Genomic DNA, 44,957 nt, shown 5'->3' on the forward strand with positions numbered 1-44,957 from the left:
CATGAGGGAGGTGCGGATGCTCCCGGTGCGGTACTCGCCGGAGATCACCAGGACACCCAGCGTGGCCATGGCCAGCGAGGCGAACATCACGCCGGTCAGGCTCGCCGAGAGCACCTGCTCCCCCGGGACCGGCCGCCCCTTCGCCATGTTCTCGGCCGTGAGGTTGATGAGTGCGGAGAAACCCAGCATCAGCGCGCCCGTGACGCCCAGCGTCCACATCGTCGAACGCACCGAACGAATCTTGGTCCATTCGGACCGGAGTATGTCGATCACGATTCAAGGATCCCGGCGCGGGCCGCGATTCTCGTCCTGCCTGGGCAGGGTTACGCGGCCCGCGACCTGGGAGCCTGCTCCTAGCCCCCTGGTCTGATCGGCTACAGCATCTCCCCCGGGATGGCCGCGACCAGCCCGCCGTCGATGATCAGATCCTGGCCGTTGACGTAGGACGCCTCGCCGGAGGCCAGGAACGCCACCGCGCCCGCCACGTCGTCGGCGGTGCCGAACCGGCCCGCCACCACCTCGGCCACCACCGTGCCCTGGGCCTCGGCCGAGACGTTGTCGTGGAACATCGGCGTCTCGATGTAGCCGGGGCTCACGGAGTTGACCCGGATCCGCCTGGGCCCGAGCTCGGCCGCCAGCGTGTGCGCCAGGTTGTGCACCGCCGCCTTCGTCGAGGAGTACAGGGAACCGCCGGGCAGGCCGCGGTGCAGCGTCCACGACGCGTTGATCACGATCGCCCCGTGGTCGGCCAGCAACGGCAGCGCCTTCTGCAGGGTGAAGAACACGCCCTTGTAGTTGATGTCCACGACCCGGTCGAACTCGGCCTCGGTGACCTCGGCGGCCGGATCGAACGAGGCCACGCCCGCGTTGGCGAAGACCACGTCCAGCCTGCCGAACCGGTCCCGGATCCGATCCATCAGCGCGTCCAGGTCGGCCAGGCTCGCCGCGTCGCCGCGTACCGCGAGCACGTGGTCCCCGCCACCCAGTTCCTCCACGGCGGCGTCCAGCCGTACCTTGTCGCGGCCGGTGATGACCACCCGCGCGCCCTCGGCGAGCAACCTCCGCGCGGCGGCCAGTCCCATGCCGCTCGTGCCGCCGGTGATGAGTGCGATCTTGTCCTGAAAACGGGAAATGGTGTGCGTCATGGCACTCAGCGTGCCGACCGGCGCGCGAGGTGAACAGTGTCCCGCTATCCGGGGTCCGTCACCACCACCCTCACGCCGGGGCGGCCAGCCTGAGCAGCGGGAGCCGGGCCAGGCGCTCGGCCGTGCCGGTGCCGGGGCGGGGGTTGAACAGCTCCAGGTACCAGTCGGGATGGTCGACGACGGCCAGGGGCGTCGTGTCGAAGAACAGCTCGCCGGCCTCGGGATGGCGCACCGCCTTGACCGTCTGGACCTGGTCGCTGACGTCGTGGCGGGCCCACAGCTCGGCGAACTCCTCGCTCACGACGCTCAGCTCGTCCACCACGCGGGCGAACCCCGGGTCGCCGGGATCGTGGGCGACGCAGGCCCGGTAGGCGGCCACCACGGACGGGGCCGCCGACTCCCACTCGACCTGCATCGCGCGGTAGCGGGGGCTGGTGAAGAACGTCACCAGGCAGTTGCGGTCGGCGTCGGCGTACCCGAACAGCTCCCGCGCCGCGTCGTTGACGAGCAGCAGGTTCCAGTATCGGTCGCGCAGCATGGCCGGGCGCGGCATCCACGCGTCGAGCAGGTGCCGCAGTTCCGGCGTGACCGCGGTGTCGCGGGTCGCGCCGGCCCGCGGCGGGTTGAGCCCGGCCAGCAGGTAGAGGTGCGCGCGTTCCGGCTCGCTCAGGCGCAGCGCCCTGCCGATCGCGTCGAGCACCTCGCCCGAGACGTTGATGTCGCGCCCCTGCTCAAGCCAGGTGTACCAGGACACACCGACCCCGGCCAGCACGGCGACCTCCTCGCGGCGCAGCCCCGGAGTGCGCCGCCGGCCGGCGCCCTCGCCCGCCATGCCGACGTCGCCGGGCGTGAGCCGCGCCCGGCGCGAGCGCAGGAAGGCGCGGAGCTGCTCGCGGCGCTGCCGCGTCGCGGCTGGGGTTTCTGTGGCCATATGTCATGGTATCCAGCACGCGCCCTTTACAATGTAGATCAGCCGGTTTCGAGCAGCCGCCCGCCCGACAGCTCCAGCCGCCGTTCCACCTTGATCTCCGCGAGGAACCGTTCGTCGTGGCTGACCACCACGAACGCCCCCTCGTACGCCGCCAGCGCGCTCTCCAGCTGCCCCACGCTGACCAGGTCGAGGTTGTTGGTCGGCTCGTCCAGCAGGAGCAGCTGGGGCGCCGGTTCCGCGCACAGCACGCAGGCCAGCGTGGCGCGCAGCCGTTCGCCGCCCGAGAGCACGCCGACGGGCAGATGGGCCCGCGAGCCGCGGAACAGGAAGCGGGCCAGCAGGTTCATGCGCTCGGCCGCCGGCATGGCCGGGGCGAAGGCGGCCAGGTTCTCCGCGACCGTGCGCTCCACGTCGAGCAGGTCCAGGCGCTGCGACAGGTAGGCCACCCGGCCCTCGGCGCGCCTGGCGAGGCCGCCGCCCGGCTCCAGGTCGCCGCTGATCATGCGCAGCAGCGTCGACTTGCCTGCGCCGTTCGGGCCGGTCAGCGCGATCCGCTCGGGCCCGCGGACCGTCAGGTCCACGCCGGGCTCGGCGAACAGCTCGCGGGCGCGCAGCCGTTCGCCCAGGAAGACGGTACGGCCGGCGGGCACGCTCGTCCCCGGCAGGTGCAGCACGATCTTCTGGTCGTCGCGCAGGGCGCGTCCCGCCTCGTCGAGCCGGGCCTGGGCGTCGCCGACCCGGGAGGCGTGCATCTGGCCGGCGCGTCCGGCCGACTCCTGCGCGCCGCGCTTCATGTTCCCGGCGAAGATGCGCGGCAGGCCGGCGCTCTTGAGGTTGCGGGCGGCGTTGCCCGCCCTGCGCTCGGCCCGCTCGCGAGCCTGCTGCATCTCCCGCTTCTCCCGCTTGAGCTCCTGCTCGGCGCCGCGCACGGCCCGCTCGGCCGCCTCCTGCCCGGTGCGCACCGCCTCCTCGTAGGCCGTGAAGCCGCCGCCGTAGAAGCGGACCTCGCCGCGGTCCAGCTCGGCGATGCGGTCCATGCGGTCGAGCAGGGCGCGGTCGTGGCTGACGACGAGCAGGCAGCCCTTCCAGTCGCCGAGCACGTCGTGGAGCCGGTCGCGGGCGCCGCGGTCGAGGTTGTTCGTCGGCTCGTCGAGCAGCAGGACGTCGGGCCGCCGCAGGAGCTGCGCGGCCAGGCCGAGCGAGACGATCTGGCCGCCGCTCAGCGTGGCCAGCGTCCGCCCGAACGCGAGCTCACCGAGCCCGAGCCGGTCGAGCTGGGCGCGGGTGCGCTCCTCGATGTCCCAGTCGTTGCCGATCGTGGTGAAGTGCTCCTCGCTCGCGTCCCCTGACTCGATGGCGTCCAGCGCGGCGATCACCGGCGCGACGCCCAGGACCTCGGCCACGGTCAGGTCGCCGGCCAGCGGCAGGCTCTGCGGGAGGTAGCCGAGGACGCCCTTGACCGACACGCTGCCGCCGCCGGGCGTGTACTCGCCGGCGATCAGCTTGAGCAGCGTGCTCTTGCCCGCGCCGTTCGGGGCGACGAGCCCGGTACGGCCGCCGCCCACGCTGAAGGACAGGTCACCGAAGACGGGCGTGTCGTCGGGCCAGGAGAAGGACAGGTTGGAACAGACGATGAACGCGTCGGACATGTGCAGACCTCGTACGGAGACGATCCGGGCGTGCCGAAGCCGCCCGGCGAAGGGACAGGGATTCGGGAAACGACGACAGGGCCGCATCGGCGGCGGTCATACGCGCCTGCCGGGGCCGTCGATCTCCGGTATCACCCGGAGATGTCGTCGTCACCTGCCACGTCTGGTCTCCTAGCTTCAGATCAGCTGCGTTTCACACCATATCTCACCAGTGGCCGGTGCATCGGCTGGTGCCCTCCGGCCCGTCGTGCGGGAACCAGCCGCACGCCTGGAACCGCTGCGATCCCTGGCTGCTGGCCGGCCACATCTGCGACCAGGCGTCGTAGCCGTCGATGCCGATGCGCTGCAGGCGGGTGTAGCAGCTCTGGTCGCCCTTGTGCACCATCATGTACACCTCGTCGCCGGCGCGGGTGGAGCCGGTCAGGCGGGCCCAGCCGTACTGCTTGCCGTTGAAGCGCTTGGCGTGCAGTTCGACCGAGCGGCCGTTGAAGGCGACGCGGCGTACCACCGAGCCGCGGGTGTCGCCTGGCCAGGGAAGGGCGTCGCTGCACTGGGTCACGATCATGGGGACGGGGTCGTCGTGGGCGGCCACCGGGGACGGTCCGCTCAGGGCGGCCGCGAGGACATGGGCGAGGATGACGGAGATCGACATGATCAGAGCGATGCCCGGACACGTTGATCATCGTGCACAAGAGCCGTTCAAGAGATCGTCCGGGTTCTAGCCGTCGGCGAGGGCGGCGAGCAGCCGGTCCTCGGTCACCTCCGGTCCGCTGAGCTGGTGGGTGATGGCGCCGTCGCGCAGCACCACCACCGAGTCGCAGTTGTCCACGAGCTCGCCCACGTCCGAGGAGATCAGCAGGATGGCCAGGCCGTCGACGGCGAGCTCGTCCAGAAGGGTCTGGATCTGCCGCTTGCTGGCCTGGTCCACTCCCCTGCTGGGCTCGTCCAGCAGCAGGACCTTGGGCTGCATGGCCAGCCACCGGGCCAGCAGCACCTTCTGCTGGTTGCCGCCGGACAGCTCGCCGGCGAGCTGGCGGGGCGAGGCGGCCTTGATGTCCAGCCGCTTCATGAACGTGGTGACGATCCTGTCGATCCGGGTGTCGGCCACAATGCCGGCGTGGGACAGGCGCGGCAGCGCGGCCAGGGCGATGTTGTCGCGTACGGACAGGTTGGGCACGATGCCCTCGGTGGTGCGGTTCTCCGGCACCAGGCCGACCCCGGCCCTGACGGCGCTGCGGACCGACCACCTCCTGCTGGCCGTCCCCGACACGGTGACCTGGCCGGACTCGACGGGCAGGGCCCCGGCGATCGCCCTGGCGGTCTCGCTGCGCCCGGCGCCGAGCAGCCCGCCGAGTCCGACGACCTCCCCGGGACGTACGGCCAGCGACACTCCGGCCAGCATGTTCGCCCGGGTCAGCCCCTTGGCCTCCAGCACGGGCCGGTCGGCGACCTCGTCCACGGGCCAGCTGTCCAAGGGGGAGGCGTCGCGCGGGTGGAAGGGGCGGCCCATCATGAGCGAGACGAGGCGGACCCGGCCGAGGCCGGCCAGCGGCCCGGTGTGGACGACGCGGCCCTCGCGCAGGACCGTGACGCGGTCGCAGATCTCGTAGAGCTCCTCCAGGCGGTGGGTCACGTAGATCACCGCCCGGCCCTCCTCGCGCAGCCGGGTCACGGCGGCCAGCAGGGTCCTGAGCTCGGCGTGCTCCAGGACGGTCGCGGGCTCGTCCATGATGACCAGCTTGGCGTCCGAGCAGGCTGCCCTGGCCAGGGCGACGAGCTGCTGGGCGCCGGGGGTGAGGGAGTCGAGGGGGCGGCGGGTGCCGGCGCGCAGGCCGTACTGGGACAGGAGCTCTTCCGCGCGGGCGTGCATGGCCGCGAAGTCGATCAGCCCCAGCCGGCCGCGCGGCTCGGCGCCCAGGAAGAGGTTGCGGGCGATGCTCATCGTCGGCACGAGGCCGCTCTCCTGGTGGACCGTGGCGATGCCGGCCTGCCTGGCCTGCGCGGGGCCGGCGAACCTGACCGGCACGCCGTTGAGAAGGACCTGGCCCGCGTCGGGCTGGTACACGCCGGAGATCACCTTGACCAGGGTGGACTTGCCCGCCCCGTTGCCGCCGATGACCGCATGGACGGATCCGGGCCGCACGGCCAGCGTGACGTGGTCGAGCGCCGGGACGCCGTCGAAGGTCTTGAGTACGCCTGCAAGCTGAAGCACGGTTGCCTCCACCCCGATGGTGGCCACAACAAGAAACAATCTCGCAACGAAGATGTCACATTCGGTCAGAGCTGGGCAACGTGCAGCCGCACTCCCTTCGCGGCCAGTTCGTCGAGCACGTCGCGGGGGGCGTCGTCGTCGGTGACCAGATGGGCGATGCGCTCGGCCGGGATCGTCTGGACCATCGTGTCGTGGCCGATCTTGGTGTGGTCGGCCAGGACCACGACCTCCTCGGCCGCCGCGGCCAGCGCGCGATCGACCGCGGCGACCTGGAGGCTGGGCGTGGACAGGCCGCGCTCGGCGGTCAGCCCGTTGCCGGAGACGAACGCGCGGCGCACCCGCAGGCCCGCCAGCGAGCCCTCGGCGGCGGTGCCGACCAGGGCGAGGATCGGGCCGCGCAGCGAGCCGCCGGTGACCACCACCTCGATACGCGGGCAGCCGGCCAGCGCCTGGGCGACGAGCAGGGAGTTGGTGACCACCGTGAGGTCGCTGTGCCTGGCCAGCCGGCGGGCGAACTCCTGGGTGGTGGTGCCGGGGCCGATGACGATGGCGTCGCCGTCCTCCACGAGTGAGACGGCGAGGTCGGCGATGACCGTCTTCTGGGCGGCCGACACTGCGCTCTTCTGCGTGTGGCTGGGCTCGCGGGTGAAGTCGCCGGGCAGGGTGGCACCGCCGTGGTGGCGGTTGAGCAGGCCCTCGGACTCGAGCGCGCGCAGGTCGCGGCGGACGGTCACCTCCGAGGAACGCACCGCCTGGGCGAGCTCGCGAAGGGAGACCGCGCCGTTGGCCCGGACCAGCTCCAGGATCCTCTGGCGGCGCTCGGCTGCGAACACGGGCCTGCCGCTCTCCCTCTGCGTGTCGCTCACGTGGCCCGAGCATAGTCGACCAGAGATGGACTGCCCATCTCTGACCATTTCAGAACGAATCTGATCGAGTTTGCTTGACCCCGGTGTCGGAATGGTGCTTTCTTTGGTCGAGATGGCGCTCGTTTTCGATCGGAAGGCAGCTCCGTGATCACACGCCTCTCCTTAGCACTGGCCGTCCTGCTCAGCGTGATGTGGCCGCTCTCCCCCGCGGCGGCGACGCAGGCGGAGCGGCATGGCCTCAAGGGCGACTACCACCTGAGCACCGGGCCGGGCACGTTCGACTTCGGCGAGCTCAAGGCCGCCGTCGTGGATCCGAACATCGACTTCTCCGACCTCAACCCCGCCCTCGCCGAACTGACCGGCCGCGACGAGAACGTCACCGTACGGTGGACCGGGCGCATAGCGGCGCCCGCGGCGAACACCTACACCTTCTCCATGATCGGCGACAACGGCTTCCGCCTCTGGGTCGACAACAAGCTGATCATCGACAACTGGCGCGACATCTGGGACGTCGAGCAGGTCGGCACCCCGATCGCCCTGGAGGCCGGGCGCACGTACGACATCAAGATCGAGTACTTCGAGCACTTCGGCGGCGCCAACCTGCGGCTGCGCTGGCAGAGCCCGGACCTGGCCAAGACCGTCGTACCCGAGCAGGCGCTCTTCCTGCCCGAGGGCTTCGACCCGCCGGGGCCCGTCCAGGCCGAGGTCGGCACGGCGGGCGACACCGCCACCCTGACCTTCGCCAAGGCGCTCAAGCCCACCACGGCCGCCACCGGATTCAAGATCACCACAGGCGGGTCCGCCTGGCCGATCACCTCCGTCTCCTCCTCCGGCGCCACGCTGACGTTCAAGCTGGGCGCCAAGATCCCGCTCAAGGCCGGCAACGGCGTGCGGGCCGCCTACAACGGCACCGGCGGCGTCGAGTTCGCCGACGGCACCGCGCTGCCCGCCTTCCCCCGCGCCGCGCTGGCCAACCGCTCCGAGTACCAGCTGGCCAGCAAGTTCGCCAAGGACATGAACCCGGCCGGCCCGCTGCCGGAGTACCCGCGGCCGCAGCTCGTCCGCGAGCGCTGGCGCAACCTCAACGGCCCGTGGCAGTTCGCCGCCGCGCAAGCGGGCGAGCAGCCGCCGGTCGGCAAGAACCTGGCCGAGCGGATCACCGTGCCCTTCCCCGTCGAGTCGGCGCTGTCCGGCATCGGCAGGTCCGAGGACCGCATGTGGTACCGCAGGACCTTCGAGGTCCCGAACGGCTGGCGCGGCGAGCGGGTCATCCTCCACCTCGACGCCGTGGACTGGGAGTCCACCGTCTACGTCAACGGCACCCGCCTGGCCACCCACCGCGGCGGCTACGACCGCTTCACCGTCGACGTGACCGACGCGCTCAAGCGCCGGGGCCCCCAGGAACTGATCGTCGGCGTCTACGACCCCACCGACAAGGGCAACCACCCCACCGGCAAGCAACGCCTCACCCCCGGCAGCATCTGGTACACGCCCAGCTCGGGCATCTGGCAGACCGTCTGGATGGAGCCCGCGCCGCGCAACCGGATCCTGTCGGTCGACTCCGTGCCCGACCTCAAGGGCCAGAGGCTGAAGGTGACCGTCAACGCCGGCCTCACCGGCACGCGGGTCGGCCTGGTGGCGCGGGACGGCTCGAAGGTCGTCGGCCGCGTGAGCGGGCGCTCGGGCACCGAGCTGAGCCTGCCGGTCCCCAAGCCCAAGGCGTGGACCCCTGACACCCCCTTCCTGTACGACCTGACCGTCACGACCGGCGACGACAGCGTGCGGTCCTACTTCGGCATGCGGGAGATCTCGATCGGCCAGGTCGCCGGCAAGACCCGGATGCTCCTGAACGGCAAGCCCGTCTTCCAGCTCGGCCCGCTCGACCAGGGCTTCTGGCCCGACGGCCTCTACACCGCCCCCACCGACGCGGCCCTGCGCTACGACCTGGAGGTCACCAAGCAGGCCGGGTTCAACGCGGTGCGCAAGCACGTCAAGGTCGAGTCCGATCGCTGGTACCACCACGCCGACAAGCTCGGCCTGCTGGTCTGGCAGGACATGCCCTCGACCTCGGGAAACACCAACCAGGCCCAGTTCGAGACCGAGTTCCGGCGCATCGTCGACCAGCACCGCTCCAGCCCCTCGATCGTCATGTGGGTGCCGTTCAACGAGAGCTGGGGCCAGTACGAGGTGGCCAGGGTCGCCGACCTGGTCAAGAGCTGGGACCCCTCGCGCCTGGTCGACAACCAGAGCGGCGTCAACTGCTGCGGCGCCCAGGACGGCGGCAACGGCGACGTCATCGACTGGCACATGTACCCGGGCCCCGCGCCGGTCTCGCCGCCGAGCGCGACCAGGGCCTCGGTCCTCGGCGAGTACGGCGGGCTCGGCCTGCTCGTCATCGGCCACACCTGGTCCGGCGGCGGCTGGGGCTACCGCGTCGAACCCGACGCCGAGACCCTCACCACCCGCTACGTCGAGATGGACCAGACGCTGCGGCGGCTGCACGCCTGCGAGGGCCTCAGCGCCGCGATCTACACCCAGACCACGGACGTGGAGGTGGAGCTCAACGGCCTCATGACCTACGACCGGGCGGTCATCAAGCCCGACCTCGCCAGGGTCCGGGCCGCCAACCGGGCGCTCGTCGACGAGATCTCGCCCGCCTGCTAGGAAAGGAACCACCATGTCCCGCACCGCGATCCTGGCGATGGCCGTCCTCGTGACCGTGGCCGGCTGCGCCAAGGGCGAGGCGCCGCAGACGGCGGCCGCGCCGTCCTCCACGGCCGGTCAGCAGGTCGTCAAGACGCCCACCGGCACCGCCGAAGGACCGGCCTGCACGCTGGAGCGCTTCGGCGGCACCGCCTTCGACCTGAAGAGCGCCACGGTCGGCTTCTCCCAGTCGGAGAAGGAGGCCAACCCGTTCCGCATCGCCGAGACCAAGTCGATCAAGGACGAGGCGGCCAAGGTCGGCATCACCAACCTGAAGGTGACCAACGCCCAGTCGCAGTTCTCCAAGCAGATCACCGACGTGGAGCAGCTCATCGCGCAGGGCGCCAAGCTCCTGGTGATCGCGCCCCTGAACTCCGACGGCTGGGAGCCGGTGCTGCAGCAGGCGGCGGCCAAGAAGGTCCCGATCATCACGGTCGACCGGAAGATCAACGCCAAGGCCTGCACCGACTACCTGACCTTCATCGGCTCGGACTTCTACGAGCAGGGCAAGCGGGCCGCCGACAAGATGATCGAGGCGGTCGGCGGCAAGGGCAAGGTGGCGATCCTGCTCGGCGCGCCCGGCAACAACGTCACCACCGAACGCACCAACGGCTTCAAGGACCGGGTCAAGGAGAAGGCCCCCGGCATCACGATCAGCTTCGAGCAGACCGGCGAGTTCGCGCGGGAGAAGGGCCAGCAGGTCACCGAGCAGCTCATCCAGTCCAACCCCGACATCAACGGCATCTACGCGGAGAACGACGAGATGGCGCTCGGCGCCGTGACCGCGCTGAAGGGCGCGGGCAAGCAGCCGGGCGACATCAAGATCGTCTCCATCGACGGGACCAGGAGCGCGGTCCAGGCCATCGTCGACGGCTGGCTGCACTCGGTGATCGAGTCGAACCCCCGCTTCGGCCCGCTCGCCTTCGAAACCGCCGCGAAGTTCCTCGGCGGCGAGGGCATCGCCGAGAAAGTGATCATCTCCGACCGCGAATACGACCAGGCCAACGCCAAGGACTCGCTCGGTGAAGCGTACTGAACCCATGTTGGAAGCTCGGGGGATCACCAAACGCTTTCCCGGCGTGGTGGCGCTCGACGACGTGCATCTCGCCCTCGGGGCCGGCGAGGTGCACGCCCTCGTGGGCGAGAACGGCGCCGGCAAGTCCACCCTCATCAAGGTGTTCACCGGCGTCTACCGGCCCGACGGCGGCGAACTGCGCTACAACGGAGCACCGGCCGGCTTCGCCACCCCCCTGGAGGCGCAGCGGGCCGGGATCTCCACCATCTACCAGGAGGTCAACCTCGTCCCGATGATGAGCGTCGCGCGCAACCTCCTGCTCGGCCGCGAGCCCCGCGGCCGGCTGGGGGTGATCGACACCGCCAGGCTGTACGGCCACGCCCGCGCCGTGCTACGCGGCTTCGGCCTCGACACCGACGTCAGGCGCCCGCTGCGCAGCCTCGGCGTCGGCGCCCAGCAGATGGTCGCCCTGGCCAGGGCGGTCTCCGTGGACGCCAAGGTGGTCATCATGGACGAGCCCACCTCGTCGCTGGAGCCGCGCGAGGTCGAGACGCTGTTCGGCGTCATCGGCCGGCTGCGCGAGTCCGGCATCGCGGTCATCTACGTCAGCCACCGCCTCGACGAGCTCTACCGGGTCTGCGACAACGTGACCGTGCTGCGCGACGGCCGCGTGGCGCACACCGGGCCGCTGGCGGACCTGGACCGGCTCAAGCTCATCTCCCTCATGCTCGGCCGCGACCTGGCCGAGGTGAGGAGCGACGGGCTCACCCGTTTCAACCGTGACCAGGGCGCCGTGAACGGCACGCCCGTCGTCGAGGCCCGCGGGCTGACCCGGCGGCACGTGCTGTCCGGCGTCACCGTTTCCGTCCGGCCCGGCGAGGTGGTCGGGCTGGGCGGGCTGCTGGGCGCGGGCCGTACGGAAACCGCGAAGGCCATCGTCGGCGCGCTGCCCCTGGACGGCGGGCAGGTGCTCGTGGCGGGGGCGCCGCTGCCCCGCGGCGGGACCAAGGCGGCGATCAGCGCCGGCGTGAGCATGTTGCCCGAGGACCGCAAGGCCGAGGGCATCATCCCCGGCCTGTCGGTACGCGACAACATCGCGCTGGCCGCCCTGCCCTCGCTGGCCCGCGCGGGGGTCGTGTCCGACTCCCGGATCGACCGGGTGGTGGAGATCTTCATGCGGCGGCTGCGGATCAAGGCGTCCTCACCACACCAGGTCGTGTCGGAGCTGTCGGGCGGCAACCAGCAGAAGGTGCTGCTGGCCCGGTGGCTGGCGGTGCGGCCGAAGGTCCTGCTCCTCGACGAGCCCACCCGCGGCATCGACGTCGGCGCCAAGGCGGAGGTGCAGGCCCTCATCGACGAGCTCGCCCGGGAAGGCCTGGGCGTGCTGCTCATCTCCTCGGACCTGGAGGAACTGGTCGAGGGCGCCGACCGGATCCTCGTCCTGCGCGACGGCGCGGTGGTCGGCGAGCTGTCCGGCGAGAACGTGACCGAGGCGAAGATCATGGCGGCCATCGCGGAGCGCGCCGATGACTAGGTGGATCCGCGACTACGGCGTCTACGCCGCGGTGCTCGCGCTGCTGGTGTTCAACGTGCTGTTCACGCCGTACTTCCTCGACGCGGCCAACTTCCGCACCCAGCTCGTCCAGGTCTCCCCCATCGTGATCATCTCGCTGGGCATGGCGCTGGTGATCGGCACGAAGGGCATCGACCTGTCCGTGGGTTCGGTGATGGCGATGGCCGCCGCGCTGACCGCCCTCTATCTGGGGTACGGCGCGGCCGTCGCCCTCGTGGTCGCGCTGATCGGCGGCGCCGTCGCGGGCGCGGCGGGTGGCACGCTCGTCGCCTACGTGGGCATCCAGCCGATCGTGGCGACGCTGGCCCTGCTCGTCGGCGTCCGGGGGCTGGCCAACGTGCTCGTGCCGCAGCTGGTCGAGTTCCGCAACCCCGACCTCATCGCCCTCGGCAGCAGTTCGCTGTTCGGCGTCCCGCTCATCGTGATCATCGCCGGCGTGCTGACGCTCGTGGTCGCCTTCCTGGTGCGCAGGACCACGTTCGGCCGGCAGGTGGTCGCGATCGGCGGCAACCGGGCCGCGTCGGAGCTGTCCGGGCTGCCGGTGAAACGCGTCCTCGTGCTCGTCTACGTGATCTCCGGGCTGCTCGCGGCGCTGGCCGGGGTGCTGGCGACCGCCCGGCTGCAGGCCAGCGACCCCACCTCGCTCGGGATGTTCATCGAACTGTCGGCGATCACCGCGGTCGTCGTGGGCGGCACACCGCTGTCGGGCGGGCGGATCAGGGTCGCCAGCACCGTGATGGGCGCCCTGCTCATGCAGTTGCTGTCGGCCACGCTCATCAAGCACAACCTGCCCCAGTCGTGGACGCAGATGGTCCAGGCGGTCATCATCCTCGCCGCCGTGTATGTGACGAGGGAGCGTGCCAAGCGATGACGACCGTCACCCGCAGGGAAGAGATAGGCCGGGTGCTCCAGCAGCACGGCGCGCTGATGGTGCTCGGGGTGCTGATCGTCGTCGGCACGCTGGCCTTCGACTCCTTCGCCACCGTGGGCAACGCCGCCAGCGTCGTGGTCTCCTCCTCGTTCCTGGCCGTCGTCGCGATCGGCATGACCTTCGTGATCATCGGCGGCGGCATCGACCTGTCCGTCGGCTCGCTGTTCGTGCTCGGCGGGGTGCTCGCCGCCGCCGGATCACGGTACGGCTTCGCCGCCGCGCTGCTCCTGCCACTGGCCGTCTGCGGCCTGGTCGGCCTGGTCCAGGGCCTGATCATCGCCAGAACCGGCCTCGCGCCCTTCATCGTCACGCTGGCCGGCCTCCTCGGCGTACGCGGGCTCATGCTGGCCATCTCCGACGAGGGCGCCACCACCTACCTGGTCTCCGATCCGGCGTTCGCCGCGCTCGGCCGGGGTGAGCTGCTCGGGCTCACGTATCCGGTCTACGTCACGATCGTGCTCGTGCTGGCGGCGATGGTGCTGCTGCAGCGCACCGGGTTCGGGCAGAACGTCTACGCCATCGGCGGCAACGAGCAGGCGGCGGCGCTCATGGGGGTGCCGGTCGCCCGGACGAAGGTCCTGGTGTATCTGATGTCGGGGCTGCTGGCGGGCCTGGCCGGGGCGCTCAACGCCGCGCGGCTGTCGTCCGGCGTGACCATCCTCGGCATCGGCATGGAACTCGACGCCATCGCCGCGGTGGTCATCGGCGGGACTCTGCTGACCGGCGGGGCCGGGGGCGTCACCGGGACGGTGGCCGGGGTGCTGCTGCTCGGTGTGATCCAGAGCCTGATCAACCAGGTCGGCAACCTCACCTCCTCCTTCCAGCAGGTGGTCAGCGGGGCGTTCCTGGCGCTGGTCGTGGTCGCGCAGCGGCTGCTCAGCAAGGCGCAGCGGCTGAACTGACGTTTGACCGGGAGCTCACTCCAGATCCTGGCACTGACGTTTGACCTGGAGTGAGCTCCAGGTCCTAGCGTCGGAGCATGACGACACGGCAACGCAAGATCGGCTCAGGTTTCGGCGCCACGAGCACCACCGGCGATGTCCTGCGCGGCATCGACCTCCGCGGGCGGCTCGCGATCGTCACCGGTGGCGCCTCCGGCCTCGGCCTGGAGACGACCCGGGCCCTCGCGGAGGCGGGGGCGCACGTCGTCGCCCTCGCGCGCCGGCCCGAGGCGGCCGAGGAGGCGCTCAAGGGCATCGACGGCGTGGAGGTCGGGGAGCTGGACCTCGCCGACCTGGACAGCGTGCGCGGCTTCGCCGAGCGGTTCCTGGCCTCGGGCCGCGCCGTCAACCTGATGGTCAACAACGCCGGGGTGATGGCCTGCCCGCTGACGCGCGTCGGTCCCGGGTGGGAGGCCCAGTTCGCCACCAACCACCTCGGCCACTACGCGCTGGTCAACCTGCTCTGGCCGGCGATCGCGGACGGCGCGGCCCGGGTGGTGTCCCTGTCCTCCAACGGCCACCAGCTCTCCGGCATCCGCTGGCCCGACGTGCACTTCACCGGCGGCTACGACAAGTGGCAGGCCTACGGCCAGGCCAAGACCGCCAACGCGCTGTTCGCCGTGCACCTGGACGCGCTCGGCGGGGACGCGGGCGTGCGCGCCTTCTCGGTGCACCCCGGCGTCGTCGCCACCTCGCTGGCCCGCCACATCCCCAGGGAGGAGATGATCGCCAACGGCTGGATGGACGAGGAGGGCGCCATCGACCCCTCCGCGTTCAAGACGCTTGAGCAGGGCGCGGCGACCCAGGTGTGGGCGGCCACCTCCCCCGCTCTGGCCGGGATGGGCGGCCTGTACTGCGAGGACTGCGACGTCGCCCCGCCCGCCCCGGCCGACGGCCTGCTGACCGAGGGCGTGCGCGAGCACGCGTGCGACCCGGACCAGGCGGCCCGCCTCTGGGCGCTGTCGGCCGGACTCACCGGCGTCGACGCCTTCGCCTGATCGGCGATCCCGCGCGGCCTTCCACGGAAGGCTTGCAATATCCCACACATTTGGTAGGAAAAAGGGGGTACAGCCTAAGGAGCGACCATGCCCCTGCCGGACTTCCTCGTCATCGGCGCCCCCAAGACCGGGACGACCGCCCTGCACGCCGCCCTCCAGCGCCACCCGGACCTCTTCCTGTCCGGGGTCAAGGAGCCCAAACACTTCCTCACCGGCGGTCCGCCGCCCGCGCAGGGCGGTCCCGGCGACGCCGCGACCTACCGCGAGCACGTGTGGCGGCGCCAGGACTACGAGGCGTTGTTCTCCGGGGCGCCGCCGGGCGCGCTGCGCGGGGAGGCGACGCCGTTCTATCTCTATGACCTGGCCGCGCAGCGGCGCATCCACGCGGCCGTCCCGCACGCCCGGCTCATCGCGATCCTGCGCGATCCGGTCGAGCGGGCCCATTCCAACTGGGTCCACCTGTGGTCGGCCGGGCTGGAACCGCTCGACGACGTCGTACGCGCGTGCGCCGACGAGCCGCGGCGGATCGCGGCGGGCTGGGCGCACTTCTGGCACTACACCGGTCTCGGCAGGTACGGCGAGCAGCTCGCCCACCTGTTCACCCTGTTCCCGCGCGAACAGGTGCTGACCTTCCGCTACCGTGACCTGCTCGACCGCCCGGCCGAAACCCTCGACCGGATCTGCGCCTTCCTCGGCGTCGCCCGGGGCCTGCTCACCGAGGTGCCCAGGGAGAACGTCACCGCCCATCCCGACCAGCGTCCCTCGTTGCTGTCGGCGTTCCGGCGGCGGCTGCGCGGCGGGCTGGCCGACCGCGTCGAGACCCGGCTACAGCGCGACGGACTGGCCCGGCGGCCGCTGACGTGGGAGCAGCGGCGGGAGCTGATCACCTACTTCGCCGCCGACATCCTGCTCCTGCAGCGGGTCACCGGCGAGGACTTCAGCGACTGGCTCGGCCCCAAGGAACGCTCGGGCGGCCTGGTCGGCCCCCGCCCGCCGGGCCCGCGCCAGGCCAGGAACGGCCGCCCCGCCTGATCGCCCCGGCCTGGCCGATCAGGCGGCGGCCGGTCAGGCGGGGGCCGGTCAAGCGGGGGCCGGTCAGGCAGGGCGGCCGGTCAGGCAGGGCTCGGATCAGCGGAGTTCCGTGCGGAGTTCGTGGGCGCCGTCCGGCCTCGTGTATTCGTAGTACAGCCGGGTGCCGCCCCCGGGCAGGTCGAGGATGTCCAGGTAGCGCAGGCCGCCCCCCTGGTACGGCGAGGCGGCCGCGGGCTCCGTGCCGACCGGCGTCATCGAGGCGGGCTCCTCGCCCCGCGCGACCCCGGTCCGCTCCTCGTAGTTCTCCGCCGCGCTGGCCCGGCCGTCGTAGAAGGCCACGACCCGATCGCCGTCGAAGCGGACGGCGCTGACGCGCACCCCGCGGGCGTCCCAGAGGCCGGGGCGGCCGCTCAGCGCCGTTCCGTGCCAGGTCCAGTCGAGGCCGTCGGCGCTGGTGGCGTAGTCGGTGACCATCTGGTCGGCCTCGTCGGGGTCGGTCAGCGGATGGCAGGAGGCCCACAGGTGCCATCGGCCGCGCCGCCGTACGATGACCGGGTCCTTCACGCCCGTCTTCGGGTCGCCCGGCAGGACGGTACGCCGCCCGGCCGGGTCGAACCCGGACGGGTCTGCGGCTTCGAGCACCTCCACCCGCCAGTGCTTGGTGCCGGGGGTCGCGCAGCTCAGGTAGAGCCGCCAGCGTCCCTCGGGGGTGCGGACCAGGGCGGGCCGTTCCAGCGACTCGGCGGCCATCCGCTCGCGCGTGATCGTCACCAGCGGCTCGAAGCGCTCGCCGTCGGCGGAGCGGGCGACCACGATCGCGTAGCCCCTCCCCTCCCCCACGGGACGGCGCAGCCGGTAGGCGAGGTAGACCAGCCCATCAACGGCCACCGCGCTCGGCGCGCCCGCCCAGTACCCCTCGCCGGACACCGGGGGGCCGATCGCCACCACCGATCGGCCGGGGTCGGGAAGCATTTCCTGGATATCGATCGACATGGACATGACAGTAGGGCCCGGTCCCAGGCTGCACATGGGGCTTCACCTTCACTTGGAAGATTCATGTATTCCCTATTTACTTTATAGGGAATACGGCGAGCGTGTCACGGCCTCGCCGGGCGGATGAGGCCGCTCTCGTAGGCGAACACCACGACCTGGGTACGGTCGCGCAGCCCCAGCTTCACCAGGACCCGGCTGAGGTGCGTCTTCACGGTGGCCTCCGCCAGGCACAGGGCGGTGGCGACCTCGGCGTTGGACAGCCCGCGCGCCACCTGGACCAGGACCTCGCGCTCGCGGGAGGTGAGCCCGGCCAGCCGTTCGTCCTGCTCGGGAGCGCCCGGCACGAGCTGCGGCGCGAACCTCTCCAGCAGGCGGCGCGTGATCCGCGGCGACACCGCGGCCTCGCCCGCCGCGACGTTGCGGATCGCGGTCAGCAGGTCCTCGGGGCGCGTGTTCTTCGGCAGGAAGCCCGCGGCCCCGGCCTTCAGCCCGGCGAAGGCGTACTCGTCCAGGTCGAACGTGGTCAGGATGAGCACGCGCGCCCCCGGGGTGTCCCTGGCGATCCTGCGGGTGGCCTCGATCCCGTCGACGCCGGGCATGCGCACGTCCATCAGCACGACGTCGGGGCGCAGCCGCCTGGCCAGCCGCGCGGCCTCCTCGCCGTCGCCCGCCTCGCCCGCCACCTCCATGTCCGGCTCGGCCTCGAACACCATGCGGAACGCCATGCGCAGCAACGACTCGTCGTCGACCAGCAGCAGCCGGATCGTCATGCCGCGCCCCTGCCCGCCAGGCCGGCGGCCAGGTCGAGCCGGGCCGCCACCCGCCATCCCCCGCCGGGCACCGGGCCTGCCTCGAAGGTCCCGCCGTAGTCCGCGACCCGTTCCCGCATCCCGGCCAGCCCCCGCCGGTGACCGGCCGCCACCGGTGCCCGGCCCGTGGGCGCGTCGTTGGTGATCTCGACGGTGGCGTACCCCGGCGTCGTGGCGAGCGTGACCTCGGCCGTCGCGCCCGGGGCGTGCCTGAGGACGTTCGTCAGCGCCTCCTGGGCCAGCCGGTAGACGGTGAGCTGGGCGGCGGCCGGGATCGCGGCGGGGTCGCCGGTCATCTCCAGGCGGGTCGGCAGCCCGGCCGCCCGCATCCTGCCGGCGAGGGCGTCGAGCTGGGCGATCCCGGGCGCGGGATGCAGCGGCTCGGCCACCTCGCCGAGGGCGCGGCGCATGTCCGCCAGGGCCTGCCGCCCGGTGCCGGCGATCTGCTCGACGGCGGCGGCCGCGCGCTCGGGTGCGCGCTCGCGCACGTACGCCGCGCTGTCGGCCAGCGCGACCATGACCGACAGGTTGTGCGTGACGATGTCGTGCAGGTCGCGGGTCATGCGGGCGCGCTCTTCGGCGACGGCGAGCCGGGCGCGCCGCTCCCGGTCGTGCTCCAGCGACAGCACGTACGCCCGCCGTTCCCGCGCCCACAACCCCGTGGTGAGGGCGGCGGCGACCAGCGCCGTCAGAGCCGCGGCCGTGAACGGGAACTGGCCGGGCGGCGCCCACCGGGCCGCGGCCAGCAGAGCTCCCGCCTCCAGCGTCACCCCGGCCGCCACCGTCCACCGCCAGGTGCCGCGCGCGGCGACGGTGTAGAGCGCGACCAGCAACGACACGTCGGCGGGAAGCTGCACACCGGCCACCCACTGAACGGCCGCCGCCGCCGCGATCGCGAAGAACACCGTCACCGGCGCCCGCCGCCGCCACACCAGGGGCGCCACCAGAGCGACCTGCAGCGCGACCAGCTCCGCGCGGGACGTCACCTGTCCCGGCCCGAGCGTGAGCACGAAGATCGCAGCCGCCAGCAGCCCGTCGACCGGCAGGGACGAGCGTCGGGCGAGTGCCAGGAGAGCGGCCGGTTTCATGGCGTTCACCCTAGTTGGCGTGCGGGTTCGCGCCCCATCCTCCTGCGGGATGAACATCCGGGCGGGTCATCCGGAAGTCGCACGCGGGGATCAGCCGTATGCCGCTGGGCCGGGCCCGCGCCCCGCTGCGAGCCTGTCGGGACGTTTCCCGTTAGGAGTCCCACAATGACCTTCACCCTGATCCCCGCGGCGTTCGCCGCGCTGACCCTCGCCGCCTCGGGCACCTCCGGCGGACAGCCCGCGACGGCGGCCCGGCCCGCTACGGCGAACGTGCCCGTGACGGTGGACCTGCCCGCGCCGGGCGGGCCGTACCGCGTGGGGACCGTCGCGGTGCGGCTGGTGGACGGCTCGCGCCCCGATCCGCTGGTCGGCTCGAAGCCCTACCGGGAGCTGATGGTCAGCCTGTGGTACCCGGCGAAGGAGACCGGCGCGCCCGTCGCCCCGCACATGGCGCCCCTCGCCGCGGCCGACTGGGACCGTCACTCCGCCCCGCCCATGGGCATCAAGGCGGGCGCCGTGAACTGGGCCGCCACAGCCACCCACGCGCGCACCGGCGCGCCGGTGGATCCCAGGGCGGGACGGCTGCCCGTGGTGCTGTTCGGCTCGGGGGACGGCGGCCCGCGCACCCTCGGCACCACGCTGGTGCAGGACCTGGCCTCGCGCGGTTACCTGGTCGTCACCGTGGACCACACCTACGAGGCCGACCAGGTGGAGTTCCCCGGCGGGCGGGTCGTGCGAGCGCTGCCCCTGCCGCCGAAGCTGACGCCGCGCGTCATCGCCAAGCTGCTCGCGCGGCACTCCCAAGCGCGCCTGGCGGACATGCGGTTCGTCCTCGGCCGGGTCGCCGCGCTGGCCGGCGGCGGAAGGCTGGGGACCGAGACGCGGCTGCCCGACGGGTTGCGCGGGGCGCCGGACCTGTCGCGGGTGGGGGCGCTCGGGCAGTCGCTCGGCGGGTCGGTGGCCGCGCAGCTCGTCCACGACGACCGGCGGGTGGACGCGGGGGTGAACCTCGACGGCGGCTACGTCGGCCGGGTGGCGAAGACGGGTGTCGGCCGGCCGTTCCTGCAGCTCGCGGCCGAGGCGCACACCCGGGAGAGCGAGCCGAGCTGGAAGTCCTTCTGGCGGGCCTCGACCGGCTGGAAGCGGGAGCTGCGCTTCGCGGGGGCCGCGCACGGCTCGTTCACCGATCTGCAGGCGATGCTGCCGAAGATCGCCGAGACGGTGCCGAAGGTGCCGGTCGCCGACTTCGTGGGCACCATCGACCCCCGGCGGTCGGTCGCGGCGCAGCGGGCGTACGTGGCCGCCTTCTTCGACCTGCACCTGAAGAACCGGCCCACCCGGCTGTTCGAGGCGCCCAGCCCTCAGCACCCCGACGTGTCGATCATCCCCTGACACCCGTGCCGGGCCGGTCTTCCCGGCCGGCCCGGCAATGGCAAGGGGTCAGCGGATACGGCGGGCCGCCCTGCCGCCCAGGTGCAGGAAGGAGATGTCGCCCGCGTCGTCGCGCAGGAAGCGGCCCACGGCCCGCCGCGGGTCGGCGGCGAGCGTCACGTCGTCACCGCCCTCGACCAGGGCCAGCGCCATATCGGGCATGCCCTCCACCCCGGCCGCCACCAGCTCCGGCGTCAGCACGAACCGCGCCACCAGGTTCTCGTCCACCTCGAAGACCCACTGGCCGGCGTCATAGCCGCCGGCGTACTCGGGGGCGGGCTCGCGCAGCGTCAGCCGTACCTCGTCGTGCTTGGCGCCGAGCAGGTGCTCCAGGCACCAGTCGGTCACCCGCTTGCCCAGGACCTTGCCCGGCCCGGAGTTGGTGAGCGTGGTGACGGCGAAGCCGCGCTCGGGGGCCAGGACGAACGTGGACAGCTGGACGTTGCCGACGTTGCCGCCGTGGGTGACCAGGCGGACGCCGCCCTGTTCCTCCAGCAGCCACGGCAGGCCGACCCCGGACCACGGCACGCCGACGGCGACGTGCTCGGAGCGCATCAGTTCCCTGGTGGCGGCGTTGACCGGCCGTTCGCCGCCCAGGCCCAGGTGGAAGGCGGCGTAGCGGAGCTGGTCGCGGACCGACGAGGCGAGGCCGCCCTCGGCCATGGCGTCGCGGAACAGGCCCCAGCCGTGCGACACGCGCGCGCCGTCCTCACGCACGACGTGGCCGACGGCGTGCGGGCGGGTGGCGGCGTCCCAGGGGAAGAAGAAGCTGTCGCGCATGCCCAGCGGCTGGAGCACGACCCGCTCGACGACACTCTCGTACGGCTCGCCGCACACGACCTCGATGACCCGCCCGAGCAGCCGGAACCCGGCGTTGCTGTAGGAGGCGAGCGTGCCGGGGGCGAAGAGCTGGGGCAGCCGGTCGTAGACCTTGATCGCCTCGGCCAGCGCCTCGCCGCCCCAGCTCTGGCCGTCGTCGATGTCGCCGAGGAACCCGCCGGTGTGGGTGAGCAGGTGCCGGATGGTCACCTCCCCCGCGGCGCTCTCGTCGGCGAGCCGGAACTCGGGCAGGTACTTGCGTACGCGCCCGTCGAGGTCGAGCCGGCCCTCCTCGATCAGGTGCATGATCACGGTGGCGGTGATCGTCTTGGTGGTCGACCCGATCTGGAACAACGTGTCGGCCGTCACGGGCGCCGGCGCGTCGACGCTGGTGACGCCGGTGGTGAGCACGTGTTCCGCGCCGTCGAACAGCACGCCCACGGCGGCTCCGGGAACGTGCAGGGAAGTCGCCTCGCTGTCGAGCAGGCTTTGCAGGTGGGTGAGGTCAGCCATTCGCTCATCCTGCTGCCCGGCGGCCGGAGCGGGCTTCGTCGCCGCGCACCATTTCCGCCCGGCCGTTCGTGCGGCAGCGTCTCCTTGTGCTCCGGCCACAAACGAACCCGCCGTCTTGTCGCCGCGTCACCTTGGCCTGGGGTGGCACGGGCGGCGATAGTCGTGCCGTGCGCCACAACCCTGACTACCTGCTCGACGACCACACCCGCATCCGCGCGCTGATCCGCGAGAACCCGTGGGCGACGCTGGTCAGCGACGGTCTGACCGCCTCTCACCTGCCCGTCCTGCTGGAGGACGGCCCCGGGCTGTCGGTGGTGAGCCATCTCGGCCGCCCCGACGACGAGCTGCACCGGCTCGGCGAACGCGAGGCGCTGCTGATCGTCGCGGGCCCCAACGGCTACATCTCTCCCGGCTGGTACGGCACCGGCCCGGCCGTACCCACCTGGAACTACCTGGCCGTCCACCTCTACGGCCGCCCCGAGGTCCTGAGCCCGGAGGAGACCTACCAGGTCCTGGTGGACACGGTGGACCGGTTCGAGCACGTGCTGCCCGCGCCGTACCGGATGGACGAGTCCTACGCGCGCAGGATCGCGCCCGGCGTCGCGGGATTCCGGCTGCGGGCCGAACGCGTCGAGGGCAAGGCGAAGCTCAGCCAGGACAAGTCACCGGAGATCGCACACAACATCATCCGCGCGCTCGACGCGGACCCCTCATACGCCAATCCCGCGCTCGCGCGGGAGATGCGCGAGGTCTGGACCCTGGAGGAAACTCGATGACCACGACGACGACCCTGCTGCGCGGCGCGCGGACCGGCCCCTCCGGCCCCCTTCGCGACGTGCTCGTCTCCGGAGGACGCGTCGCGAACATCGCCGAGCGCATCCCGGCCGAGCCCGGCTGGGAGGTGGTGGAGGTGGCGGGCCGTACCGTGCTGCCGGGGCTGTGGGACCACCACGTGCACTTCGACCAGTGGATCATGGCCAGGCAGCGGCTGGACCTCTCGGGCGCCGGCTCGGCCGCCGAGGCGGTGACCCTCGTGGCCGAGCGTCTGCGCACGCGGCCGCCGGAGCCCGGCCTGCCCCTGGTGGGCTACGGCTTCCGCGACGCCCTCTGGCCGGACGCGCCGCACCGCGACCTCCTGGACGCCGCGGCGCCGGAGGCGGCGCACGTGCCCGTGATCCTGATGAGCGGCGACCTGCACTGCTGCTGGATCAACTCGGCGGCCGCGCGACGTTACGGCTGGTCGGAGCATCCGACCGGCATTCTGCGCGAGTCGGAGTGGCAGGCCATCCAGCAGGACATCACCAACGTCCCCGCTCCCCTGCTGGACGGCTGGGCCGAGGTGGCCACCGCCGAGGCGGCGGCCCGTGGCGTCGTCGGCGTGGTCGAGCTGGAGGCGCCCTGGCGGCTGGACGCCTGGACGCGGCGGGTGCGGGCGGGCAACCGGGCGCTGCGCGTGGTGTGCGGGGTCTGGCCGGCGTTGCTGGAGGAGGCGGTGGCGCGCGGGCTGCGTACCGGGGAGGTGATCGACGGGACCGGCGGATTGGTGGAGATGGGCCCGTTCAAGGTGATCACCGATGGTTCGCTCAACACCCGCACCGCCTACTGCCACGACCCCTACCCCGGTCTTGAGGACGCCGCGCACCCGCACGGCATGCTGCTCGTGCCGCCGGACGAGCTGGTGCCGATGATGGAGAAGGCGTGGGCGGCCGGGCTGCGGCCGGCGGTGCACGCGATCGGCGACCGGGCCAACAACCTGGCGCTGGACGCCTTCGAGCGGGTGGGCGCGCAGGGCGCGATCGAGCACGCGCAGCTCCTGGACGACGCCGACCTCGGCCGGTTCGCCGCGCTGGGCGTGGTGGCCAGCGTGCAGCCCGAGCACGCGATGGACGACCGCGACGTGGCCGACCGCATCTGGGCCGGGCGCACCGGCCGGGCGTTCGCGTTCGGCGCGCTGCTGGCCGCCGGGGCGCGGCTCGCGCTGGGCTCGGACGCGCCGGTCTCGCCGCTGGACCCGTGGATCACGATGGCCGCGGCGGTGGACCGCGGCCGGGACGGCAGGCAGCCCTGGCATCCCGAGCAGGCCATCCCGATCGAGGCGGCCATCGCGGCCTCGACCAGGACGGGCCGGGCGGAGCTGGCGACCGGGGACGCGGCCGACCTCGTGGTGACGGGCGCCGACCCGTTCACCGCCTCGGGCGCGGACCTGCGCGCGATGCCCGTGGCCGCGACGATGCTCGCCGGCCGGTGGACGTGGCGCGAGGCCGTCTGACCCTTGCCGGAAACCACGGCCCGTGACGGCGTACGCCCGCCGTCACGGGCCTTCTAGGCGTTGAGCAGCCTGACCCGGCACGCCAGTTGCAGGGCGAAGCGGGTGTCCGGATCGGCCAGGTCCGCGCCGAGCGCCTCGGTGATCCACCGGATCCGGTAGGCGACCGCGTTCGGATGCAGGTGCAGCGTCTCGGCGGTGCGCGTGGGCGAGCTCTGCGCGTCCAGGTAGGCCGACAGGGTCGTGACGCCGACCTTGGCCCGCGCCGCCCCCATGGCGTCCAGCGGGCCCAGCATCTCGGCCAGCAGGTCACGGCTCAGCGGCGAGGACGACAACCCCGCCAGGATTCTGCGCAGGCCGGTGGCGTCGGTCTCGGCCAGCGTTCCGTGGCGGCCCGCCGCGCGCGCCGAGTCCGCCGCCACGCGCGCCTCCGCGGCCGACTGCCGCAGCCCGTCGGGCCCCGCCTGAGGGGTGCCGATCCCGCCGGTGATGACGACGTCGCCGCGCCCGGTCAGCGTCTCGATCAGCCGCTGCACCTCGGCCCGCGCCCGGCGGTGCAGGTCGGTCCCGGCCGGTCCGGTGCAGACGACCACCAGGTCGCCGCCGAGCGTGGCCACGTGCCAGTCGCCCGGCTTGGAGTGGAGCACCTGCAGCGCCGACAGCTCCGCCTCGTCGAGCAGCTGGCGGGCCCGGTCCAGCGACGCCTCGCCGCGGGTGGCGGCGTCCTCGAGCTTGAGCCAGACGGCCACGTGCGTCTGCTCCACCGGAAGGTCGAGCTGGAACGCCTGCTCCACGAGCTGCGGCAGCTGGGCCCGGTCGCACAGCACGATCTGCACGATCAGCCCGGCGCGGGTGAGCGCGGGCGCGAAGCGGCGGTTGAGTTCACGCTGGCGCAGCCGGGAGACGAGCGCGGCGATCGCCGGAAGGGCGACCCTGGTCGCGTCATCGTCCAGATCGGCCACCACACGGGCGACCGCCTGCCTGCCCACCACGACCGCGCCCGGGTCGGACTCGCCGACCGGCATCGTCTCGTCCAGGCGCACCCGGCAGCCCAGCGCCTCCGCCGCGTGGCCGAGCAGCGTCCGCACCGCCTCGGCGCCGCCTTCCTCCGCCGCCTGCTGCGCGAGCCGGATGGCGCTCTCCGCGCGCGCGAGCGCGTCCGACGCGCCGCCCCTGACGAACCGGTCGATGTCCAGCAGGAGCCCGGCCCCGTCGCGGGCCTTGTCCGGGGCGAGCACGGGCAGCTGCGCCCGGTCGGCCAGCCGCGTGGCGGTGATCGGCAGCCGCATCGGCGCCGCGAACACCAGCCCGGTCAGCCCCCGCGAGGTGGCCTGCCGGATCGCCACGTCGACCTCGTACCCGGAGATGGACTCCGCGCCCAGGACCACGATCAGGCTGTCGGCCGGAACCCGCTCGATGGCGCCCAGCGTGTCGGCGCCCGCGACGTGCCGGATGGGCACCTCCGCCGCGGGCCCGGCGATCAGCGTCAGCCCGAACCTTGACTGGCGGCGCAACATCTCGGCGATCGTCTGTGGCATGACCACAGATTAGGGCGGAACCTTGTGATTGCGCCATATGGGATGCGGAGGGGCCGATGGCCATACTCATCCCATGCAGCTGACCGAGAGTGACCTTCCAGCGCTGGCGCGTGGCTGTGCCGTCTTGGGGACCGGTGGCGGCGGCTCGGTGGAGACCGCCATCCCCAGCGCCCTGCAGGCGCTGCGCGAGCACGGCCCCGTCCCGCTGGTACGGCTGGCCGACCTCGACGACGACGCGCTCATCGTCCCGATGTCCAGCATCGGCGCCCCCACCGTCGGGCACGAGATGCTCGCCAGCGCCGAACAGCCCAAGAGGCTGCGCGAGGAGGTCGAGCGCATCGCCGGGCGCCCGATCTCCGCGATCATGGCCGGCGAGATCGGCGGCAGCAACGGCGTCGAGCCGCTCGCCTGGGCGGCGCAGCTCGGCCTGCCGATGCTCGACGCCGACGGCATGGGCCGCGCCTTCCCCGAGCTTCAGATGGTCTCGATGCACGTGGCGGGCCTGACCTCCGACCTGGTGATCCTGGCCGACGTCGTCGGCAACGTGGCCGCGCTGCGCCCGATCGACGCGATCTGGTCCGAACGGCAGGCACGGGCGCTCTGCGTGGCCAGCGGCGCGAGCACGATGATGGCCAACTACCTGATGTCCGGCGCGCAGGCCAGGGGCGCGGTCATCGAGGGCAGCGTCTCGGCCGCGCTCGACATCGGGCGCGCCACCATCGGCCAGGCCGACCCGGTCGCCGCCCTCACCGAACGGCTGGCCGCCCGCCGCCTGCTCGACGGCAAGATCGTCGAGGTCGAGCGGAACACCGGCGGCGGCTTCGTCCGCGGCGCCGTCGTCGTCGACGGCACCGGCTCCTACGCGGGCCGCATGGTGCGCATCGAGATCCAGAACGAGAACCTCGTCGTCTTCGAGTCCGGCGAGGTGCTGGCCAGCGTCCCCGACCTGATCACCGTGGTCGACACCCAGACCGCCGAGGCGGTCTCGACCGAGACGCTGCGCTACGGCCAGCGGGTCAGCGTCCTGGCCTGGGCCTGCGACCCGCTCTGGCGTACCCCGGAGGGCATGGCCGTCGTGGGCCCGCGCGCCTTCGGCTACCACATCGACTACCGACCTGTTGAGGAGCACGTGCATGTCGGCTGATCCCAAGCGCGATCTGAAGATCGGCATCGACGTCGGCGGCACGAACACCGACGCCGTCGTGCTCGACCGGTCGGACGCCATCGTGGCCAGGACCAAGCAGCCGACCACGCGGGACGTCACCGACGGCATCCGCAGCGCGCTGGCGGTGGTGCTCGGCGAGCTCGGCGAGCGCGAGCGGCAGGTGGGCCGGATCATGCTCGGCACCACCCACGCCACCAACGCCGTCCTGCAGCGCCGGGGGCTGAGCCGGGTGGCGGTGATCCGTCTCGGGGCGCCCGCCGCCACCGCCGTGGCGCCGCTGACGACCTGGCCGGCGGACCTGCGCGAGGCGGTCGAGGCGGGGTCGGTGATGCTGGGCGGCGGCCACTTCGTCGACGGCTGGCCGATCGCCCCGCTCGACCGCGACGGCATCCGCCGCTTCCTGGGTTCGGTCGCGGGCCGGACGGAGGCGGTGGCGGTCACCGGCATCTTCAGCCCGGCCTCCGGCGAGCAGGAGCAGCACGTCGCCGAGATCGTCCGCGAGGAGCTCGGCGCCGACGTGGCGCTGTCGCTCAGCCACGAGATCGGCTCGCTCGGCCTGCTGGAGCGCGAGAACGCGACCGTGCTGAACGCCGCGCTCTACCGCGCGGCGGGCGAGGTGACCCGGGCCCTGGACGCCGTGCTCGCCGAGCGCGGCCTGGACGCGGCGGCCTTCTTCGCCCAGAACGACGGCACGCTGATGGCCCTGGAGTACGCCTCCCGCTACCCGGTGCTGACCATCGGCTCCGGCCCGGCCAACTCGATCAGGGGGGCGGCGTTCCTGTCCGGGGTGGACGAGGCCATCGTGGTCGACGTCGGCGGCACCTCCACCGACCTCGGCGTGCTGGTACGCGGCTTCCCCCGCGAGTCGTCGTTCGCCACCGACATCGGCGGCGTGCGCACCAACTTCCGCATGCCGGACATCCTCAGCGTGGCCGTCGGCGGCGGCACCATCGTCGGCGGCACCCCCGAGGAGCCGGTCGTCGGGCCGGTCTCGGTCGGCTTCCGCATCACCTCCGAGGGCCTGTCCTTCGGCGGAAGCACACCGACACTCAGCGACGCCGGATCCCTGGCGGGCCGGGTCGCGCTGGGCGACGGGCTCCGGCCCCCGGCGCGTACCCGGGCCCTGCTGGACTCCGCGCTGCGGGTGGCCGACGCGGTCATCAGCGACGCGGTTGACCAGATGTCGCTGGGCCGGCGCGACCGGCCCGTCGTCGCGGTCGGCGGCGGCGCGTTCCTCGTGCCGGACGTCGTGACCGGCGCCGCCAAGGTGCTGCGTCCCGACAACGCGGACGTGGCCAACGCCGTGGGCGCGGCCATCGCCCTGGTCAGCGGCAGGTGGGAAACGCTGGCCCCGGCCGGCGAAGGCCGTAAGCAGGCCATCGAAGAGGCAAGTGAGAAGGCGGTCCACCGGGCCGTCCAGGCGGGGGCCGACCCCGCCACGGTGCAGGTGGTCGAGATCACCGAGACACCCCTGTCATACCTGCACGAGCCGGCGGTCCGCGTCAACGTCAAGGCCGCGGGCCGGCTGGGCTGGTTGTGAATCGGACATTAGGGATCGGCCTTTAGGAATCGGCCTTTAGGGATCGGAAAGGAATGCCATGTCCAAATCTCGTCGCCGGCGTGCGGCTCAGGTGTGGTGTGCCGTAACAGTGCTGGCCGCGGTGGCCACCGGGTGCGGCTCGGACGCCAAGCCCGCCGCCTCGTCCCCCTCCACCAGCGGCATCCTGAGCGTCGGCGTCACCGCCTCACTGGGCCGGATGACCTCGCTCAACCCCCTGGCCGACAACCTCTACGGTTCGTGGATCGCCCGGCAGCTGATCTATCCCGCGCTCGTCCAGCTCAACGGCACCAAGCTGGAGCCGTCATGGGCGAGCAAGTGGGACGTCTCCGAGGGCGGCCGCGTCTACACCTTCCACCTGCAGCCCGGCACCTGGTCCGACGGCAAGCCCCTCACCGCGCACGACGCCGCCTGGACGGCGAACTTCGAGCTGAAGCACGCCAGTGACGCCGCCGGTCTGGTCTCCTTCGCCCTCGAAGGGGTGAAGAGCGTCAAGGCCACCGACGACAAGACCCTGGTCGTCACCTACGCCGAGGCGATGCCCGAGAGCGTGCTCACCCTGCTGGCCAACTTCCACGTGCTGCCCAAGCACGTCTACGAGCCGCACGCGGGCGGCGACGGCTCGAAGATCCTGGCCTTCCGCCCGGAGGACAAGCTTCCCGCGGTCTCGGGCGGGCCGTTCACGGTGACCGAGTTCGCCGGCGACGGCACCACGATCTTCGAGCCCAACAAGGGCTACTTCGGCACCCCGCCGAAGGTCGGCGCCGTGGGCCTGCAGGTCTTCCAGAACGACGAGGGCCTGGCCCAGGCCCTGCGCGCCGGGACCGTCGCCTGGGGCTACGGCGGCGGCTCCGCCGTGGCCGCCTCGGTCAAGGGCGCCGCCGGCCTGAAGGTGGCCGCCTCCCCCTCCCAGGAGGTCGCCATGCTCAACATCAACACCAACCCCAAGAAACGCGACAACCCCGAGCTGAAGCAGGTCCAGGTCCGCGAGGCGATGTCGCTGGCGCTCGACCGCGCCGAACTCGTCGAGGTCGTGCTCAACGGGTACGGCAGGCCCGGCCGCAGCGTCCTGGCCCCCTTCCAGGACGAGTGGATCCCCAAGGACCTTCAGGCCGACCCGCACGACCCGGCCAAGGCCAATGGCATCCTCGACGGTCTCGGCTACAAGCGCGGCGCCGACGGCATCCGCGTGACCCCGGCCGGCGACCGCATGTCCTACTCCGTCGTGGTCTGGAAGGAGATCAGCCGCGTGGCCGAGATCCTGCAGAAGAACCTGGCGGAGGTCGGCATCGAGCTGAAGCCCGACATCGCCGCCGACTACACGGCCGCCGTCACCAAACCCGACGGCAAGTACCTGGACTTCGACCTGGCCTACTCCTACTGGACGCTCTCCCCCGACCCGGGCGGCACGCTGAGGGTCTACAGCTGCGACAGCTGGGGCAGCGTCAACTTCGCCGGGTTCTGCGACAAGGACTACGACACGCTGCTCACCAAGCAGCGCGGCATGCTCGACCCGGCCGAGCGGACCGCGGCCGTCGGCACGCTGCAGAAGACGCTCCTGCGCGACACGCGGGCCGTCCTGCCGCTCTACCACGCCGAGACCGTGCACGTCGTCCGCCAGGACTGGGCCGGCATCGAGACCCAGCGCTTCGGACCGGGTCTCTGGACCCAGATCCACCGCGTGTCATGAACCGGGGCGGTTACCTGGTCCGGCGCCTCGCCTCGGCCCTCGCCACCGTCGCGGCGGCGGCCGTGATCAACTTCGTGCTCTTCCGGGCCGCGCCGGGTGACGCGGCCACGCAGTACCAGATGTGCCGGACCTGCAGCGCCGAGTTCCGCGACTACCTGCGCGCGGAGCTCGGCCTGGACCGGCCGCTGCTGGAACAGTTCTGGCTGTACGTCACCGCGCTGCTGCGCGGGGACCTCGGCCACTCCTTCCAGACGCGGCGGCCGGTGTGGGACGAGCTGGCGGGCCCGCTGGCCAACACGCTGCCGATGGTCGGGCTCGGGCTGGCCTTCGGGCTCGCGCTCGGCCTGGTCATCGGGGTCGTCGCGGCCTGGCGGCGGGGCACGGCGGCCGACTGGGCGCCGCTGTCGGCCTCGATGTTCCTGTCGGTGCTGCCCATCCAGTGGATCGGGCTGATGTTGCTGCTGCTGTTCGGCGGCGCGCTGCCGACCGGCGGCATCTCCGACCCGTACCTGCGCTTCAGCGATCCGACGTGGTGGCAGGTGCTGGGCGACCGGCTGGAGCACCTGGCGCTGCCGTCGCTGGCGATCGGGCTGGCCTGGTGCGGCTCGTGGGCGCTGATCGCGCGCTCGGCGCTGGTCGGGGCGCTCGGCGAGGACTACATCCTCACCGCGCGCGCCAAGGGCCTGACGAGCTGGCGGATCGTCCGCCGCTACGCGCTGCCGAACTCGCTGCTGCCGATCACCACGCTGATCTTCCTCACGTTCGGCTACATCGTGGCCGGGTCGTTGCTGGTGGAGACCGTGTTCTCCTATCCGGGCATCGGGCTGGCCCTCTACCAGGCGGTCCAGAACCGCGACTACGCCGTGCTCCAGGGCGGGTTCCTGCTCCTGACGGCGGCGATCGTGGTCGCGAACCTGCTGGCCGACCTGCTCTATCTCAAGCTCGATCCGAGGATCAGGACATGAACGTGCTGCGCAGGTATCCGGGCGGCGCGCTCGGGGCGGTCATGCTCGCCGCGATCGTCGTCCTGGCCGTGCTCGCCCCGTGGATCGCGCCCTACGCGAGCCACGAGAAGGTCGGCGCGGTCTACCAGCCGCCCTCGGCGGCGCATCCGCTCGGCCTGGACGACGCCGGCATCGACATGGTGACGCTCCTGCTCTGGGGCGCCCGCACGTCGCTGCTGGTCGGGTTCGCCGCCGCGCTCATCGCCGTCGTGGTCGGCGGCGTGATCGGCCTGACCGCGGGGTACGCGGGCGGGCGCACCGACACCGTGCTGATGCGGCTGACCGACTACATGCTGGTGATCCCCGACATCCCGCTGCTGCTGATCGTCGCGGCGGTGTGGGGGCGCAGTATGACCGGCGTCGTGGCCATCATCGGGCTGCTGTCGTGGCCCCGGCTGGCGCGGGTGGTGCGCGCGGAGGCGCTGAGCGTGCGCGAACGCGCGTACGTGAAAAGGGCGCTGACCATCGGCGCGGGGAACCTGCGGATCGTGGCGACCCACGTGCTTCCGCACGTCGTGCCGCTGCTGCTGACGCTGGCGATCTTCGCGGTGGGCAACGCCATCCTGGTCGAGACCGCCATCGCCTTCCTCGGCCTCGGCGACCCGTCGGCCCTGTCCTGGGGGCGGCTCATCCAGAACGCCTTCGCCGGGCAGGCCGTCTCCCGCGACGCCTGGTGGGCGATCGTGCCGCCCGGTCTGGCGGTCGGCTGCCTGATCCTGGCGTGCACGCTCATCGGCCGGGCGCTGGAGGACCACCTCAACCCCCGGTTGCGCGCCGGGCATCTGTCGGTGCGGACCTTCCGCCTGGCTCCGGTTCCGTCGGGAGGTGAGCGCTGATGTCCGCTCCGCTGCTGGAGGTCCGCGACCTGCACGTCTGGTTCGACCTGCCCCAGGGCAGGGTGCACGCGCTGCGCGGCCTGGACGTCACGGTCGGCGCGGGCGAGGGCCTGGGCCTGGTCGGCGAGTCGGGCTGCGGCAAGACCACCGCGATCCTGGCCATGATGGGACTGCTGCCGCCCTCGGCGACGGTCGCCGGGCAGGTCCTGCTCAACGGCGAGAACATCCTGGCCAAGGGCGAGGCGAGCGTACGCCGGCACCGCTGGACCGACCTGGCCATGGTCTTCCAGGGCGCCATGAACGCCTTCAGCCCGGTCGCCACCGTCGGCGCCCAGATCGCCGAGCCGATGCGCCTGCACCGCGTCGCCGAGGGCAAGCGGGCCACGGCCCGCGTACGCGAGCTGCTGGAACTCGTCGGCATCCACCCCGACAAGGCGAGCCGCTACCCGCACGAGTTCTCCGGCGGCATGCGCCAGCGCGCGGCCATCGCGATGGCGCTGGCCTGCGAGCCGAAGGTGCTGCTCGCCGACGAGCCCACCACCGCCCTGGACGTGATCGTGCAGGCCCAGGTGCTCGACCTGCTGGACCGGCTGCGCACGGAGCTGGGGCTGGCGGTCGTCCTGGTCACCCACGACCTGCCCGTGGTCGGCCGCGTGTGCGGGCGGGCCGCGGTCATGTACGCGGGCCGGGTGGCCGAGAACGCCGACATCGGCGACCTGCACCTGCGCCCCGGCCATCCCTACAGCCGCGCGCTGTTCTCCGGCGGCGCCATCGCCGGCGCGCCGCCGCGCCTGGACGAGGAGTGGCCGGGCTGCGCGTTCGCGCCGCGCTGCGAGCACGCCGAGGACCGCTGCCGCACCCAGGCGCCGCGGCTGGTCCCGCTCGGCGCGCGGCAGTCCAGCGCCTGCCATCTCGCCGCATCGATCGCCGGAGGTACGGCATGAGCCTGCTCGAAGTCGACGGCCTGGCCACGCACTTCCGCCTGCGCGGACGGCCGCGCCGGGTGGTGCGCGCGGTGGACGGCGTCTCCTTCACCGTCGGGCCCGGCGAGCTGCTGGCCCTGGTGGGCGAGTCCGGGTCGGGCAAGACGACCACCGCCCAGTCGGTGCTGCGGATGGCCGACCCCACCGCGGGCACGGTCAGGTTCGCCGGCCAGGACATCACCGGCCTGAGCAGGCGCCGGCTCAAACCGGTACGCCGCCGCATGCAGGTCGTCTTCCAGGACCCCTACGAGTCGCTGGACCCGCGCTTCCGCATCGGCCGCTCGGTGGCCGAGCCGCTGGCCGTCCACGGCGTCGGCACCCGCGCCGAACGCCGCGGCCTGGTCCTGGCCGCCCTCGAACGCGCCGGCCTGTCACCGGCCGCCGCCTTCGCCGACCGCTTCCCGCACGAGCTGTCCGGCGGCCAGCGGCAGCGGGCGGCCATCGCCGCCGCCCTGGTCCTGGAGCCCGACCTGCTGGTCGCCGACGAGCCCGTCTCGATGCTGGACGTGTCCGTACGCGCCGGGGTGCTGGCGTTGTTCGACGAGCTGCGGGCCGCCGGCCTGGGCATCCTGATGATCACGCACGACCTGTCCACGACGGCCGCGCACGCCGACCGGATCGCGGTCATGTACCTGGGCCGCATCGTCGAGGAAGGACCCGCGGCCGAGGTCATCGCCAACCCGGTCCACCCCTACACGCGCGCGCTGGTCGCCGCCGTCCCCCGGGCGGGCGAGGAACGCCGCCCGATCCCCATCAAGGCCGGTGAGCCGCCGGACCCGGCCGCCATCCCCGCCGGGTGCCGCTTCCATCCGCGCTGCCCGGTCGCGCGGGAGGAGTGCCGCCGCGACGATCCGGCCCTGGCCGTGGTCTCCGGGGCGCATCGTGCCGCGTGCCCGGTGAACCTGCCGCCTGCCGTACCGACCGAGGAGGAGCAGTGCGCCCCGTCCCGTCCCCGATGAACCCGCCCCCCGTCCTCGCCGCCGGCCTCGACGAGATCGTGGTGTCCGCGCTGGCCCGCCACCGGGTGCCCGGCTGCTCGGTCGCGATCGCGCACGGCGGGCGGCACTGGACCGGCGCGTACGGCCTGGCCAGGACCGACCCCGAGCAGCCGTTCCTGCCGCAGACGCGGATCCCGGTCGCCTCGATGACCAAGCCGTTCACCGCCACGGCGGTCCTGGCGCTGGCCGAGGCCGGTGCCGTCGACCTGGACCAGCCGGTACGCCGCTACCTGCCCGGCTTCCGCGTCGCCGACGACTCGGCCACCGCGTCGGTGACCGTGCGGCACCTGCTCACCCATCTGACGGGCTGGCTGGGCGACGAGCCCGAGTTCGTCACCGACCGGGGGGACGGCGCGCTGGCCGCGCAGGTGGCCGCCTTCTCGGCGCTGCCGCAGTTCCTGCCGCCCGGCACGACCTTCTCCTACTGCAACACCGGCCTGGACGTGGCCGGGCGGCTGGTCGAGGTGGTGAGCGGGCAGAGCTACGAGTCGTTCGTCGAGGACCGCGTCCTGACCCCGCTCGGCATGACCGGCTCGACCTTCTTCGCCGAACGCGTGGTCTCCCAGCCCGCCGCCGCCGGCCACACCCGCGAGGACGACGGCGCCCCGTACCCGGTCCAGGACGCGTGGCTGCTTCCCCGCGGCGTCAACCCCTCCGGCGGCCTGATCTCCACGGCCGGCGACCAGCTGCTCTGGATGCGCTGGTGGCTGGGCGAGCTGGACGTGGCCGGGCCGCTGTCGCCGCGTACCCGCGAGGCGATGATCTCCGACCCGGTGCCCGTGCGGGCGGGACAGGCCGCGACCGGGCTCGGCTGGCACCTCGACTACCTGCCGCGCGGGGCGTCGCGGGTGAGCGCCGTCTACCACGAGGGCAGCCTGCACGGCACCGCCACCGTCTGCCGCTTCGTGCCCGAGGCGGACCTCGCGGTGGTGGTGCTCACCAACGCCGACGACGGGCAGCTGGCCTACCGGGAGATCAGCGACGCGCTGCTGGCCGAGCTGGCCGGGATCGGCAAACCCGACCGGAAGGTCTTCCGGGACACCGGCGAACGAGAGCTCACCCCCTACGCGGGCGCCTACAGCACCCCCGAGCGGCAGGACACGTCCTCGCGCGTCGAGGTCACCGCCGGGCCGGGCACCCTGCGCCTGCGGGTGTCGACCGTCCACTACGACCGGCCGCTGGAGATGGGCGCGGGCCGCGTCGAGGCCGACGAGTTCGCGCTCCTGGACGGCCCGTGGCGCGACGAGCCCCTCGCGTTCCTGCGTGAACCCACCGGCGGCCTGCTCGGGCTCCGTATCGCCGGCCGTGTCTTTCTCTACCAAGGAGGTACCGCGTGAAGCGCCGCCTGACGCTCGACGACCTGTGGGACTTCGCGATCCCCAGCTCCCCCGCCCTGTCCCCCGACGGCTCGCGCGTCGTCTACGCGCTGCGCACCGCCGAGCGCGAGCCCGACCGCAACGTGCGCGCGCTGTGGATCGTCGGCACCGCCGGTACGGCGGGGCCGCGCCGGCTGACCAACGGCCCGTCCGACGGCGCGCCGGCCTGGTCGCCGGACGGCTCCCGGCTGGCGTTCCTGCGCGAGGGCCAGCTGTTCGCCCTGCGCCCGGACGGCGGCGAGCCGGAGCGGCTCACCGACCTGCCGCTCGGCGCCGGAGCGCCCCGCTGGAGCCCGGACGGCCGGCGGATCGCCTTCTCCGCGGCGGTACGCGTGGCCGAATCCTGGCCGGGCGGCCCCGTGGTCGTCGACCGGCTCGGCTACAAGGCCGACGGCGCCGGGCTGCGCGCCACCGTCCGGAGCCAGGTGCACGTCCTCGACGTGGACACCGGCGAGGTGCGGCAGATCACCTCCGGCGACTGGGACGCCGGCGAGCCCGCCTGGTCACCGGACGGAACCCGGCTGGCCTACACCTCGGGGGCCGGGCAGAACGCCGACCTGACGCTGACGGCGGCGCCGTACGTGGTGGACCTCGACGGCGGGCGGCCGCGGCCGGTCGGCGACGAGAAGGGCTGGTTCGGCGGCGTCCACTGGTACCCGGACGGCTCGGCGCTGCTCGCGGTCGGCCTGCCGGAGGTGCGCATCGGGCACACGCGGCTGGTGAAGCTCCCCCTGGACGGCGGCCCGCCCGTCGACCTGACCCGGGACCTGGACCGCAACGTCATGCCGGGCGGCCCGGAGTGGCCCGGCGGCGCCCCCCGCTTCACCCGCGACGGCGCGCACGTGCTCTTCTGCGCCCGCGAGCGCGGCAGCACCCTGCTGTACCGGGTGCCCGCGGACGGCGGCCGTCCGGAACCGGTCCTGACCGGCAGCGTCTCCGGACTGAGCACCTCCCCCGGCGACGTAACCGCGGTCGTCACCGTCACCACGCGCTCCCACGGCGAGATCGCGCTGGCCGACCTGGAGACCGGGCAGGTGCGTGAGCTGACCGCGCACACCGCGACCGCGCTGCCGGACGTGGAGTTCATCCAGCCGCAGGAGCGGGAGTTCACGATCGGCGACGGGAGCACCGTCCACGGCTGGATCCTGCGCGAGCCCGGCGCCACCGGCGCGGGACCGCTCCTGCTGGACGCGCACGGCGGCCCGCACCTGGCCTGGGCGCCCCACCTCGAACCCGCCCACCCCTACCACCAGCTACTGGCCGCCCAGGGCTGGACCGTGCTCCTGCTCAACCCGCGCGCCAGCGACGGCTACGGCGAGGACTTCTACGCCGCCAGCGTCGGCCGCTGGGGCACGGGCGACGAGCGCGACTTCCTCGACCCCGTGGAACAGCTCATCGACGAGGGTGTGGCCGACCCCGACCGGCTGACGATCTGCGGCTACAGCTACGGCGGCTTCACCACCTGCCACCTGACCACGCGTACCGACCGCTTCGCCGCCGCCGTGGCCGGAGGGCCGGTGACCAACCTGCTCAGCATGTCCGGCAGTTCCGACGACAGCCACGTCTTCGCCGCGCTGGAGTTCGGCGGCGACGTCTACGCCGGGGGCGAGCTCCTGCGGGCGCAGTCGCCCATCGAGCGCGTACGGCACGTGCGCACCCCGACCCTGCTCGTGCACGCGATCAACGACGACCGCTGCCCGGTGGGCCAGTCGGAGGAATGGTTCACGGCACTGCGCACGCTCGGCGTCCCCACCGAAATGGTCCTCTACCCCGACGAGTCCCACCAGTTCCTGGTAGACGGCCGCCCCTCGAACCGGGTGGACTACAGCCGCCAGATCGTCCGCTGGCTCACCACCCACGTCCACTGACACCTCAGACCGGCGCGGATGCCACCCGGCCGGGCGCCGGGTCCCGGGCGGGCTCGGCTATCCGGCCGGTTGGCTCGACTCGGGTGTGGGCTCGTCGGTGGGCTGCTGGGTGCCCTGTCCGGTGACCTTGACGTAGGTGGCGTCGCCCTTGAGGTTCTGGTGGATCACCAGGGTCGCCGAGCCGCTCGATCCGGTGCTCGCCGGAGCGAACCACACCTTGAGCGCGCACTCGTCATCGACGTCGAGAGCCTGGCCGGCGCAGGCGTTGTCGTGCTGGAAATCGCCGGGGTTGTCGCCCTCGAACTCGATGTCGGTGATTTTCAGCGTGGCCGTTCCCGTGCTCAGCACCCGCACTTCTTGCGCGCAGCTGTCGCCCTCGCAGGAAAAGGTCAGTGATTTCGGTGTCACGGCGATGCCAGGGGCTTTTTTCGGCCCGCCGGGAAAGCTCTCACGTACCGTTTCGCGTTGCGTTTGCGCGCTTCCCGTTTCTCCGGAGCCCCAGGGCAGCGGCACCTGACGGGACGTGATCAGTGCGCCGGTGATCGTCGCCGCGGCGGCGATCAATGCCGCGGCGATCGCCACACCTCGGGTCGACATGATGCCCCTCCGAACGTTGCCACGAATCCGGCGGATTCAGTTTTCCGACGTCGAAGGCGCGGCGTCCGCACGTTTGTCCGGCCGCGCCTTGAGCGCATTCTCGCTTTTCGCCGGGGCCCGCGAATGAGTAGGCCCTACTCATTCCGCCCGGCGCCGGCGGGCGAACCACGCCCGCGACGACGGCGGCACGAACAGCAGGACGATGACGGCGGCGCCGGCCAGCGCCATCACGGACGCGCCCGCGAGGACGGCGGGCGGCGCGCCCGTGCCCGCCAGCGCGTCGGCCAGCGTGGTGCCCCCGTACAGGACGACGAAGGCGCCGAAGAAGGCGGCCAGGAGGCGGGGGCCACGCCATCCCGGCCACAGTCCGCGGGCGATCGCCGCGCCGAGGAGGCCGAAGGCCACCGGCAGGACTGCGCTGCGCGGCAGGCCGCCCGCGATCAGGAGGGCGCCGGTGCCGAGGAGCAGCGCGGCGACGACGCCGACGGCGACCACCGCGCCGATCACGGGCGCCGGGGGCAAACGTTCGCTCATGACACCAACATGGCCGGGACGGGCCGGGGTGAAACCTGTTTCATGACCTCCTCCAGAACGAATGTTTACTCATGGAGTTGATCTTGTTAGTATCGGGTTTCTTATCGGTGATGATGGATTTTGACACCATAGACAGAATCCTCGGCGCGCCACCCGCATATCCGGCATGGCGGGTCGCGCATATGGCCGCGAAGGCGGGGATATTGGCCACCTGGTTGTCCTCGGCGCAGGCCCGGGACATCGAGCTCACCGGCGCGGCGACGGCCTATCTGGAACGGGCCCGCCGCCGGGTCGCCGAGCTGGCCAGAGTGGGTGAGGAACAGGCCGCGGCGCACGGGCTGACCGTGCTCAAGGGGCGCAGGATCGCCGCCCACATGCCCGGATGGATGCTGCGCCAGTCGGGGGACGCCGACCTGGTCGCGCCCGGCGAGGAGGCGCTGTGGCGCTGCGTCCTGGACCTGTCGGCGCGTTATGACGCCGTCCCGCAGGGCGTGAGCGTCATGGACGGAGAATTCGGACGGCATATCTGCGTGGCCATGAAGTGGCCGGCCGAGGAACCCCATCTCGACAAACCGATGGGCGCCGACGTCTCCACCTGTGCGTTCACCGGCGACCTGAAGGGAGTTCCGGTAAGGGCCGTTCCGCCGGAACATGATGATTTATGCGGACTGTTCGCCGTGGCCGAGGAAAGGTTCCAGCGCAAATTCCGGATTAAGGACCTCCTCGACTTTTCGGTGCTCGCCGGCCTCGCCGAGCGGCGTCTGGGCGACGCGCTGGTGAGCGTGGTCCGCGAGCACGCCGAGGCGCTCGCGCTCGCCCCCGAGCTGCGCGCGCTCATCAGGAAGACCGAGCCCTGGTCACCCCTCTCGCGCCGCTGGCGCGCGACCCTGGACGAACTAGGCCCACCGGCCAAGGCCGAGAAGGCGCGCAGGCGGCCCGGCCGGGCGGGGGTCGCGCGGGTGCGGTTCGGCTTCCCGCTGGACACCGTGCCGAGCCGCGAGATGCGGGCCACCGTCCACCGCAGGGCGGGCGGCGACGTCGCCACCACCCCGCTCGGCAGCTGCCTGCTGGTCGAGACCCCCGTGCTCACCGAGGACGTCGTGGCCGAAGCCCTCGGCCACGCACGGACACTCGCCGCAGAAGGAGGTGAATCCCATGCGTCACATCGTGACCGCTGAATTCAAGATCATGACCACTGTCACGGTCAAACCCGGCAAGTAGCGCGACGGCGGGACGCTCCTCGGGCCGCTGGGGAGCGACCGCCCCTCGTCACCCCCTGGAGATCACGCATGACGGCAGGCTCATACCCCTTCGGCCCACCCGACCTGCTGCGCCTTCATCCCCGTTTCGCGCAGTTGCGCGACAGCGAGCCGCTCTCGCGGGTCCGGATGCCCTACGGCCGCGAAGGCTGGCTCGCGACCCGCTACGAGGACGTGCGCGCGATCATCTCCGACCCCCGCTTCAGCCGGGCGCGGGCGGCCGGCGCCGACGTGCCGCGTATGACGCCCCTGCCCGGCGGCGCCGGCTCCATGGCGATGATGGACGCGCCCGAGCACACCCGGATGCGCCGCCTGGTCTCCAGGGCGTTCTCCCTGCGGCGGATCGAGGAGCTGCGGCCCTCGGTGACCGCCCGCGCCGAGACGCTCCTGCGCGACCTGCGCCCGCCCGCCGACCTCATGCGGGACTTCGGCACGCCGCTCGCGCTGATGACGATCTGCGACATGCTCGGCGTCCCGTACGGCGAGCGCGACCGGTTCGGCGGCTGGGCGGAGGTCGTGGTGACCACCACCGCCTACACCGCCGAGGAGGTCGAGCGCGTCCTGGGCGAGTTCGCCCAATATCTGCTGGAACTGGTCGAGCGGCGGCGTGCCGTACCGCGAGACGACCTGCTGAGCGAGCTCGTGCACGCCCGCGACAGCGAGCGGCGCCTCAGCGAGCAGGAGCTGGTCACCTTCCTCGGCAGCTCGCTGACCACCGGCCAGGACAACGTGGCCAAGCAGGTCGGCAACATGGCCTACACGCTGCTGACCGAGCCCGGCCTCTACCGCGACCTGGTCGAACGGCCCGGCGCGATCCCGGGCGCGGTCGAGGAACTGCTGCGCTACCTCGTCATCAGCCCCGGCCTCGGCATCGCCAGGATCGCCACCGAGGACGTCGAGATCGGCGGGCGGACCATCCGCGAGGGCGAGGCGGTGCTCGTCTCCTTCGCCTCGGCCAACCGCGACCCCGTCGCCTTTCCCGATCCCGACCGGATCGACGTGGAGCGTGAGGGCGGCGCGCACCTGACGTTCGGGCCGGGGCTGCACCACTGCCTGGCCGCCTCGCTGGTGCGGATGGAACTGCAGGAGGCGGTCCGGGCGCTCGTGCGCGTCTGTCCCGATCTGCGGCTGGCCGTACCGGAGGAGGAGGTCGAGTGGCTGACCACGGCGATCACGATCGGACCGGTGCGGCTGCCGGTGCGGTGGTGAGTCTCTGGCGGCACGCCGACTTCGTGCGGCTGTGGTCGGCGAACACCGTCAGCCAGCTCGGCAGCCGCGCCGGCGCGATCGCCGTCCCGCTGGTGGCGGTCACCGCGCTGGCGGCCACGCCCCTGGAGATGGGGCTGCTCAACGCCGCGGGCACGGTCGGCGCGCTGCTGTTCGGGCTGCCCGCGGGCGCCTGGGTGGACCGGATGCGGCGCCGGCGCGTCCTGCTCACCGCCGACGTCACGCGGGCGCTGCTGCTCCTGTCGATCCCCCTCGGGTACGCCGCGGGGGTGCTCACCGTCTGGCAGCTCCTGGCCGTCGCCCTGCTGGTGAGCATCGGGACGATCTTCTTCGACGTGGCCCACCTGGCGTATGTGCCGGCGCTGGTCGAGCGTGAGCGGCTGATCGAGGCCAACGCCAAGCTGCAGGCCAGTTACTCCGTCGCCGTGGTGACCGGGCCCAGCCTCGGCGGGCTGATCGCGGGGCTGGCCGGGGCGGCCGCGACGGTGTCGGTCACCGCGGTGACGTTCCTGACCTCGGCCGGGCTGCTGCGCCGTATCCGCACCCCCGACCCCGCGCCCGCGGCGGCGAGCGGGCAGGGGACGCTCGCCGACATCGGCGAGGGGCTGCGCTATCTGCTGCGTGACCCGGCGCTGCGCGCGATCGGCTTGTGCACCGGCAGCGTCAACCTGTTCATGTCGATGGTCGCGGCGCTGCTGGTGCTGTTCCTGACCCGCGAGCTGGGGCTTTCGCCGGTGATGACCGGTCTGGTGGCCGCCGCGTCCGGCGCGGGCGGGGTGCTCGCGGCCGTGACCGTCAAGAGGTGGACGCGCGCGTTCGGTCCCACCCGCACGATCGTGCTGTCGCTGCTGCTCACCGAGCCGCTCGGCGTGCTGATGGCGCTGTCCTCGCGGGGCTGGGGGGTCGCGTTGTTCGTCTGCGGCTGGTTCGCCTGCGGGTACGGCGGGACGCTCTACAACGTCGTCCAGGTCAGCTACCGCCAGAGCGCCTGCCCCGATCATCTGCTCGGCCGGGTCCAGGCGGCCAACCGGTTCCTGGCCTTCGCCATGGCCCCGGCCGGCGGGCTGCTGGGCGGCGCGCTGGGCACCTGGCTGGGCGTGCGGCCCACCATCCTGATCGGCGTCCTGGGCGCGGTCGCCTCGACGCTGTGGCTGATCCTGTCGCCGCTGCGGCGGGCGAGCGGCACGCCGTCAGCCGCCTGAGCCCGTTCACACTGCCGCGTCGCCGCCGTCGAGCACCAGGTCGGCGCCGGTCATCCAGGACGACTCGTCCGAGGCCAGGAACACGGCGGCGCCCGCGAAGTCGGCCGGGCGGCCGGGACGGCCCAGCGGGATGTCCTTGCTGCGCTCGTGCCACAGGTCGGGGTCGTCGCGCCACTGCGGGGAGTTGGCCTTGGTGGCGGTCAGGCCGGGAGAGATCGTGTTGACCCGGATGCCGTACCGCGCCAGCTCGTACGCGGCGCTGCGGGTCAGCATCGACAGCCCGGCCTTGCTGGACTGGTAGTGGGCCATCGCGCTGACCGCCTTGAAGGCGCTGATGGAGCTGATGTTGATGACGCTGCCCGGCGCGCCCTCCTCGCGCAGCCGCGCGGCGAAGGCCTGGGTGGCGAAGAAGGGGAAGCGCAGGTTGACCGCCATCACCCGCTCGTACTCCTCCGGCGTGAGGTCCAGGAACCCGGTCCTGGTCATCGTGGCGGCGTTGTTCACCAGGACGTCGGCGACTCCCAGCGCCCGGCCCGCGGCCTCCATCAGTTTCCGGACGCCGCCGGGGTCGGCGCCGTCCAGCAGCATGTAGTGCGCCCGCACGCCGTACCCGCGTAGCTCGGCGAGGGTGTCGCGGGCCGCCTCCTCGTCGCGCAGTGCGGTGAGGAACACCTCGCAGCCCTCGCGGGCGAAGGCCACGGCGATGGCCCGCCCGATGCCGTTGGCGCCGCCGGTGACGATGGCCCGCCGCCCTTTCAACCTGTCCATGTGTCCGCCCGTCCGCCGTAGAAGATCGTTTGACGACACCCTAGCCGCCCGGAACTCCGACAATCAGAATCGTCTTGACAAAAGTTTTTGTCGAAGGAATGCTCGGAGGCATGAACAGAACCCTTCTGATGTGCGGCGTCCTCGCCGGCCCCCTCTACGTCCTGGTCTCCCTGGCCCAGGCCCTCACCCGTGAGCCGTTCGACCTCACCCGCCACGCCGCCAGCCTGCTGAGCAACGGCGACCTCGGCTGGATCCAGATCGCCAACTTCGTGATCACGGGGGCGCTCGTGATCGCCTTCTCGTACGCGCTCAAGCGGCCCTGGGCCCCTGGCTCATACGCGTCTACGGCCTCGCCCTCATCGGCGCCGGGGTCTTCGTCGCCGACCCCGCGCTCGGCTTCCCCGCCGGCACCCCCGACGGCCCGCCCGCCGCCATCACCTGGCACGGCATGCTGCACTTCGTCGCCGGCGGCATCGGCTTCCTGTGCATGATCGCCGCCTGCCTGCTCCACGCCCGCCGCCACGCCGCCGAGCGCCGGACCGGCTGGGCCCTCTTCTCCGCGCTGACCGGCGTGCTGTTCCTCGCCGCCTTCGCCGGCATCGCCTCCGGCAACGCCTCCGCCCTGATCAACGTGGCCTTCGCGCTGGCCGTGGTGCTGTCGTGGTCCTGGATCGCCGCCACCGGCCTGCGCTTCCTGCGCGAGGCCCGGTGAACCCCGCCGCGCCACAGGCACGGCGGGGCCCCGCGGGTCAGACCGAGTACCTGCAGAGCAGCGCCTGGCTCACCCCCTGGGAGTAGCCGATGAAGTTCCACGTCGGGTGGAAGTACACGCAGGCCTGGCCCGGGTTGCCCGCGCCCGTGAAGACCAGGCCGGGCGTGCCGAAGCGGTAGCAGTTGAGCCAGCCGTTGTAGAAGCCGATCCCCGAGGTGGGGTTGACCTGGGCGGCGCAGTACCCGCCGAGGGTCAGCGGGCTGAAGACGTCCTCGACGACGGCGGTGGCATGAGCCTGGGCGGGGGCGGCGGACAGGGCGAGCAGGGCTGCGGAGGCGAGCACGGCGAGACGACGGAGCATGGAACCTCCATGGACCAGGGGGAATGGTGCTTGATCGCAGTATTAAATAGGAAACTTTCCTATGCAATAGATGACTTTCCGGATGCACCGGCGCATCGGCGCGGCCTCGACCAGAATGGGACACCGGGCGTTCACGGATGGTGCCTACTCTCGGGTTTTGACACCCCCGGCCAGGAAAGGGTCACACCGATGAAGAGACGCAACTTCCTGCGTGCCTCGGTACTCGGCGCCGGCACCATGGCGCTGCCCTTCACCCTCTGGGAAGGCACGGCGCTGGCCGCGCCCGCCCAGAACGCGCCAAGCCCCTACGGCCCGCTGGGCTCCGCGGACGCCAACGGCATCCTGCTGCCCGCCGGCTTCACCAGCCAGGTGATCGCCCGCTCCGGCCAGACGGTCCCCGGCACCTCCTTGACCTGGCACAACGCCCCCGACGGCGGCGCCTGCTTCGCCGACGGCGCGGGCTGGATCTACGTCTCCAACTCCGAGATCAACCCCGGCGGCGGCGCCTCGGCGATCCGCTTCAACTCCTCCGGAGCCGTGCAGTCGGCCCAGCGCATCCTCACCGGCACCCGGCAGAACTGCGCGGGCGGCAAGACGCCGTGGAACACCTGGCTGTCGTGCGAGGAGGTGAGCCGCGGGTTCGTCTACGAGTCCTATCCCTTCGGCGGCGCCGCCGTACAGCGGGGCGCCATGGGGCGGTTCAAGCACGAGGCCGCGGCCGCCGACCCGGTCCGCCGGGTGATCTACCTGACCGAGGACGAGAGCAACGGCAGGTTCTACCGCTTCGTCCCCACGACCTGGGGTGACCTGTCCAGCGGCACCCTGCAGGTACTCGTCGCCGGGTCTTCCACCTCGGGCTCCTTCAGCTGGGCGAACGTCCCCGACCCCGACGGCTCCCCCACCGCCACCCGCAGCCAGGTCTCCGGCTCCAAGTCCTTCAACGGCGGCGAGGGCTGCCACTACGCCGACGACACCGTCTGGTTCACCACCAAGGGCGACAACCGGCTCTGGCAGCTCAACCTGGCGAACAACACCTACGAGCTGGCCTACGACGACAGCCTGGTCAGCCCCGGCAGCCCGCCCCTGACCGGCGTCGACAACGTGACCGGCTCGACCGGCGGCGACCTGTACGTGGCCGAGGACGGCGGCAACATGGAGATCTGCATGATCACCCCGAACGACCAGATCTCGGTGTTCCTGCGCATCAGCGGCCAGGGCTCGTCGGAGATCACCGGCCCGGCGTTCAACCCCGCGGGCAACCGCCTGTACTTCTCCTCCCAGCGCGGCACCAGCGGCTCGTCCTCCGGCGGCATCACCTACTGCGTGACCGGCCCGTTCCGTCCCTGACCCGTACGGCGGGCAGTCC

The 44,957-nt window shown here is 72.4% G+C and carries 39 protein-coding genes and 1 pseudogene (1 of these 40 only partly in view); 24 read left to right on the forward strand and 16 right to left on the reverse strand.

Features of this window, described 5'->3' with window-relative positions; translation table 11 throughout:
* From ACFWYW_RS37750 to ACFWYW_RS37780, 7 genes are all read right to left on the reverse strand, one after another.
* A protein-coding gene (locus ACFWYW_RS37750; protein WP_379623749.1) for an ABC transporter permease subunit crosses the window boundary here: on the reverse strand, positions 1-273 show its 5' end (the start). 471 nt of this gene lie to the left of the window's left edge; only the first 273 of its 744 coding nucleotides appear in the window; the start codon lies at positions 271-273; the stop codon falls past the left edge of the window.
* A 101-nt stretch (positions 274-374) separates the two neighbouring features.
* Complete coding sequence (locus ACFWYW_RS37755; protein ID WP_379624836.1) at positions 375-1,145, reverse strand: glucose 1-dehydrogenase; 771 nt, start codon at positions 1,143-1,145, stop codon at positions 375-377.
* A 70-nt stretch (positions 1,146-1,215) separates the two neighbouring features.
* Positions 1,216-2,076, reverse strand: coding sequence for a helix-turn-helix transcriptional regulator (locus tag ACFWYW_RS37760; protein WP_379624834.1), 861 nt, complete (start codon positions 2,074-2,076; stop codon positions 1,216-1,218).
* A 38-nt stretch (positions 2,077-2,114) separates the two neighbouring features.
* Entirely contained in the window at positions 2,115-3,725 is a 1,611-nt protein-coding gene (locus ACFWYW_RS37765) for an ABC-F family ATP-binding cassette domain-containing protein (RefSeq protein ID WP_379624832.1), read from the reverse strand.
* Positions 3,726-3,930: 205 nt separating this feature from the next.
* The gene (locus tag ACFWYW_RS37770) at positions 3,931-4,377 is read right to left on the reverse strand and encodes a hypothetical protein (protein WP_379624830.1); all 447 of its coding nucleotides are present in this window, start codon (positions 4,375-4,377) and stop codon (positions 3,931-3,933) included.
* 66 nt (positions 4,378-4,443) lie between these two features.
* Complete coding sequence (locus ACFWYW_RS37775) at positions 4,444-5,937, reverse strand: sugar ABC transporter ATP-binding protein (protein WP_379624828.1); 1,494 nt, start codon at positions 5,935-5,937, stop codon at positions 4,444-4,446.
* A 65-nt stretch (positions 5,938-6,002) separates the two neighbouring features.
* On the reverse strand, positions 6,003-6,803 hold the full coding sequence (locus ACFWYW_RS37780; RefSeq protein WP_379624826.1) for a DeoR/GlpR family DNA-binding transcription regulator: 801 nt from the start codon (positions 6,801-6,803) through the stop codon (positions 6,003-6,005).
* Positions 6,804-6,947: 144 nt separating this feature from the next.
* Between ACFWYW_RS37780 and ACFWYW_RS37785 the strand changes: the two genes are divergently transcribed.
* The 7 genes from ACFWYW_RS37785 to ACFWYW_RS37815 all read left to right on the forward strand — a co-directional run bounded on the left by ACFWYW_RS37785 (position 6,948) and on the right by ACFWYW_RS37815 (position 15,996).
* A complete protein-coding gene (locus tag ACFWYW_RS37785; RefSeq protein WP_379624824.1) occupies positions 6,948-9,467 on the forward strand; it encodes a PA14 domain-containing protein in 2,520 nt (839 codons plus the stop codon).
* Positions 9,468-9,480: 13 nt separating this feature from the next.
* Positions 9,481-10,542, forward strand: a complete 1,062-nt coding sequence (locus ACFWYW_RS37790) for an ABC transporter substrate-binding protein (RefSeq protein ID WP_379624822.1) — start codon at positions 9,481-9,483, stop codon at positions 10,540-10,542.
* A 4-nt stretch (positions 10,543-10,546) separates the two neighbouring features.
* Complete coding sequence (locus ACFWYW_RS37795) at positions 10,547-12,055, forward strand: sugar ABC transporter ATP-binding protein (protein ID WP_379624820.1); 1,509 nt, start codon at positions 10,547-10,549, stop codon at positions 12,053-12,055.
* Entirely contained in the window at positions 12,048-12,965 is a 918-nt protein-coding gene (locus ACFWYW_RS37800) for an ABC transporter permease (RefSeq protein ID WP_379624818.1), read from the forward strand. The genes ACFWYW_RS37795 and ACFWYW_RS37800 overlap by 8 nt, the downstream gene beginning before the upstream one ends.
* Positions 12,962-13,927 (forward strand): ABC transporter permease, encoded by a 966-nt coding sequence (locus ACFWYW_RS37805; protein WP_379624816.1) that lies wholly within the window; start codon positions 12,962-12,964, stop codon positions 13,925-13,927. The genes ACFWYW_RS37800 and ACFWYW_RS37805 overlap by 4 nt, the downstream gene beginning before the upstream one ends.
* A gap of 77 nt (positions 13,928-14,004) precedes the next feature.
* A complete protein-coding gene (locus tag ACFWYW_RS37810; protein ID WP_379624814.1) occupies positions 14,005-14,964 on the forward strand; it encodes an SDR family NAD(P)-dependent oxidoreductase in 960 nt (319 codons plus the stop codon).
* 87 nt (positions 14,965-15,051) lie between these two features.
* Complete coding sequence (locus ACFWYW_RS37815) at positions 15,052-15,996, forward strand: sulfotransferase family protein (protein WP_379641189.1); 945 nt, start codon at positions 15,052-15,054, stop codon at positions 15,994-15,996.
* 96 nt (positions 15,997-16,092) lie between these two features.
* Here ACFWYW_RS37815 and ACFWYW_RS37820 read toward each other — a convergent pair whose 3' ends face one another.
* From ACFWYW_RS37820 to ACFWYW_RS37830, 3 genes are all read right to left on the reverse strand, one after another.
* The gene (locus ACFWYW_RS37820; RefSeq protein ID WP_379641190.1) at positions 16,093-16,989 is read right to left on the reverse strand and encodes a hypothetical protein; all 897 of its coding nucleotides are present in this window, start codon (positions 16,987-16,989) and stop codon (positions 16,093-16,095) included.
* 104 nt (positions 16,990-17,093) lie between these two features.
* Positions 17,094-17,759 carry a response regulator gene (locus tag ACFWYW_RS37825; protein WP_379624808.1) on the reverse strand — a complete coding sequence of 222 codons (666 nt, stop codon included), beginning with the start codon at positions 17,757-17,759 and terminating at the stop codon, positions 17,094-17,096.
* On the reverse strand, positions 17,756-18,886 hold the full coding sequence (locus ACFWYW_RS37830) for a sensor histidine kinase (RefSeq protein WP_379624806.1): 1,131 nt from the start codon (positions 18,884-18,886) through the stop codon (positions 17,756-17,758). The genes ACFWYW_RS37825 and ACFWYW_RS37830 overlap by 4 nt, the downstream gene beginning before the upstream one ends.
* Positions 18,887-19,051: 165 nt before the next feature.
* Between ACFWYW_RS37830 and ACFWYW_RS37835 the strand changes: the two genes are divergently transcribed.
* On the forward strand, positions 19,052-20,278 hold the full coding sequence (locus ACFWYW_RS37835) for an alpha/beta hydrolase family protein (protein ID WP_379624804.1): 1,227 nt from the start codon (positions 19,052-19,054) through the stop codon (positions 20,276-20,278).
* A gap of 48 nt (positions 20,279-20,326) precedes the next feature.
* Here ACFWYW_RS37835 and ACFWYW_RS37840 read toward each other — a convergent pair whose 3' ends face one another.
* A complete protein-coding gene (locus tag ACFWYW_RS37840) occupies positions 20,327-21,649 on the reverse strand; it encodes a serine hydrolase domain-containing protein (protein ID WP_379624802.1) in 1,323 nt (440 codons plus the stop codon).
* A 167-nt stretch (positions 21,650-21,816) separates the two neighbouring features.
* On the opposite strand from ACFWYW_RS37840, the gene ACFWYW_RS37845 reads away from it, so the two are divergent.
* Both ACFWYW_RS37845 and ACFWYW_RS37850 read left to right on the forward strand, forming a co-directional pair.
* Positions 21,817-22,425 carry an FMN-binding negative transcriptional regulator gene (locus ACFWYW_RS37845; protein ID WP_379624800.1) on the forward strand — a complete coding sequence of 203 codons (609 nt, stop codon included), beginning with the start codon at positions 21,817-21,819 and terminating at the stop codon, positions 22,423-22,425.
* A complete protein-coding gene (locus ACFWYW_RS37850; RefSeq protein WP_379624798.1) occupies positions 22,422-23,918 on the forward strand; it encodes an amidohydrolase in 1,497 nt (498 codons plus the stop codon). Before ACFWYW_RS37845 ends, ACFWYW_RS37850 begins: the two co-directional genes overlap by 4 nt.
* Before the next feature lie 53 nt (positions 23,919-23,971).
* Here the strand turns inward: ACFWYW_RS37850 and ACFWYW_RS37855 are convergent, their stop codons facing one another.
* Complete coding sequence (locus ACFWYW_RS37855) at positions 23,972-25,453, reverse strand: helix-turn-helix domain-containing protein (protein WP_379624796.1); 1,482 nt, start codon at positions 25,451-25,453, stop codon at positions 23,972-23,974.
* Positions 25,454-25,526: 73 nt separating this feature from the next.
* Here ACFWYW_RS37855 and ACFWYW_RS37860 point away from each other — a divergent pair, with 73 nt between their 5' ends.
* From ACFWYW_RS37860 to ACFWYW_RS37900, 9 genes are read left to right on the forward strand one after another with little or no spacing between them, the layout of a single operon-like run.
* Positions 25,527-26,597: a DUF917 domain-containing protein gene (locus tag ACFWYW_RS37860; protein ID WP_379624794.1), complete on the forward strand. Its 1,071-nt coding sequence runs from the start codon at positions 25,527-25,529 to the stop codon at positions 26,595-26,597.
* Complete coding sequence (locus ACFWYW_RS37865; RefSeq protein WP_379624792.1) at positions 26,587-28,158, forward strand: hydantoinase/oxoprolinase N-terminal domain-containing protein; 1,572 nt, start codon at positions 26,587-26,589, stop codon at positions 28,156-28,158. The genes ACFWYW_RS37860 and ACFWYW_RS37865 overlap by 11 nt, the downstream gene beginning before the upstream one ends.
* Positions 28,159-28,216: 58 nt before the next feature.
* Positions 28,217-29,866, forward strand: coding sequence for an ABC transporter substrate-binding protein (locus tag ACFWYW_RS37870; protein ID WP_379624790.1), 1,650 nt, complete (start codon positions 28,217-28,219; stop codon positions 29,864-29,866).
* Complete coding sequence (locus tag ACFWYW_RS37875; RefSeq protein WP_379624788.1) at positions 29,863-30,831, forward strand: ABC transporter permease; 969 nt, start codon at positions 29,863-29,865, stop codon at positions 30,829-30,831. Before ACFWYW_RS37870 ends, ACFWYW_RS37875 begins: the two co-directional genes overlap by 4 nt.
* Positions 30,828-31,706 (forward strand): ABC transporter permease, encoded by an 879-nt coding sequence (locus tag ACFWYW_RS37880; RefSeq protein WP_379624786.1) that lies wholly within the window; start codon positions 30,828-30,830, stop codon positions 31,704-31,706. The genes ACFWYW_RS37875 and ACFWYW_RS37880 overlap by 4 nt, the downstream gene beginning before the upstream one ends.
* Positions 31,706-32,650 carry an ABC transporter ATP-binding protein gene (locus ACFWYW_RS37885; protein WP_379624784.1) on the forward strand — a complete coding sequence of 315 codons (945 nt, stop codon included), beginning with the start codon at positions 31,706-31,708 and terminating at the stop codon, positions 32,648-32,650. The genes ACFWYW_RS37880 and ACFWYW_RS37885 overlap by 1 nt, the downstream gene beginning before the upstream one ends.
* Complete coding sequence (locus ACFWYW_RS37890; protein ID WP_379624782.1) at positions 32,647-33,648, forward strand: ABC transporter ATP-binding protein; 1,002 nt, start codon at positions 32,647-32,649, stop codon at positions 33,646-33,648. Before ACFWYW_RS37885 ends, ACFWYW_RS37890 begins: the two co-directional genes overlap by 4 nt.
* Positions 33,624-35,024, forward strand: coding sequence for a serine hydrolase domain-containing protein (locus tag ACFWYW_RS37895; protein WP_379624780.1), 1,401 nt, complete (start codon positions 33,624-33,626; stop codon positions 35,022-35,024). Before ACFWYW_RS37890 ends, ACFWYW_RS37895 begins: the two co-directional genes overlap by 25 nt.
* Complete coding sequence (locus ACFWYW_RS37900; RefSeq protein WP_379624778.1) at positions 35,021-36,931, forward strand: S9 family peptidase; 1,911 nt, start codon at positions 35,021-35,023, stop codon at positions 36,929-36,931. The genes ACFWYW_RS37895 and ACFWYW_RS37900 overlap by 4 nt, the downstream gene beginning before the upstream one ends.
* 57 nt (positions 36,932-36,988) lie before the next feature.
* Here the strand turns inward: ACFWYW_RS37900 and ACFWYW_RS37905 are convergent, their stop codons facing one another.
* Both ACFWYW_RS37905 and ACFWYW_RS37910 read right to left on the reverse strand, forming a co-directional pair.
* Positions 36,989-37,513 carry a choice-of-anchor D domain-containing protein gene (locus ACFWYW_RS37905; protein WP_379641191.1) on the reverse strand — a complete coding sequence of 175 codons (525 nt, stop codon included), beginning with the start codon at positions 37,511-37,513 and terminating at the stop codon, positions 36,989-36,991.
* 153 nt (positions 37,514-37,666) lie between these two features.
* Complete coding sequence (locus tag ACFWYW_RS37910; RefSeq protein WP_379624774.1) at positions 37,667-38,062, reverse strand: hypothetical protein; 396 nt, start codon at positions 38,060-38,062, stop codon at positions 37,667-37,669.
* 203 nt (positions 38,063-38,265) lie between these two features.
* Here ACFWYW_RS37910 and ACFWYW_RS37915 point away from each other — a divergent pair, with 203 nt between their 5' ends.
* The 3 genes from ACFWYW_RS37915 (at position 38,266) to ACFWYW_RS37925 (ending at position 41,750) form a co-directional block, all read left to right on the forward strand.
* Positions 38,266-39,240, forward strand: coding sequence for a hypothetical protein (locus ACFWYW_RS37915; protein WP_379624772.1), 975 nt, complete (start codon positions 38,266-38,268; stop codon positions 39,238-39,240).
* A 111-nt stretch (positions 39,241-39,351) separates the two neighbouring features.
* Positions 39,352-40,530 (forward strand): cytochrome P450, encoded by a 1,179-nt coding sequence (locus ACFWYW_RS37920; RefSeq protein WP_379624769.1) that lies wholly within the window; start codon positions 39,352-39,354, stop codon positions 40,528-40,530.
* Entirely contained in the window at positions 40,527-41,750 is a 1,224-nt protein-coding gene (locus ACFWYW_RS37925) for an MFS transporter (protein WP_379624767.1), read from the forward strand. Before ACFWYW_RS37920 ends, ACFWYW_RS37925 begins: the two co-directional genes overlap by 4 nt.
* A gap of 6 nt (positions 41,751-41,756) precedes the next feature.
* On the opposite strand, the gene ACFWYW_RS37930 is transcribed toward ACFWYW_RS37925, so the two are convergent.
* The gene (locus ACFWYW_RS37930) at positions 41,757-42,518 is read right to left on the reverse strand and encodes an SDR family NAD(P)-dependent oxidoreductase (RefSeq protein ID WP_379624765.1); all 762 of its coding nucleotides are present in this window, start codon (positions 42,516-42,518) and stop codon (positions 41,757-41,759) included.
* Between the two features lie 128 nt (positions 42,519-42,646).
* Between ACFWYW_RS37930 and ACFWYW_RS37935 the strand changes: the two are divergent.
* Positions 42,647-43,230, forward strand: a pseudogene (locus tag ACFWYW_RS37935) (DUF998 domain-containing protein).
* Positions 43,231-43,267: 37 nt separating this feature from the next.
* Here the strand turns inward: ACFWYW_RS37935 and ACFWYW_RS37940 are convergent.
* Positions 43,268-43,591, reverse strand: coding sequence for a hypothetical protein (locus ACFWYW_RS37940; protein ID WP_379624763.1), 324 nt, complete (start codon positions 43,589-43,591; stop codon positions 43,268-43,270).
* A gap of 189 nt (positions 43,592-43,780) precedes the next feature.
* Here ACFWYW_RS37940 and ACFWYW_RS37945 point away from each other — a divergent pair, with 189 nt between their 5' ends.
* A complete protein-coding gene (locus ACFWYW_RS37945; protein ID WP_379624761.1) occupies positions 43,781-44,938 on the forward strand; it encodes an alkaline phosphatase PhoX in 1,158 nt (385 codons plus the stop codon).
* The last annotated feature ends 19 nt before the right edge of the window (positions 44,939-44,957 follow it).

The sequence above is a fragment of the Nonomuraea sp. NPDC059023 genome (assembly GCF_042740095.1).
Classification (GTDB): Bacteria; Actinomycetota; Actinomycetes; order Streptosporangiales; family Streptosporangiaceae; genus Nonomuraea.

Bases quoted from the DNA above. Each gene is read 5' to 3' on its own strand.
- ACFWYW_RS37795 (WP_379624820.1), top strand. From the start codon at position 10,547: ATGTTGGAAGCTCGGGGGATCACCAAACGCTTTCCCGGCGTGGTGGCG.
- ACFWYW_RS37920 (WP_379624769.1), top strand. From the start codon at position 39,352: ATGACGGCAGGCTCATACCCCTTCGGCCCACCCGACCTGCTGCGCCTT.
- ACFWYW_RS37755 (WP_379624836.1), bottom strand. From the start codon at position 1,145: ATGACGCACACCATTTCCCGTTTTCAGGACAAGATCGCACTCATCACC.
- ACFWYW_RS37850 (WP_379624798.1), top strand. From the start codon at position 22,422: ATGACCACGACGACGACCCTGCTGCGCGGCGCGCGGACCGGCCCCTCC.
- ACFWYW_RS37810 (WP_379624814.1), top strand. From the start codon at position 14,005: ATGACGACACGGCAACGCAAGATCGGCTCAGGTTTCGGCGCCACGAGC.
- ACFWYW_RS37825 (WP_379624808.1), bottom strand. From the start codon at position 17,759: ATGACGATCCGGCTGCTGCTGGTCGACGACGAGTCGTTGCTGCGCATG.
- ACFWYW_RS37835 (WP_379624804.1), top strand. From the start codon at position 19,052: ATGACCTTCACCCTGATCCCCGCGGCGTTCGCCGCGCTGACCCTCGCC.
- ACFWYW_RS37815 (WP_379641189.1), top strand. From the start codon at position 15,052: ATGCCCCTGCCGGACTTCCTCGTCATCGGCGCCCCCAAGACCGGGACG.
- ACFWYW_RS37870 (WP_379624790.1), top strand. From the start codon at position 28,217: ATGTCCAAATCTCGTCGCCGGCGTGCGGCTCAGGTGTGGTGTGCCGTA.
- ACFWYW_RS37830 (WP_379624806.1), bottom strand. From the start codon at position 18,886: ATGAAACCGGCCGCTCTCCTGGCACTCGCCCGACGCTCGTCCCTGCCG.
- ACFWYW_RS37875 (WP_379624788.1), top strand. From the start codon at position 29,863: ATGAACCGGGGCGGTTACCTGGTCCGGCGCCTCGCCTCGGCCCTCGCC.
- ACFWYW_RS37940 (WP_379624763.1), bottom strand. From the start codon at position 43,591: ATGCTCCGTCGTCTCGCCGTGCTCGCCTCCGCAGCCCTGCTCGCCCTG.
- ACFWYW_RS37820 (WP_379641190.1), bottom strand. From the start codon at position 16,989: ATGTCGATCGATATCCAGGAAATGCTTCCCGACCCCGGCCGATCGGTG.
- ACFWYW_RS37890 (WP_379624782.1), top strand. From the start codon at position 32,647: ATGAGCCTGCTCGAAGTCGACGGCCTGGCCACGCACTTCCGCCTGCGC.
- ACFWYW_RS37945 (WP_379624761.1), top strand. From the start codon at position 43,781: ATGAAGAGACGCAACTTCCTGCGTGCCTCGGTACTCGGCGCCGGCACC.
- ACFWYW_RS37910 (WP_379624774.1), bottom strand. From the start codon at position 38,062: ATGAGCGAACGTTTGCCCCCGGCGCCCGTGATCGGCGCGGTGGTCGCC.
- ACFWYW_RS37790 (WP_379624822.1), top strand. From the start codon at position 9,481: ATGTCCCGCACCGCGATCCTGGCGATGGCCGTCCTCGTGACCGTGGCC.
- ACFWYW_RS37860 (WP_379624794.1), top strand. From the start codon at position 25,527: ATGCAGCTGACCGAGAGTGACCTTCCAGCGCTGGCGCGTGGCTGTGCC.
- ACFWYW_RS37765 (WP_379624832.1), bottom strand. From the start codon at position 3,725: ATGTCCGACGCGTTCATCGTCTGTTCCAACCTGTCCTTCTCCTGGCCC.
- ACFWYW_RS37865 (WP_379624792.1), top strand. From the start codon at position 26,587: ATGTCGGCTGATCCCAAGCGCGATCTGAAGATCGGCATCGACGTCGGC.
- ACFWYW_RS37805 (WP_379624816.1), top strand. From the start codon at position 12,962: ATGACGACCGTCACCCGCAGGGAAGAGATAGGCCGGGTGCTCCAGCAG.
- ACFWYW_RS37880 (WP_379624786.1), top strand. From the start codon at position 30,828: ATGAACGTGCTGCGCAGGTATCCGGGCGGCGCGCTCGGGGCGGTCATG.
- ACFWYW_RS37840 (WP_379624802.1), bottom strand. From the start codon at position 21,649: ATGGCTGACCTCACCCACCTGCAAAGCCTGCTCGACAGCGAGGCGACT.
- ACFWYW_RS37885 (WP_379624784.1), top strand. From the start codon at position 31,706: ATGTCCGCTCCGCTGCTGGAGGTCCGCGACCTGCACGTCTGGTTCGAC.
- ACFWYW_RS37930 (WP_379624765.1), bottom strand. From the start codon at position 42,518: ATGGACAGGTTGAAAGGGCGGCGGGCCATCGTCACCGGCGGCGCCAAC.
- ACFWYW_RS37855 (WP_379624796.1), bottom strand. From the start codon at position 25,453: ATGCCACAGACGATCGCCGAGATGTTGCGCCGCCAGTCAAGGTTCGGG.
- ACFWYW_RS37800 (WP_379624818.1), top strand. From the start codon at position 12,048: ATGACTAGGTGGATCCGCGACTACGGCGTCTACGCCGCGGTGCTCGCG.
- ACFWYW_RS37760 (WP_379624834.1), bottom strand. From the start codon at position 2,076: ATGGCCACAGAAACCCCAGCCGCGACGCGGCAGCGCCGCGAGCAGCTC.
- ACFWYW_RS37770 (WP_379624830.1), bottom strand. From the start codon at position 4,377: ATGTCGATCTCCGTCATCCTCGCCCATGTCCTCGCGGCCGCCCTGAGC.